The organism is Nostocoides vanveenii, from assembly GCF_039531165.1.
Taxonomy (GTDB): Bacteria; Actinomycetota; Actinomycetes; order Actinomycetales; family Dermatophilaceae; genus Nostocoides_A; species Nostocoides_A vanveenii.
The window spans coordinates 114,132-169,574 of record NZ_BAAAPN010000034.1 but is presented as its reverse complement, the minus strand read 5'-3'; the positions used below and the strand labels follow the sequence as shown (position 1 = coordinate 169,574).

General features: G+C 69.2%; 56 protein-coding genes, 4 tRNA genes and 3 pseudogenes (2 of these 63 running past the window's edge). 35 read left to right on the top strand and 28 right to left on the bottom strand.

Translation table 11 applies throughout. From position 1 onward, the window contains the following. The 4 genes from ABD209_RS07025 to ABD209_RS07010 form a co-directional block, all read right to left on the bottom strand. Positions 1-1,890, bottom strand: the 5' portion of a protein-coding gene (locus ABD209_RS07025) for a 3-hydroxyacyl-CoA dehydrogenase NAD-binding domain-containing protein (RefSeq protein WP_344064043.1). 198 nt of this gene lie to the left of the window's left edge; the window shows 1,890 of its 2,088 coding nt (coding positions 1-1,890); the start codon lies at positions 1,888-1,890; its stop codon lies beyond the left edge, outside the window. Positions 1,891-1,893: 3 nt separating this feature from the next. After that, positions 1,894-3,105 (bottom strand): thiolase family protein, encoded by a 1,212-nt coding sequence (locus ABD209_RS07020; protein ID WP_344064041.1) that lies wholly within the window; start codon positions 3,103-3,105, stop codon positions 1,894-1,896. A 113-nt stretch (positions 3,106-3,218) separates the two neighbouring features. Then, positions 3,219-4,424, bottom strand: coding sequence for a ribonuclease D (locus ABD209_RS07015; protein ID WP_344064038.1), 1,206 nt, complete (start codon positions 4,422-4,424; stop codon positions 3,219-3,221). A 7-nt stretch (positions 4,425-4,431) separates the two neighbouring features. After that, positions 4,432-5,013, bottom strand: coding sequence for a DUF3000 domain-containing protein (locus ABD209_RS07010; protein WP_344064035.1), 582 nt, complete (start codon positions 5,011-5,013; stop codon positions 4,432-4,434). 110 nt (positions 5,014-5,123) lie between these two features. On the opposite strand from ABD209_RS07010, the gene ABD209_RS07005 reads away from it, so the two are divergent. Both ABD209_RS07005 and hemE read left to right on the top strand, forming a co-directional pair. Then, on the top strand, positions 5,124-5,951 hold the full coding sequence (locus tag ABD209_RS07005) for a DMT family transporter (protein WP_344064033.1): 828 nt from the start codon (positions 5,124-5,126) through the stop codon (positions 5,949-5,951). 408 nt (positions 5,952-6,359) lie between these two features. Beyond that, positions 6,360-7,418 carry a uroporphyrinogen decarboxylase gene (hemE, locus tag ABD209_RS07000; protein ID WP_425564597.1) on the top strand — a complete coding sequence of 353 codons (1,059 nt, stop codon included), beginning with the start codon at positions 6,360-6,362 and terminating at the stop codon, positions 7,416-7,418. Between the two features lie 84 nt (positions 7,419-7,502). Here hemE and ABD209_RS06995 read toward each other — a convergent pair whose 3' ends face one another. Beyond that, positions 7,503-8,462 (bottom strand): DUF4349 domain-containing protein, encoded by a 960-nt coding sequence (locus ABD209_RS06995; RefSeq protein WP_344064031.1) that lies wholly within the window; start codon positions 8,460-8,462, stop codon positions 7,503-7,505. A gap of 82 nt (positions 8,463-8,544) precedes the next feature. On the opposite strand from ABD209_RS06995, the gene hemG reads away from it, so the two are divergent. After that, a complete protein-coding gene (hemG, locus tag ABD209_RS06990) occupies positions 8,545-9,936 on the top strand; it encodes a protoporphyrinogen oxidase (RefSeq protein ID WP_344064029.1) in 1,392 nt (463 codons plus the stop codon). A 50-nt stretch (positions 9,937-9,986) separates the two neighbouring features. Further along, positions 9,987-10,706, top strand: a complete 720-nt coding sequence (gene hemQ, locus ABD209_RS06985; protein ID WP_344064026.1) for a hydrogen peroxide-dependent heme synthase — start codon at positions 9,987-9,989, stop codon at positions 10,704-10,706. A gap of 6 nt (positions 10,707-10,712) precedes the next feature. Here the strand turns inward: hemQ and msrB are convergent, their stop codons facing one another. Beyond that, positions 10,713-11,141, bottom strand: coding sequence for a peptide-methionine (R)-S-oxide reductase MsrB (gene msrB / locus ABD209_RS06980; RefSeq protein ID WP_344064023.1), 429 nt, complete (start codon positions 11,139-11,141; stop codon positions 10,713-10,715). After that, the gene (locus tag ABD209_RS06975) at positions 11,138-11,710 is read right to left on the bottom strand and encodes a nucleotidyltransferase family protein (RefSeq protein ID WP_344064020.1); all 573 of its coding nucleotides are present in this window, start codon (positions 11,708-11,710) and stop codon (positions 11,138-11,140) included. Before ABD209_RS06975 ends, msrB begins: the two co-directional genes overlap by 4 nt. A gap of 76 nt (positions 11,711-11,786) precedes the next feature. On the opposite strand from ABD209_RS06975, the gene ABD209_RS06970 reads away from it, so the two are divergent. After that, entirely contained in the window at positions 11,787-12,947 is a 1,161-nt protein-coding gene (locus tag ABD209_RS06970) for an alpha/beta hydrolase family protein (protein ID WP_344064017.1), read from the top strand. Between the two features lie 60 nt (positions 12,948-13,007). On the opposite strand, the gene ABD209_RS06965 is transcribed toward ABD209_RS06970, so the two are convergent. Then, complete coding sequence (locus ABD209_RS06965; protein ID WP_344064015.1) at positions 13,008-13,730, bottom strand: dihydrofolate reductase family protein; 723 nt, start codon at positions 13,728-13,730, stop codon at positions 13,008-13,010. 48 nt (positions 13,731-13,778) lie between these two features. Between ABD209_RS06965 and ABD209_RS06960 the strand changes: the two genes are divergently transcribed. Beyond that, positions 13,779-14,789 (top strand): polyphosphate kinase 2 family protein, encoded by a 1,011-nt coding sequence (locus tag ABD209_RS06960; RefSeq protein ID WP_344064012.1) that lies wholly within the window; start codon positions 13,779-13,781, stop codon positions 14,787-14,789. Between the two features lie 9 nt (positions 14,790-14,798). Here ABD209_RS06960 and ABD209_RS06955 read toward each other — a convergent pair whose 3' ends face one another. After that, a complete protein-coding gene (locus ABD209_RS06955; RefSeq protein ID WP_344064009.1) occupies positions 14,799-16,439 on the bottom strand; it encodes an acyl-CoA dehydrogenase family protein in 1,641 nt (546 codons plus the stop codon). Between the two features lie 77 nt (positions 16,440-16,516). Here ABD209_RS06955 and ABD209_RS06950 point away from each other — a divergent pair, with 77 nt between their 5' ends. The 6 genes and pseudogenes from ABD209_RS06950 (at position 16,517) to ABD209_RS06925 (ending at position 20,286) form a co-directional block, all read left to right on the top strand. Beyond that, entirely contained in the window at positions 16,517-17,044 is a 528-nt protein-coding gene (locus ABD209_RS06950; protein WP_344064006.1) for a hypothetical protein, read from the top strand. Positions 17,045-17,113: 69 nt separating this feature from the next. Continuing rightward, positions 17,114-17,911 (top strand): annotated as a pseudogene (locus ABD209_RS06945) (YihY/virulence factor BrkB family protein); the annotation flags it as partial. Positions 17,912-18,154: 243 nt separating this feature from the next. Further along, positions 18,155-18,227: transfer RNA gene (locus ABD209_RS06940), tRNA-Gly, on the top strand. A gap of 22 nt (positions 18,228-18,249) precedes the next feature. After that, positions 18,250-18,320: transfer RNA gene (locus ABD209_RS06935), tRNA-Cys, on the top strand. 24 nt (positions 18,321-18,344) lie between these two features. Then, positions 18,345-18,419, top strand: a tRNA-Val gene (locus ABD209_RS06930). Positions 18,420-18,504: 85 nt separating this feature from the next. Then, complete coding sequence (locus ABD209_RS06925; RefSeq protein WP_344064003.1) at positions 18,505-20,286, top strand: ABC transporter ATP-binding protein; 1,782 nt, start codon at positions 18,505-18,507, stop codon at positions 20,284-20,286. Positions 20,287-20,292: 6 nt separating this feature from the next. Here the strand turns inward: ABD209_RS06925 and ABD209_RS06920 are convergent, their stop codons facing one another. Next, positions 20,293-21,468 (bottom strand): M20 family metallopeptidase, encoded by a 1,176-nt coding sequence (locus ABD209_RS06920; RefSeq protein WP_344063999.1) that lies wholly within the window; start codon positions 21,466-21,468, stop codon positions 20,293-20,295. A gap of 39 nt (positions 21,469-21,507) precedes the next feature. On the opposite strand from ABD209_RS06920, the gene ABD209_RS06915 reads away from it, so the two are divergent. Then, complete coding sequence (locus ABD209_RS06915) at positions 21,508-21,903, top strand: ankyrin repeat domain-containing protein (RefSeq protein ID WP_324385355.1); 396 nt, start codon at positions 21,508-21,510, stop codon at positions 21,901-21,903. A gap of 23 nt (positions 21,904-21,926) precedes the next feature. Further along, a complete protein-coding gene (locus tag ABD209_RS06910) occupies positions 21,927-22,316 on the top strand; it encodes an acyl-CoA thioesterase (RefSeq protein ID WP_344063995.1) in 390 nt (129 codons plus the stop codon). Positions 22,317-22,411: 95 nt separating this feature from the next. Here ABD209_RS06910 and ABD209_RS06905 read toward each other — a convergent pair whose 3' ends face one another. Then, a complete protein-coding gene (locus ABD209_RS06905) occupies positions 22,412-23,953 on the bottom strand; it encodes a catalase (protein ID WP_344063992.1) in 1,542 nt (513 codons plus the stop codon). Between the two features lie 37 nt (positions 23,954-23,990). Next, positions 23,991-24,437: a Fur family transcriptional regulator gene (locus ABD209_RS06900; RefSeq protein ID WP_344063989.1), complete on the bottom strand. Its 447-nt coding sequence runs from the start codon at positions 24,435-24,437 to the stop codon at positions 23,991-23,993. 124 nt (positions 24,438-24,561) lie between these two features. Between ABD209_RS06900 and ABD209_RS06895 the strand changes: the two genes are divergently transcribed. From ABD209_RS06895 to ABD209_RS06885, 3 genes are read left to right on the top strand one after another with little or no spacing between them, the layout of a single operon-like run. Continuing rightward, on the top strand, positions 24,562-25,065 hold the full coding sequence (locus tag ABD209_RS06895; protein ID WP_344064082.1) for a methylated-DNA--[protein]-cysteine S-methyltransferase: 504 nt from the start codon (positions 24,562-24,564) through the stop codon (positions 25,063-25,065). A gap of 60 nt (positions 25,066-25,125) precedes the next feature. After that, a complete protein-coding gene (locus ABD209_RS06890) occupies positions 25,126-25,746 on the top strand; it encodes a DNA-3-methyladenine glycosylase I (RefSeq protein WP_344063986.1) in 621 nt (206 codons plus the stop codon). Then, positions 25,743-26,282 carry a mycothiol transferase gene (locus ABD209_RS06885; RefSeq protein ID WP_344063983.1) on the top strand — a complete coding sequence of 180 codons (540 nt, stop codon included), beginning with the start codon at positions 25,743-25,745 and terminating at the stop codon, positions 26,280-26,282. The genes ABD209_RS06890 and ABD209_RS06885 overlap by 4 nt, the downstream gene beginning before the upstream one ends. Before the next feature lie 259 nt (positions 26,283-26,541). On the opposite strand, the gene ABD209_RS19790 is transcribed toward ABD209_RS06885, so the two are convergent. Next, the gene (locus ABD209_RS19790; protein ID WP_425564596.1) at positions 26,542-26,832 is read right to left on the bottom strand and encodes a discoidin domain-containing protein; all 291 of its coding nucleotides are present in this window, start codon (positions 26,830-26,832) and stop codon (positions 26,542-26,544) included. Between the two features lie 688 nt (positions 26,833-27,520). Continuing rightward, positions 27,521-28,867 (bottom strand): family 4 glycosyl hydrolase, encoded by a 1,347-nt coding sequence (locus ABD209_RS06875; RefSeq protein ID WP_344063977.1) that lies wholly within the window; start codon positions 28,865-28,867, stop codon positions 27,521-27,523. On the opposite strand from ABD209_RS06875, the gene ABD209_RS06870 reads away from it, so the two are divergent. Continuing rightward, the gene (locus tag ABD209_RS06870) at positions 28,851-30,056 is read left to right on the top strand and encodes a carbohydrate kinase family protein (protein ID WP_425564594.1); all 1,206 of its coding nucleotides are present in this window, start codon (positions 28,851-28,853) and stop codon (positions 30,054-30,056) included. The two genes, ABD209_RS06875 and ABD209_RS06870, sit on opposite strands and share 17 nt — an antisense overlap. A gap of 31 nt (positions 30,057-30,087) precedes the next feature. Here ABD209_RS06870 and ABD209_RS06865 read toward each other — a convergent pair whose 3' ends face one another. The 5 genes from ABD209_RS06865 to ABD209_RS06845 all read right to left on the bottom strand — a co-directional run bounded on the left by ABD209_RS06865 (position 30,088) and on the right by ABD209_RS06845 (position 35,558). Then, positions 30,088-30,939, bottom strand: coding sequence for a carbohydrate ABC transporter permease (locus ABD209_RS06865; RefSeq protein WP_344063971.1), 852 nt, complete (start codon positions 30,937-30,939; stop codon positions 30,088-30,090). Beyond that, a complete protein-coding gene (locus ABD209_RS06860) occupies positions 30,939-31,913 on the bottom strand; it encodes a carbohydrate ABC transporter permease (protein WP_344063968.1) in 975 nt (324 codons plus the stop codon). Before ABD209_RS06860 ends, ABD209_RS06865 begins: the two co-directional genes overlap by 1 nt. Positions 31,914-31,917: 4 nt before the next feature. After that, a complete protein-coding gene (locus tag ABD209_RS06855; protein ID WP_344063965.1) occupies positions 31,918-33,243 on the bottom strand; it encodes an ABC transporter substrate-binding protein in 1,326 nt (441 codons plus the stop codon). Positions 33,244-33,350: 107 nt separating this feature from the next. Next, the gene (locus ABD209_RS06850) at positions 33,351-34,319 is read right to left on the bottom strand and encodes a zinc-binding dehydrogenase (RefSeq protein ID WP_344063963.1); all 969 of its coding nucleotides are present in this window, start codon (positions 34,317-34,319) and stop codon (positions 33,351-33,353) included. A gap of 42 nt (positions 34,320-34,361) precedes the next feature. Continuing rightward, on the bottom strand, positions 34,362-35,558 hold the full coding sequence (locus ABD209_RS06845; protein WP_344063960.1) for a CapA family protein: 1,197 nt from the start codon (positions 35,556-35,558) through the stop codon (positions 34,362-34,364). Positions 35,559-35,660: 102 nt separating this feature from the next. Here ABD209_RS06845 and ABD209_RS06840 point away from each other — a divergent pair, with 102 nt between their 5' ends. The 3 genes from ABD209_RS06840 to ABD209_RS06830 are packed head-to-tail and all read left to right on the top strand — an operon-like array spanning position 35,661 to position 38,109. Then, positions 35,661-36,677, top strand: a complete 1,017-nt coding sequence (locus ABD209_RS06840) for a chorismate-binding protein (RefSeq protein ID WP_344063957.1) — start codon at positions 35,661-35,663, stop codon at positions 36,675-36,677. After that, the gene (locus tag ABD209_RS06835; RefSeq protein ID WP_344063954.1) at positions 36,674-37,525 is read left to right on the top strand and encodes an aminotransferase class IV; all 852 of its coding nucleotides are present in this window, start codon (positions 36,674-36,676) and stop codon (positions 37,523-37,525) included. Before ABD209_RS06840 ends, ABD209_RS06835 begins: the two co-directional genes overlap by 4 nt. Next, positions 37,522-38,109 carry a TIGR02611 family protein gene (locus ABD209_RS06830; protein WP_344063951.1) on the top strand — a complete coding sequence of 196 codons (588 nt, stop codon included), beginning with the start codon at positions 37,522-37,524 and terminating at the stop codon, positions 38,107-38,109. The genes ABD209_RS06835 and ABD209_RS06830 overlap by 4 nt, the downstream gene beginning before the upstream one ends. Positions 38,110-38,283: 174 nt before the next feature. On the opposite strand, the gene ABD209_RS06825 is transcribed toward ABD209_RS06830, so the two are convergent. Continuing rightward, positions 38,284-38,357 (bottom strand) — tRNA-Val (locus ABD209_RS06825). A gap of 182 nt (positions 38,358-38,539) precedes the next feature. Between ABD209_RS06825 and ABD209_RS06820 the strand changes: the two genes are divergently transcribed. Then, positions 38,540-39,151, top strand: a complete 612-nt coding sequence (locus ABD209_RS06820) for a DedA family protein (RefSeq protein ID WP_344063948.1) — start codon at positions 38,540-38,542, stop codon at positions 39,149-39,151. An 8-nt stretch (positions 39,152-39,159) separates the two neighbouring features. Then, positions 39,160-39,510, top strand: a complete 351-nt coding sequence (locus ABD209_RS06815) for a hypothetical protein (RefSeq protein WP_344063946.1) — start codon at positions 39,160-39,162, stop codon at positions 39,508-39,510. On the opposite strand, the gene ABD209_RS06810 is transcribed toward ABD209_RS06815, so the two are convergent. Then, a complete protein-coding gene (locus ABD209_RS06810; protein WP_344063943.1) occupies positions 39,511-40,164 on the bottom strand; it encodes a TetR/AcrR family transcriptional regulator in 654 nt (217 codons plus the stop codon). It lies immediately after the preceding gene. Between the two features lie 96 nt (positions 40,165-40,260). Between ABD209_RS06810 and ABD209_RS06805 the strand changes: the two are divergent. From ABD209_RS06805 to ABD209_RS06795, 6 genes and pseudogenes are all read left to right on the top strand, one after another. Continuing rightward, positions 40,261-41,549: pseudogene (locus ABD209_RS06805) on the top strand (acetyl-CoA C-acetyltransferase). Between the two features lie 81 nt (positions 41,550-41,630). Beyond that, positions 41,631-41,891: a hypothetical protein gene (locus ABD209_RS19785; protein WP_425564593.1), complete on the top strand. Its 261-nt coding sequence runs from the start codon at positions 41,631-41,633 to the stop codon at positions 41,889-41,891. Positions 41,892-41,908: 17 nt separating this feature from the next. Next, positions 41,909-42,472, top strand: a complete 564-nt coding sequence (locus ABD209_RS19780; RefSeq protein ID WP_425564592.1) for an SDR family NAD(P)-dependent oxidoreductase — start codon at positions 41,909-41,911, stop codon at positions 42,470-42,472. Next, positions 42,435-42,581, top strand: a pseudogene (locus ABD209_RS19775) (SDR family NAD(P)-dependent oxidoreductase); the annotation flags it as partial. The gene ABD209_RS19780 and the pseudogene ABD209_RS19775, both read left to right, overlap by 38 nt. A gap of 40 nt (positions 42,582-42,621) precedes the next feature. Continuing rightward, positions 42,622-42,831, top strand: a complete 210-nt coding sequence (locus ABD209_RS19770) for a hypothetical protein (protein WP_425564604.1) — start codon at positions 42,622-42,624, stop codon at positions 42,829-42,831. Positions 42,832-43,240: 409 nt separating this feature from the next. Beyond that, positions 43,241-43,687, top strand: a complete 447-nt coding sequence (locus tag ABD209_RS06795; protein ID WP_344063939.1) for a MaoC family dehydratase — start codon at positions 43,241-43,243, stop codon at positions 43,685-43,687. Here ABD209_RS06795 and ABD209_RS06790 read toward each other — a convergent pair. Beyond that, the gene (locus ABD209_RS06790; RefSeq protein WP_344063936.1) at positions 43,684-45,024 is read right to left on the bottom strand and encodes a GH1 family beta-glucosidase; all 1,341 of its coding nucleotides are present in this window, start codon (positions 45,022-45,024) and stop codon (positions 43,684-43,686) included. The genes ABD209_RS06795 and ABD209_RS06790 overlap by 4 nt on opposite strands. A 27-nt stretch (positions 45,025-45,051) precedes the next feature. Further along, entirely contained in the window at positions 45,052-46,326 is a 1,275-nt protein-coding gene (locus tag ABD209_RS06785) for an MFS transporter (RefSeq protein ID WP_344063934.1), read from the bottom strand. Positions 46,327-46,389: 63 nt separating this feature from the next. Here ABD209_RS06785 and ABD209_RS06780 point away from each other — a divergent pair, with 63 nt between their 5' ends. Further along, positions 46,390-46,965 carry an HIT family protein gene (locus ABD209_RS06780; RefSeq protein ID WP_344063931.1) on the top strand — a complete coding sequence of 192 codons (576 nt, stop codon included), beginning with the start codon at positions 46,390-46,392 and terminating at the stop codon, positions 46,963-46,965. A 13-nt stretch (positions 46,966-46,978) separates the two neighbouring features. On the opposite strand, the gene ABD209_RS06775 is transcribed toward ABD209_RS06780, so the two are convergent. The 5 genes from ABD209_RS06775 to ABD209_RS06755 are packed head-to-tail and all read right to left on the bottom strand — an operon-like array spanning position 46,979 to position 51,774. Further along, the gene (locus ABD209_RS06775) at positions 46,979-47,818 is read right to left on the bottom strand and encodes a transglutaminase family protein (protein ID WP_344063929.1); all 840 of its coding nucleotides are present in this window, start codon (positions 47,816-47,818) and stop codon (positions 46,979-46,981) included. A gap of 1 nt (position 47,819) precedes the next feature. Further along, positions 47,820-48,740 (bottom strand): alpha-E domain-containing protein, encoded by a 921-nt coding sequence (locus ABD209_RS06770; protein ID WP_344063924.1) that lies wholly within the window; start codon positions 48,738-48,740, stop codon positions 47,820-47,822. Continuing rightward, the gene (locus ABD209_RS06765; RefSeq protein WP_344063921.1) at positions 48,734-50,353 is read right to left on the bottom strand and encodes a circularly permuted type 2 ATP-grasp protein; all 1,620 of its coding nucleotides are present in this window, start codon (positions 50,351-50,353) and stop codon (positions 48,734-48,736) included. Before ABD209_RS06765 ends, ABD209_RS06770 begins: the two co-directional genes overlap by 7 nt. Positions 50,354-50,389: 36 nt before the next feature. Then, positions 50,390-51,286, bottom strand: a complete 897-nt coding sequence (locus ABD209_RS06760) for a hypothetical protein (RefSeq protein WP_344063918.1) — start codon at positions 51,284-51,286, stop codon at positions 50,390-50,392. Beyond that, complete coding sequence (locus ABD209_RS06755; protein WP_344063915.1) at positions 51,283-51,774, bottom strand: hypothetical protein; 492 nt, start codon at positions 51,772-51,774, stop codon at positions 51,283-51,285. Before ABD209_RS06755 ends, ABD209_RS06760 begins: the two co-directional genes overlap by 4 nt. An 83-nt stretch (positions 51,775-51,857) precedes the next feature. On the opposite strand from ABD209_RS06755, the gene pgsA reads away from it, so the two are divergent. The 5 genes from pgsA to pdxS all read left to right on the top strand — a co-directional run. Next, the gene (pgsA, locus tag ABD209_RS06750; protein WP_344063912.1) at positions 51,858-52,469 is read left to right on the top strand and encodes a phosphatidylinositol phosphate synthase; all 612 of its coding nucleotides are present in this window, start codon (positions 51,858-51,860) and stop codon (positions 52,467-52,469) included. Next, positions 52,466-53,395 carry a phosphatidylinositol mannoside acyltransferase gene (locus tag ABD209_RS06745; RefSeq protein WP_344063909.1) on the top strand — a complete coding sequence of 310 codons (930 nt, stop codon included), beginning with the start codon at positions 52,466-52,468 and terminating at the stop codon, positions 53,393-53,395. Before pgsA ends, ABD209_RS06745 begins: the two co-directional genes overlap by 4 nt. Before the next feature lies 1 nt (position 53,396). After that, the gene (locus ABD209_RS06740) at positions 53,397-54,521 is read left to right on the top strand and encodes a glycosyltransferase family 4 protein (RefSeq protein WP_344063906.1); all 1,125 of its coding nucleotides are present in this window, start codon (positions 53,397-53,399) and stop codon (positions 54,519-54,521) included. After that, the gene (locus ABD209_RS06735; protein ID WP_344063903.1) at positions 54,518-55,096 is read left to right on the top strand and encodes a hypothetical protein; all 579 of its coding nucleotides are present in this window, start codon (positions 54,518-54,520) and stop codon (positions 55,094-55,096) included. Before ABD209_RS06740 ends, ABD209_RS06735 begins: the two co-directional genes overlap by 4 nt. A gap of 145 nt (positions 55,097-55,241) precedes the next feature. Then, a protein-coding gene (gene pdxS / locus ABD209_RS06730) for a pyridoxal 5'-phosphate synthase lyase subunit PdxS (RefSeq protein ID WP_324385387.1) crosses the window boundary here: on the top strand, positions 55,242-55,443 show its beginning. It continues 710 nt past the right edge of the window; only the first 202 of its 912 coding nucleotides appear in the window; the start codon lies at positions 55,242-55,244; its stop codon lies beyond the right edge, outside the window.

Here is a 55,443-nt window from a genome sequence, read left to right as displayed (position 1 = left end):
GGCCGAGAGCACCCGCTCACGCACCTGCGGCACGGTCAACTCGACCGGGTGCTCCGCCACGACCTGCAGCGACGGGTCGAAGCCCGGCTTCTTGGCCGCGACGACCGCCTGCATCGAGGGCGAGACATAGAACCGGTCGCCGAAGGCGCGGTGCAGGGTCTCGACGTTGTGCAGCGCGATCGCCGGACCCACCAGGCTCAAGAGCACGTATGGCGGCATGGGTGCCAACCCCGCGACCGCCTGGTCCGCGATCGCCACCGGCGTGCCTTCGTCGACGATCTTTGAGTATTCGCCCATGAAACGGCCGAGCAGCCGGTTGACGATAAAGCTGGCCGAGTCCTTGACCCGGATCGTCGTCTTCTTCAGTGCCTTCCCGACGGCGAAAGCCGTTGCGAGAGCGGCATCGTCGGTCTTGTCGCCCGGAATGATCTCCAGCAGCGGCATCACCGCGACGGGGTTGAAGAAGTGGAAGCCGACAACCCGCTCGGGGTGCTCCAGGTCGGCCGCCATCTCGGTGATCGAGAGCGAGGAGGTGTTGGTCGCCAGGATGCACTCGGCCGAGACCACGGCCTCGACTTCGGCGAACACCTGCTTCTTGACCGAGATCTCCTCAAAGACCGCCTCGATGACGAAATCGGCGTCGGCAAAGCCGTCCTTGCTCGTCGCCCCGGTGATCAGGCCGGTGAGCTTGTTGACGGCGTCCTGGGTCATGCGGCCCTTGGCCAGCCGGTCGGCGAGCTGTCCATGGACATAGGCGATGCCCTTGTCCACGCGCTCCTGGTCGAGGTCGGTCATCACGACCGGGACCTCCAGCCGCTGAGCGAAGAGCAGGGCCAGTTGACTGGCCATCAGTCCGGCGCCGACGATGCCGACCTTGGTCACCGGGCGGGCCAGGGCCCGGTCCGGAGCGCCCGCGGGCCGCTTGGCCCGGCGCTGGACCAGGTCGAAGGAGTAGAGCCCGGCGCGCAACTCATCGCCCATGACCAGGTCGCCGAGCGCCTCGTCCTCGGCGGCGAAGGCGTCGGCGCGCCCGGCGGTGCGCGCGGCGCGGACCAGGTCCAAGGCGCGATAGGGCGCCGGCGACTTGCCGCCGGTCTTGACGTCGACGAGCGCCTTGGCCAGGTCCACCGCGGTGTTCCAGGTGGTCTCGTCTCGGTCGACCTCGGGCCGGTTCACCTCAACCGATCCCGAGAGCACGCCGGCCGCCCAGGTCAAGGACTCCTCGAGGAAGTCGGCGGGCGCGAACATCGCATCGGCCATGCCGAGCTTGAAGGCCGCCGGCCCGCTGAGCATCTTGTTGGTGTTCATCGGGTTCTCGATGATCACCGTCAGGGCCTTCTGCACGCCGATGAGATTGGGCAGGAGATAGCAGCCGCCCCAGCCGGGCACGAGCCCGAGGAAGGCCTCGGGCAGCGCGACGGCCGGTACGCCGGCCGAGATGGTCCGGTAGTCGCACGCCAGCGCGATCTCCACGCCGCCGCCCATAGCGGCACCGTTGACGAAGGCGAAGGTCGGGACCGGCAGGTCCATGATCGCCGCGAAGACCGTATGACCGGCGCGGGCGATCTCCACGGCCTGCTCACGTTCGCGTGCGGCCGGAACCGCGGTCAGGTCGGCGCCCACGGCGAAGATGAAGGGCTTGCCAGTGATACCGACAGCCTGGATCTCGCCGGCCTCGGCCCGCGCCCGCAGGCCCGCGACGACCTCGGTCAGCCCCGCGATCGTCGCCGGGCCGAAGGTGTTGGGCTTGGTGTGGTCGAAGCCGTTGTCAAGGGTAATCAGCGCCATCGTGCCGGCGCGTGCGGGCAAGGTGAGATCCCGCACCAGCGCCTTGGTCACGACCTCGTCGGGGAACTGCGTGGCTGCCTTGGCGGCAAGCGTCTCGGTCATGGCTTAAGCCTCTTTCCCGTAGTCGGCGTGGTTGGGGTTCTCCCAGATGACGGCACCGCCCATGCCGAGGCCGATGCACATCGCGGTCAGGCCGTAGCGCACCTCGGGGTGGGCCTCGAAGTGGTGGGCGAGCTGCGTCATCAGCCGCACCCCGCTCGAGGCGAGAGGGTGTCCGGTCGCGATCGCGCCGCCATACGGGTTGACACGCGGGTCGTCGTCGGCGATGCCGAAGTGGTCGAGGAAGGCGAGGACCTGCACGGCGAAGGCCTCGTTGAGCTCGAAGAGCCCGATGTCCTCGATGGTCAGGCCGGCCTTGGCGAGGGCCTTCTCGGTCGCCGGGACCGGGCCGATGCCCATGACCTCAGGCTCGACGCCGACGAAGGCGAACTCGACCAGGCGCATCCGGACGGGCAGCCCCAACTCCTTGGCGGTGTCCTCCGCGGCGAGCAGGCAGGCGGTCGCCCCGTCGTTGATGCCGGCCGCATTGCCGGCGGTCACCCGACCGTGCGCCCGGAAGGGCGTCTTGAGCGCACCAAGGTCCTCCACGGTGGTGCCGGGGCGCGGCGGCTCGTCGGTCACGGCGAGGCCGTAGCCCTTCTCGGCGCTGCGGGTCGCGACCGGCACGAGGTCCGGCTGGATCTTGCCGGCCTGGTAGGCCGCGGCGAGCTTGTCCTGCGAGGCGACCGCGAAGGCGTCCGACCGTTCCTTGGTCAGCTGCGGGTAGCGGTCGTGCAGGTTCTCGGCGGTCTTGCCCATCACCAGCGCCGACGGGTCGACGAGCTTCTCGGCGACGATCCGCGGGTTGGGGTCGACGCCCTCGCCCATGGGGTGGCGGCCCATGTGCTCCACGCCACCGGCGATGGCGATGTCGATGGCGCCGAAGGCGATCTGACCGGCCGTTGACGCGACCGCGGTCATCGCGCCGGCGCACATCCGGTCGATGCTGTAGCCCGGCACCGTCTTCGGCAGGCCGGATAGCAGGGCCGCGGTCCGGCCGAGCGTCAGGCCCTGATCGCCGATCTGTGTGGTGGCCGCGATCGCGACCTCCTCGACCTTCTCCGGTGGCAGCTCGGGGTGGCGCCGCAGCAACTCGCGGATGCACTTGATGACCAGATCGTCGGCCCGGGTCTCGGCATAGATCCCCTTGGGTCCGGATTTGCCGAAGGGCGTCCGGACGCCGTCGACGAAGACGACCTCACGCAGACTGCGCGGCATACCTGCCTCCTTGCACGGTGTGAATGTGAGTGCGGCGCCGATCAGGGGCGCCATCGCGTCCGAGCATAACTAAGCGGTCGCTTAGCTCCTCGTCACCTAGGAGGTGAGTCGCCTCACGCCTGCTCGGCGGTGAAGGCCGTATGCAGCATGGGCGCCACGATCTCGCGCTGCCAGGGCCGCACGCCATACGCCGCGAGCGCCGCGCTGAAGGCCTCGACCTCCGGTGCGTCCGCCGGAGGCGACCAGACCACCCGCCGCAGGGGCTCGGGGGAGCAGACGTTCTCGACGGGAATGGTCCGCGCCTCGGCGAATGCTGTGAGCAGGTCGCGGGTCCGAGCCAGGCGGGCCGCGGCGAGCGGATCCTTGTCGGCCCAAGCGCGCGCCGGCGGCGGGCCCTCATGGGGCAGATTGGTCGGCGGCAACTGCGAGTCGGGCAGGGCCTTGGCCCGGGCGATCGCGGCCAGCCAGTCGCGCTGGTAGCGCCCGATCCCCCGATTGCCGGTGGGCAGCGTGCCGGGGCTGGTGAGGGCGTGCTGGGCGATGAGCACCAGGACGGCGTCGGGGATCAGCCGCCCGGGCGCGATGTCGCGGGCCGAAGCGAGGCGTTCACGTTCGTACCAGAGCTCGCGGACAAAGGCCACGCCCCGGCCGCCGCGCACCTTGTGCAGCCCGGAGGTGCGCCGCCAGGGATCGACGCGCACCGTCGGCGTCCAGTCCAGGAGAGCCGCGAACTCCTGCCGGGCCCACTCGGCCTTGCCGCTGCGGGCCAGGTCGACGCCCATCAGATTGCGGATCTCACCAAGCACCTCGACATCCAGCGCGGCATAGCGCAGCCAGGCCGTCGGCAACGGACGTTGTGACCAGTCCGCCGCCGAGTGTTCCTTGGCCAGGACCAGGCCGAGGTAGTGCTCGACCACCGCAGCCAGGCCGACGCGCGGCAGGCCCAGCAGCCGCGCCGCGAGTTCGGTGTCGAAGAGTTGTCGCGGACGCAGCCCGACCTCGGCGAGGCAGGCGAGGTCCTGGGTGGCGGCGTGCAGGATCCACTCGGCCCCACCGATCGCGTCGTCGAGCGGGCTCAGATCCGGCACGGCGACCGGATCGACGAGCAGGGTCCCGGCGCCCTCCCGGCGCAGTTGGACCAGGTAGGCCTTCTGGCCAAAGCGGTAGCCCGACGCGCGCTCCGCGTCCATGGCAACCGGCCCGACGCCGCCGGCGAGATCGGCGGCCGCGGCCGCGAGGCTGCGCTCGGAGTCGATCAGATCGGGCAGCCCGTCGGCGGGCGTGTCCAGCGGGACGCCCGCAGGCACGATGTCGGTCATCGGCGGCCTACCGCCGTCGACCCGGGAGCGCCACCACGCCTTCGGGCAGCGGGGGCAGTCCGGCGATGGTGCACAGCACATCGCACCAGGCGAGGAGGTGGTCGCCGTGGTCGTCGCCCAGCGGCGTCCACGAGGCCCGGATCTCGATCTCGACACTCGGATCGCGATCGCCCATCGCCCCGAAACTCTCCGAAATCACCCGGGTCACAGTGCCGGCCTCGGCGACGAATCGCAGTCCGTAGCCAGCCAGTTGTTCGGTCAGCCAAGACCAGCCGACCTCGCCGAGCAAGGGGTCCGCGCCCATCTCCGGCTCGAGCTCGGCACGGGCGAAGGTCACCGCCCGCCAGGCGCCGCCCCACGGCTCGGGACAGGACGGGTCGTGCAGCAGCACGAAGCGGCCCGACGCGAGGTCGTCCTCATCGCCGCCAGGGATGACTTCGCCAGTGAGGGCAACGGCATACGGGGCGATGCGCGCGGGCGCGGGGACCTCGGTCAGGCGGATCTCGGGGCGCGTGGCGACGCGGCGCAAGGACTCGAGCGCCTGCGCAAATGAGTCCTGCGCGGACGGTGTCTTGGTGCGGGTGGCCACATGGGGAGCGTAGGCGCTGCGCGCGAGTTTCCCGCGGAACCGCCAAATCCGGGGAGTCGTGTCCATGGGTGCCGGGACAGGCTGCGGGTCCGGCTCGCTAGGGTGCCACGGTGTTCACCCTGCTCGCGCTCGCGTCCTCCCTGGTCTGGGGGACATCAGATTTCGTCGCGGGAGTCAAGGCCAAGACCCGCCCGGCTGCGGCCGTGGTCGGGTGGTCGCAGGCCATCGGCCTGCTCGCGATGACGATTGCGGTATGCCTGCGCACTCCCCATTTCGCATCCGGCAACTGGCCACTGTGGGCGGTCCTCGCCGGGGTTTCCGGGTCGGGAGCGCTGGTCTGCTTTTATGCGGCACTGAGCACCGGAACCATGGGAGTCGTGGCACCGATCGCATCGCTCGGGGTGGTCGTGCCGGTGATTCTCGGAGTTGCCTCGGGGGAGCAGCCGGCGCTGCTCGCCTGGGTGGGCATCATGGTCGCGATCTCGGGTGTGCTGCTCGCGTCCGGGCCGGAGCTCGAGGGCGCCGTGTCCCGGCGGCCGGTGGTGCTCGCGTCGGCGGCCGGAGCGGGCTTCGGCGTGGGGTTGTTTTCGATCCACGCCGGCAGTGCTGACTCCGTCGTCGACACCCTGTGGCTGATGCGGTTGACGTCGGTCTCGCTCTTCGGGCTGGCCGCCTTGGTGCTGCGGCGCGCTGGCGGTATGACGGGCGCCGACCTGCCGGTGCTCGTCTTCGTCGGCCTCGCCGACCTGGTGGCGAACGCGCTCTTCGGCCTGGCCGCGACGCGCGGGTATGTCAGCATCGCGGCCGTGCTTGGCTCGCTCTATCCCGTGGTCACCGCGGTCTTGGCGTATGCCGTGCTCCACGAGCGCTTGCGCCGGGTCCAACTTGCGGGGGTCGCGTTGACGATGGCCGGCGTGGCGCTCATCGCCGGCGCCTGACGCGATGCGACCCCCTCGACAGGCCGGTTCGACCCCGTCGAAAGGCCGGTTCGACCCCGTCGAAAGGCCGGTTCGACCCCGTCGAAAGGCCGATTCGACACGGCCGGCGGGTCAATTCACGATCCTTGCGCGGCTGGAGGGCGTCGGGTGGCTGACAAGCGACTGGGAAGACGTCGATGCGAGCGCCGCCGGCCGACCCCGACGCCGCTATTACCGCTTGACGGGTGAGGGCGTCCATACGGCTCGGGCGGCGTTGTCCGCACGGCAGGCCGCCATCGGCGCGCGACGTCGCGCGCCTGTCCAGGGCGCGGCACGGCCGGCCACCTCGATGACGTGACGGATCGGTCACGAGGCGCGCCGGCCGGAGGGTCGTGCGGCCCGGCGAGCGGGCCGCCATACGATCGCATCATGACCCTTGCGACCGGCCCGTCCTCGCCTGCCCTGATGCAGTCGCCGCTGGTGCGCGCGGCGCATCGCGAGAGCGTGCCGCACACGCCGGTGTGGTTCATGCGTCAGGCCGGACGGTCACTTCCGGAATACCGCACCGTCCGGGCCGGCATCCCGATGCTGGAGAGTTGTCGGCGTCCCGACCTGGTCGCCGAGATCACCCTGCAACCCGTGCGTCGACATGGGGTGGATGCGGCAATTTTCTTCTCCGACATCGTCGTTCCGGTCGCGGCCGTCGGCCTCGATATCGACATCGTGCCGGGTGTCGGGCCGGTAGTCGCCGATCCGATTCGCACCTGGGGCGACCTGGCACGCCTGCCCGAACTGACCGCCGACGCGATTCCTGACATCCGGGATTCCGTGCTTTTGCTCGTCGCGGAGCTGGGTGCAACGCCGCTGATCGGGTTTGCGGGCGCGCCCTTCACGCTGGCGAGCTATCTGGTCGAGGGCGGCCCAAGTCGCAATCACCTGCGCACCAAGGCGCTCATGCATGGCGATCCGGATCTGTGGAATGCGTTGTGCGCCAGGCTTGCTCAGATCTCGGCAGCGTTCTTAAGGGTGCAGGTCGAGGCGGGCGCCTCGGTCGTGCAGCTCTTCGACTCGTGGGCCGGCGCGCTGTCGCGAGCGGACTATGAGAAGTTCGTCCAGCCGCACTCGGCCGCCGTGTTGGCGAGCGTGGGCGAGCTCGGCGTGCCTCGGATCCACTTCGGCGTCGGGACCGGTGAGCTGCTGCCGTCGTTGGCAGCGGCCGGTGCCGACGTGGTCGGCGTCGACTATCGTGTCGCCCTGCCCGACGCCATCGCTCGCCTCGGCAGATCGTATGCCGTGCAAGGCAACCTCGACCCGGCGCTGCTCTTCGCGCCGTGGGAGGCACTCGAGCGCGAGACGCGTCGCATCCTCGCCGAAGGTGCGTCCGCGCCAGGGCACATCTTCAATCTGGGCCACGGCGTCCTGCCCGAGACCGACCCCGATGTGCTGACGCGACTGGTCGCGCTGGTCCACGAGGCCGGCGTGCGCTGACGCCGGCGATCAGCCCTCCGCGCCTGGGCGCGGCGCCGGAGTGGGTGCGTGGGCCGGCGCCGGCGTGGGTGCCGGGTGCGCCACTCACGCCATCGGGTCCGGCAGGGGGGCCGAAGTGTTGCGCTGGGTAACCTTGGGCGGCCGGGCCGCCCGGCGGGCCTGCAGGCGACGCCGGATGTAGACAATCGGCACGGCGAGCACGGCGCCGAGCAGCGCGAACGGCAAGACCGCGCCGACGATCGTGAAGAGCGCGGCGAGCGAGCCGACGAAGGCCTTCCAGCCCGCCTTCAACCCGCCGGTGAAGCCCGTCGCTGGGTTGGACAGGGCGCTGTCGATCAGGCTGGGATCGGTCGTCAGGTTGATGGTGATCGGGCTGCGCGAGGTGCTGCGATCCAGTTCCTGCAGTCGCGCCTCAATGGCCTCGAGTTCGGCCTGGCGGCTGGAGAGTTCGCGTTCGAGTTTCACGAGTTGGTCGATGTCGTCGGTCTTGTCGATGAGGTCCTGGATGCGCGCGACGGACTTCTTCATCGTGACGACGCGGGCTTGGACGTCGACATACTCGCCGGTGACATTCTCGGTCTGGCTGCGCCGATCGAGGACTGTCCCGATGCGCTGGAGCTCGTCCAGCGTGGCATCCAATTTGTCTGTGGGCACCGAAATCACCAGTGCCGCATAGGTTGTCGGGCTGATCCCAGCCCGCTCGTCGGTCTCGGTCCCGGTCGTGCCGATGTTCTCCGAGAGCACGTAGCCGGCAGCAGCAACATTGATGGCTCGCACCTGCGCGGTCGCCTTGCCGACGTCGTCGACTTGTAGGGAGAGCGTCGCCGTGCGGGTCAACTTCTGCGCATCGACTGCGACGCTCGACGATTCGGCCTTGTCGCCCGCGGCGCCGCGTGCCACGCCCACCTCGGCCGGCGCGGGCCCGGCCGCCCCGCTCGTAGCGACCGCTCCACTGCTACCGCCGCCGCTGCATCCGCCGAGGATGCCGATCGTGCCGGCGAGGCTGAGGGCCAGGGTTGCGCGGGCGATTCGCGACGTCATCATCGGTTGCTCCTGGGATCGGTGCTTCGCCCTGCGACGTCACCCTGCCGGTGGCCGTTCCCCGGTCGCGACATAAGTTGTGCGGGTGTACCGGATCGTTATCGTCGGTGGTGGCCTAGCCGGTCTGGCTGCCGCGTGGGAGTTAGTGAGCGCTTCTGAAGCCGACAGCGAGGTGCTCGTGCTCGACGGGAGCGATCGCGTCGGCGGCAAGTTGCGTCAGGAGGTCGTCGGTGGGCGCCTGGTTGACGTCGGCGCCGAATCGATGCTCGCCGTTCGCCCCGAGGCGCGCGAGCTGATTGCCGAGATAGGCGCCGGCCAACGGCTCGTGATCCCCGCGACGACCGCTGCTTCCGTCTGGTCCCACGGGGCGCTGCACCCGTTGCCGCCAGGTTCACTGATGGGGGTTCCACGGCGCCCGGCTGACGCGACCGGGATCCTCAGCGCGCAGGGCATGGAACGGCTGCGGGCTGCCCTCGTTCCGCCGGCTCCGACTCGTGACGTCAGCGTCGGTGACTACGTCGCGGCGGCCCTTGGCGATGAGGTGGTCGACCGGCTCGTCGACCCACTGCTCGGCGGTGTGTATGCCGGCGACGCTCGGCAGATCTCACTGGCTGCCGCGGTCCCGGCCATCCACGCCAAGGCACTGTCTAGCGACCCGTTGCTGGATTCCTCCCCGCCCACGCCCGAATCACCTTCGGCCCCAGCGCAATCGGCCTTCATCGGCATAGACGGGGGAGTCGGCGTGCTGCCCGAACTTCTCGCCGATGCGATCGCCAAGCGCGGCGGGCGGATCCGCACCGGGGCCGTTGTCCGGGAGGTGCGCCGCGCCGTCGCGGGCTGGGAAATCGTCGCCGGACCAACGATCGCCCCCGAGGTCATCACCGCCGACGCGGTTATCCTCGCGCTCCCGCCGGCGCCCGCGCGGCGCCTGCTGGGACCGGTCGCGCCCTCGGCCGCCCACGAGTTGGCCGCCATCGAGACGGCGTCCATGGCCATCGTCACCTTCGCCTTCCCGCGCGTGGCGATGCCGGCCTTGCCCGGCTCGGGCTTCCTCGTGCCACCCGTCGAAGGACGCGCCATCAAGGCGAGCACCTTCAGTTCCCAGAAGTGGGGATGGCTGGCCGACGCGGCGCCCGAGACCGCGTATGTCCGCGCCTCGCTCGGGCGCCACCGCGAAGAGGCCGCTCTCCAGGTCGACGACCGCACCCTGGCCGCGCGTGCGCTCGCCGATCTGCGCGCGATCGCGGGCGCCCTCCCGGACCCGCTCGATGCGCACGTCCAGCGTTGGGGCGGCGCCCTCCCGCAGTATGCCGTCGGCCACCTCGACCGGATTGCGCTGGTGCGCAAGGCGATCGGCGAGATCGACGGGCTCGAGGTGGCCGGCGCGGCATACGACGGGGTGGGCATTCCGGCGGTCATCGGCTCGGGCCGGCGGGCCGCGCGGGCCATCCGCACGGCATACGGGCCGGGGGAGTGACGGCGCGACCCGATTCGGCGCGCACGGGGCGACGGGTTCAGAATGGCGGAATGTCCGATCGACCCGTCCCGAGCAAGCCCACGCCCGCGCGCATGCGCGAGATCAACGACAGCATCCGGTATGCCATGTGGTCGGTCTTTGCGGTCGAGACGCCGCTGGGGCACGCGGGCCGGCAGGCCTACGTCCGCGATGTCGAGAAGTTGTTCGCCGACGTGGAGGCGGGTGGCGTCGTGATCCGTGGCGTCTATGACGTCGCCGGTCTGCGAGCGGACGCCGACCTGATGATCTGGTGGCACGCCGAGAGCATCGAGTTGCTCCAGGACGCCTACCACCGCTTCTTGCGCTCGGGCCTGGGACAGCACCTCAAGCCGGTGTGGTCCAATGCCGCGCTGCACCGTCCGGCGGAGTTCAACAAGAGCCATATCCCGGCCTTCATGGCCGACGAGGAGGCGCGTAACTATGTGTGCGTGTATCCGTTTGTGCGGTCCTACGACTGGTATGTCATCGACGATGCCGAACGCCGCGACATGCTGCGCGAGCACGGCCAGATGGCGAGGGACTACCCGGATGTGCGCGCCAACACGATTGCCGCCTTCGCGCTCGGTGACTACGAGTGGATCCTGGCCTTCGAGGCCGATGAGTTGCACCGGATCGTGGACCTGATGCGCGAGTTGCGCGCCTCCCGGGCCCGCCTGCACGTGCGCGAGGAGACCCCCTTCTTCACCGGCCCCCGCGTCACCCTCCCCGCCCTGATCGAGCGCCTGCGGTGACGCCGGCTACTCGGCCGGCCGGAGTGTCAGCGAGATGGAGTTGATGCAGAAGCGCTGGTCGGTCGGGGTCTGATAGCCCTCGCCCTCGAAGACGTGGCCCAGGTGGCTGCCGCAGTTGGCACACCGGACCTCGACTCGCGGGCGGCCGGGGAGCGAGCGGTCCTCCAAATACTCGACGCTGTCGCCGGCCAGCGGGGTGTAGAACGACGGCCAGCCGCAATGGCTCGCAAACTTCGTCTCCGATGCGAAAAGCTCGGCGCCGCACGCTCGGCAGGCATACACGCCCACCGTCTCGTCATCCTCATACTCGCCGCTGAACGGCCGCTCGGTCCCGGCCTCGCGCAGCACGTGGAACTCCTGCGGCGTCAACTGGGCCCGCCACTCATGCTCGCTCTTGGTGACGGCATAGTCCCGGTCGCTGTGCAGGCTGCTCATGCCAACGATTCTGGCACGTCGTGGTCGGCACCCGTCGCGAGATCACCGCACGCAATCGACTGGGCACCGGCGGCCGCGAGATAGTCGCGACCGCCGCTGTCGCCGGTCAGCGTTGCTCTCATGGGGGCCAGGTGATCGCGACCGACCACCACCGGGTGCCCCGGCAAATTGCCGTATGCCGCCCGCACCAGTGCGTCCGGTCGCCCGGCGGCGCTGTCGAGCACCCGGGCGACGACGGGTGGACCGACGTCCGGGAGGTCGATCAGGTGCAGAACGAGCAACTCGGCGTCCAGTTCGGCAGCGAGATCGAGGGCGGCGCGGACGCTGGCGCTCATGCCGCTCGCCCAGTCGGGCACCTCGACCGCCAAGACGCCGGGCGGGGCATCCACGACGGCTGCACCCATGCAGACAGCCACTCGGTCGCAGCCGCCGTTGCGCAATGCGGCCACGGACTGTTCGAGCCAGTGCCCTTGGTGCGCAAGGATCTTCGGACCGCCGAAGCGGCGGCCTGCCCCAGCGGCGAGCACGACACCTACGGTGTGGACCCGGCCGTTCCTCGCGCTGCACATGGCCACATTCTTCCGCGCCGGTCGCCCGGGCAGACGGGACGCCCGATACCGGTGGGAGACCTGAGACGATAGGGGCGTGAGTTCTAAGGCGACGGCAAAGCGCGCGGCCATCGGCGCGGCCGCGGTCAGCAGTTCGGCCGCGGCCGGAGCTGCCGGCGCTGCTCTGGGCGCGGCGGCCTACTTCGCCCGGCGCGTCCTAACTCCGGATCGGCGTAAACCGGACGACTGCGAGGTGCTGTCGACGGCCACGGACTCGGTGGTCCTGGCCGCCAACGCCGAGACGGTGGTTCCCGGCCGCTATGGCCTGTGGCTGGACGGCAGCCGCGGCCACATCCGCATCGGCGAGATCCTCGATCGCGACGAGGCCACCGTTCGCCGTCGCATCGAGGCCCAAGACTTCGGCATCATCCGCCCCGGCCCGGCGCGCTGGAACGGGTACTACTACTGCTCGCCGCCCGAGATCAGCCTCGGTCTGGCAACCCGACACGTCGAGATCGTCACGGATCTCGGGCCGATGCCGGCCTGGCTCATCCCCGGGATGGGTGACGGGAGCCGCTGGGCGATCCTTGTCCACGGCCGCGGCGCGCGCCGTGAGGAGACGATCCGGGCGATTCCGCCGGTGCTGGCCGCACGGCATACGGTTCTGGTGCCGAGCTATCGCAACGACGAAGGCGCTCCGCCCGGCCCGGACGGTCGCTACAACCTCGGGCTGTCCGAGTGGCGCGACATCGAGTCGGCCATCGCGTATGCCGTGGCCGAAGGTGCCAGAGACGTCACCTTGGTGGGGTGGTCGATGGGCGGGGCGATCGTGCTGCAGGTCCTCGCCCAGTCCGCTCTTGCCTCGGCGGTCACCCGCGTGGTTCTCGACGGCCCCGTCGTGGACTGGACTAACGTGCTGGCCCACCACGCGCGCGCCCACGGCGTGCCCTCGCCGGTCGGTGATCTGAGCCGGACCATCATGGGCAAGAAGTGGTCGCGGCGGCTGGTCGGTGTGCACGACACGGTTGACGTCGCCCAGACCAACTGGGTTGCCCGAGCCGCCGAGTTGCACCACCCGATCCTGCTCATCCACAGCATCGACGACGAGTTCGTCCCGGCCGGGCCGTCGCTTGCCCTTGCCGAGGCGCGCCCGGACCTCGTGACTGTCGTGCACTGGGAGCTGGCACGGCATTGCAAAGAGTGGAACACCGATCCGGCGCGCTGGGAGTATGCTGTCAGCGACTTCCTCAAGGCCTGATCGGCTGCCCGCCTGCGGTCCTGCTCCTTGCGGAATGCGCAGCTGCGGACCGTGCCGGACTCAGCTGTGGCCGGACGTCTCCGGCACGCGCCAGAGCCCAAGCAGGGTCGAGTCCGACTCCAGGAGAACCTTCACTCTTAACTGGACGTCGAAGTTTGCGCCGTGAGCGATCCGCGGGTGAGCACCGCCGATGCCACGCGGGACCCACGTCAGCGCGACCTCGTCCACGAGATTGCGCGCAAGCAAGGCCGCGTGGACGCGCGGCCCGCCCTCGCACAGGATGTTGTGGCGGCCCTCGCGGCCCAACGCCACGATCACCTGGCCGAGGTCGACGTCCTCCTCGCCGAGCACCCACACATTCGCGTCGCCGAGTTGCTGGCGCGCGGCCCGGACATTGCCCGCCTCGGCCCCGGACCCCGTCACAAGCACGACATGACCATCCCTCGGCGGGTCGACAAAGCCGCGGGGCACCCGGCAACGCCGGCTGACCACGATCAGCGGAGGACCGTCCGCAGGACGATAACCCTCCGCGTCCGCGGTCGCCTCACCAACCAGGACGACATCGCACAGCTCGCGGTTGAGGTCGAAGACGATCTTGTCGGCGGCGTTGTTGATCGACCCCGTCAGGCCACTGGGGCCGGTAGCGGCCCCATCGAGAGTGGCGACGAAGTTTGTGCGCACCCCGCCCCCGCCCGGCCAGGCATAGAGCGCCCGAAGCGCGTCGATGTCGGTCTCGGTGCCGGGCGCCACGGGAGTGGGGGAATCGGCATACAACAATCGCATCGGCCCAGTCTGGCGCACCGCGTCGCAGGGCCTGCCATTATGCGTGGCATGGGTAAGTCGGAGAAGACGAAGAAGTCATCGGCCAAGGCCACCAAGGCAGCCAAGGGCAAGGCGAAGAAGAACTCCAAGGACGCCAAAGAACTGGAGATCATCGCCAAGGAGCTGGCCAAGCAAGAGGCCAAAGCTGCGGCCAAGGTCGCCGAGGAGGCCGCCAAGAGCCCGACGCCCGCCGCCTTCGTCGGCGCACTGCGGGTGGGTCCCGGATTCGCCCTCGCCGATGTCGACCCGGCCTCGACCCCGGCGTTCGCGGGGGACAAGGCGGCGGGTGCCATGCTCCTCGCCCCGCTCGCGGAGCAAGTTAGTGACCTGCAGGAACGCCTGTATGCCGATTCCAAGGCCGGCGGGAAGCGCTCCATCCTGCTCGTGGTTCAGGGCATGGACACCTCGGGCAAGGGCGGCATCATGCGGCACGTCGTCGGGGCCGCCGACCCGCAGGGCATCGAACTGACGTCGTTCAAGGCGCCGACCGCAGAAGAGCGTGCCCACCCCTTCCTATGGCGGATCCGCAACGCCCTGCCGGGCTACGGCAAGATCGGCGTCTTCGACCGCTCACAGTACGAGGACGTGCTGATCGTCCGGGTGCACAATCTGGTGCCGCGGCAGCAGTGGTCGCGCCGGTATGCCCAGATCAACGCCTTCGAAAAGAGCGTTGCCGCCTCCGGCACCACGATCGTCAAGGTCATGCTGCACATCTCCAAGGAGGAGCAGAAGGCCCGGCTGGCCGAGCGGCTCGCCAACCCGGAGAAGTATTGGAAGTTCAACCCGGGCGACATCGATGAGCGTCAGTCGTGGGACGCCTATATGGAGGCCTATCAGGCCGCCTTGGAGAAGTGCTCCACCGATGAGGCGCCCTGGTATGTCGTTCCCGCCGACAAGAAGTGGTATGCCCGGTTGGCCGTCATGAATCTCCTCCTCGCGGCACTGCAGGACATCGACCCGCAGTGGCCGGCCGCCGGCTTCGACGTCGCCGAGCAGCAGGCCCGGCTCGCCGAAAGCTAACCCTCCACTTCACCCTGAGCTGCTAGCACGCTCCAGAAGCGGGCCGGCAGCTGCCGTGACAGCAGCCGGCGAGAGCGTGCCGAAAGTCGCGCCGTGGTCACCGGCCACGCGTGAGGCGAGAAATGCCTCGGCGATCGCCGGCTCGGCATACCGGGCGAGCAGCGCTGCCTGCAGAGTGATCGCCAGCCGCTCCACGGTCCGGCGGGCCTCGATCGGTGCGTGCTCGTGCCCGGCGCGGGCGCCGATCTCCTCAATGGCGTCGATGGCCCGATCCAATCGCGCATCGACGCCGCGGGCGGCGCCGGCCTCCTTGGCCAGCGCCGCGACGCTGGCCGGCTCGCGGGTCATCGCGCGCAGCACGTCGAGCGCGTTGACATTGCCCGATCCCTCCCAAATCGAGTTCAGCGGGGCCTCGCGATAGAGGCGTGCCAGACCGTTCTCCTCGACATAGCCAAGACCGCCCAGGCACTCCAGGGCCTCGGCCACCATCGGCGAGGTCCGCTTGCACACCCAGAATTTTCCCAGTGCCACGCCGAGCCGCGCGAAGTCGCTGTCGCCCTCGTCGACGGCGTGCGCCAGCCGCATCGCGAGCAGCGTGGCCGCCTCGGACTCCAGTGCCAGATCGGCCAGCACATTGCGCATCAGCGGCTGATCGATCAGCGGCCGGCCGAAGGTCATCCGGTGGGCCGTATGGTGCGTGGCCCGCACGAGCGCCTGCCGCATCGTCGCGCTCGACCCGAGGATGCAGTCGAGTCGGGTGCCGGCGACCATGTCGATGATCGTCCGTATGCCGCGCCCCTCGACCCCCAGCAGGGTCGCCCAGGAGTCATCGAACTCGACCTCCGACGACGCATTCGAGCGATTGCCCAGTTTGTCCTTCAGGCGTTGCAGCGCAAACGAATTGCGCGTGCCGTCGGGCAGGGCGCGGGGGAGGAGGAAGCAACTGAGACCGGCCGGCGCCTGGGCCAGGACGAGGAAGGCGTCGCTCATCGGCGCGCTGCAGAACCACTTGTGGCCACGCAGGCGATAACTGCCCGCGCCCAGCGGCCCTCGCGGATCCGGAGTTGCCGTCGTGCTGTTGGCCCGGACGTCGGAACCGCCCTGCTTCTCCGTCATGCCCATCCCGACGATGGCGCCCCGCTTCTGCTCGATCGGCACCAGCGCCGGCTCGTAGCTGCGGGAAGCGACCTTGGGCAGCCACTCCGTGGCCGCCCCGGGGGTCGCCGCGAGCACCGGCCCCGCGGCATACGACATCGAGATCGGGCACAGGTGCCCGTTCTCGACCTGGCTCCAGAGGTAGAAGCCGGCGGCCCGGGCTAAGTGCGCACCGGGACGGGCACCCGGAAGCCAGGGCCCGGCGGTCAAGCCGTGTTCGACGGCGACGGTCATCAGTGCGTGATAGCTCGGGTGGTAGACGACCTCATCGAGGCGATTGCCTCGAGGGTCGTGAGTGCGCAGGCGCGGCGGGAACTGATCCGCCTCGTCCGCCCACGCGGCTGCCGCTGCCGTGCCGGCCAGTTCCCCAAGGTGGCGGGCGTCGGGATCGGGTGCGCCCCAACGGGTCAGGGCATCACGAAGGGTGGGATCGGACGCGAAGAGGTCGACGCCGGCATACGGCGGGGGTTGATTGCGGACCTCGTGCGTCGCCATGCGCGCAGGATAGGCCGCGCCTGAGGTGAGTAGTCCTGCTCACGCGGGTGACCTGCCTCGCTCGGGACACTTCAGGCATGGCAAGACGTGCATGGATCCTGGCCTCGGCCACCGCTCTCGCACTGGCGGGATGTGGCAACGTCGTCACGACGAAGATCGTCGGGATAGTGGGGCTGAGCGCCGATGCCGCCGGCAACCCGGTAGTGATCGTCGCGCCGTGCGGCGCGGCGTACGACCAGGTCCAGGTGATGGGCCTGATCGACAGACGCACTGCGGATGCGACCGTCCAAAATCCGGTCCTACTCGACTTGGCCTCGGCCACAACACATTCCGAGCCCTTCACGGTCTCACTGACTCAACCCGCGCCGGACTGGACCGCCCGAGGGGGATTCGAGCCGACGGCGCAAACCGGCCTCGACATCGGTGCCGGGTCGGGCACCGAGGACATGGGTGCGACGCCCGTGCAGGTCAGCGCCCAGGACTACGCGAACGTGACGGCCGATGTGGTGATCGTGCGGGAGGGGGAGCGCTGGTCGCGCGCCGACTTCGACCGGATCGCCTGTGACCACAACGCCTGGCCGACTGCTGCGACGTCGACGTCGTAAGCGTTCCGTTATCGCCCGGCCACCGTGTCGAGTCACAACTTTCCCTTGCGCCACAGTTATCTTGGTCGAATGGTGGAGGCGAAGGGTGCGCTGAAGGGTGCGCTCGCGCGGATCCCGGGGGGTCTGTGGCTCGCCCGGCTGGTTGCCGAAACCGTCCGGATCTGTTTGCGCTATCGCGTCACCGGTCTCGCCTCCGAGGCCGGATTCTTTGCGTTGTTGTCCTTCCCGCCCTTGATCCTCGGCCTCTTCGGTGGGGTCGGCTACCTCGGGCAGTGGCTGGGCGAGGTGACGATCGAGAGCTTCACTTCGCAGATCTCGGAGTATGCCGGCCGCTTCCTGACGCCGGAGATCATTCAGGACCTGCTGCTGCCGACGGTGACCGACGTCTTCTCCGGGGGACGCGCCGACCTGATCTCGTTGGGCTTCGTGCTCTCGCTGTGGTCCGGCTCGCGCGCGCTGAACGTCTTCGTCGACACCATCACGATCATGTATGGCCAGTCCGGCGTGCGGGGGATCGTGCGCACCCGCGCGCTGAGCTTCACGCTCTACATCGTCACCCTGCTCGTCGGGGTCGTGATGATCCCGCTGGTCTTGATCGGCCCGACGCTGGTGGGCCGGCTGTTGCCGCCGAGCCTGGAGCTACTCGTCGGCCTCTACTGGCCGGTGGTGACGGTGCTCGTGGTGGCCTCGCTGACGACGCTCTATCACATCGCCACGCCCAAGAAGACGCCGTGGGTGCGCGACCTGCCCGGCGCCGTGCTGACCCTGGTGTTGTGGGCGCTGGCGTCGTGGTTCGTGCGAGGCACTATCGCGGCGTCGCTGGGCGGCACGTCGATCTACGGCCCGCTTTCAACCCCGATCGTGCTGCTGATCTGGCTCTATGCGATCGCCATCTCGGTCCTCATCGGTGCCGCCTTCAACGCGGCCACGCTGCGTGTCCAGCCCGTCGCCAAGGCGGTCGAGGCGCGCCGGGAACGCGCGGTTCGGCCGCTGACGCCCTTCCCCGAGGGGGACGCCGAGGAGTCGAAACTCTCTCGATTTGGGTATGTCCGCTCGCATGGGTTAATGTCTGTGCGCGCCAGAACGAAGCGAATGTCGGTTCCGGCGCATGCGGATGTAGCTCAGTTGGTAGAGCGCAACCTTGCCAAGGTTGAGGTCGCCGGTTCGAGGCCGGTCATCCGCTCGGAGGGTTAGCCGCCCCCGTTGGTGGAGTGGCCGAGAGGCGAGGCAACGGCCTGCAAAGCCGTGTACACGGGTTCAAATCCCGTCTCCACCTCACAGTAGGACCCTGCAAGACCCCGGGCGATTGGCGCAGCGGTAGCGCGCTTCCTTGACACGGAAGAGGTCACTGGTTCAAACCCAGTATCGCCCACCATTCGAAACGGCCCCTGACCCACGCGAGTCAGGGGTCGTTTGGCGCGAGGAACCCCGTCGTGAGCCGTCCTGATTAGGGTGACGCAGTGACGCGCGCACCCCAGCAGCCCCGCAAGCCCCTCACCGAGCTCTGGCTTCGTTACCGGGCCTACCGCGGCCGCTTCGTCGGCGCGGTCACCATGTCCACGATCAACAAGGTCGCGGACGTCATGCCCGAGTTGCTCATCGGCGCCGCTGTGGACGTCGTTGTCCGGGGCCAGGACTCGTTCGTCGCCGGGATGCTGGGCGTCGAGTCGCGCTACAGCCAGCTGGCCTGGATCGCCGTCTTCAACGTCCTGGTGTGGGTGATCGAGTCGGCGTCCCAATATGTCGCCGCCGTCCTGTGGCGCGGTCTGTCGCAGGGCATTGAGCACGATCTGCGCGTCGAGGCCTACGACCACGTCCAGCATCTTGATCTCGGTTGGCACGAAGCCCGCCCGGCCGGCGCCACCCTGGCGACCCTCAACGACGACGTCAACCAGCTCGAACGTTTCCTCGACGTTGGCGCCCCGGCCATCCTGCAGACATTCCTCAACGTCATCCTCGTCGGAGCGATCTTCGCGATCGCGTCGGTCAAGCTGCTGGTCCTGGCTTTCCTCCCGATCCCGGTCATCATCGCCGGGTCGCTGCTCTTCCAGCGACGCCTCGAACCCCTGTATGCCGTGGTGCGCGAGAAGGTTGCCGACCTCTCCGGCGCGCTCAGCGCCAATCTCGCGGGCATCGCGACCATCAAGGCCTTCACGGCGGAGGAGCGCGAGCGACGACGCATCGACGCGGCGTCAACGGCATACCAGCAGGCCAATGTGCAGGCGATCCGCACGTCGGCAGCCTTTGTCCCGTTAGTGCGTATGGCGATCCTCGCGGGCTTCACCTGCACACTGCTGCTGGGTGGCTGGCAGACCCTCGACGGGCAACTCGAGGTGGGCCTCTACTCGGTGCTGGTCTTCATGACCCAGCGGCTGCTGTGGCCGTTGACCGATGTCGCCCAGGTCCTCGACCTCTATCAACGCGGACGGGCATCGACGGCGCGCATCCAGGACCTGCTCGCGGTCCCGATCGCCGTCTCTGCGGGGCACGCTTCGCTGCGGCGCCCGGTCACCGGACGCATCGAGTTGCGCGACGTCCGCGCCGGCTATGCCGATGGGCCCGATGTGCTCCACGGGATCGACCTCCTGGTCCCCAGTGGCGAGACGCACGCCATCGTCGGCGCCACCGGCTCGGGCAAATCGACATTGCTGCGCTTGGTGCTGCGCTTCGATGATCCGCGGGCGGGCAGCGTCCTCTATGACGACCAGGACCTGCGCAGTCTCGACTGGGACTCGCTGCGCGGCTCGATCGGCTATGTCGCGCAGGACGTCTTCATGTTCGCCGGGACGATCGCCGACAACATCGCGTATGGCGCGCCCGGGGCCACCCGCGCCGAGATCGTCGCTGCCGCCGAGGCCGCGACCGCACGGGAGTTCATCGAGGAGTTGCCGGACGGCTTCGACGCTACCGTGGGCGAACGCGGGGTCACGCTCTCCGGCGGTCAGCGTCAGCGGCTGGCCCTGGCCCGCGCCTTCCTGCGCGCGCCGGCGGTTCTGGTGCTCGACGAGGCGACCAGTGCTGTAGACAACGAGACCGAGGCGGCAATCCAGCGCTCCCTGCGCGAGGCGACCTCCGAATGCACGACTCTCGTTGTGGCACATCGGCTTTCGACGGTGCGACACGCCGATCGGATTTGGGTGATGGACCGCGGCCGCATCATCGAGGCGGGCACGCACGATGAGCTGCTCGCACAGGACGGCCAGTATGCCGCGCTGTGGCGGGTGCAGACCGGCGGCGTGTGAGAGCCCTCACGCGGCAGCGGCTCTGAGGACGCGGGCCAGGGCCACGGCATACGCGCGCACGTGGTCGAGGTCGACCCACTCATCGACTGCATGCAGCCCGCCGCCAGCCGGCCCGCACACGAGAGAGGGTATGCCGGCCGCTTGCCACAGGGCGGCTTCCATCCAGTATGGCGCCTCGAATGAGGTTGCCGGCGAGCCGATTTCCGCGTCCAGGGCAGCGTCGAGGCAATCGGCGAAATCGGACGCGGGGCCTTCGGCGTCGAGTTCCCAGGCAGGGCGGTTGATGGTGAGGGCTATCTCGGCGCGCACCTCCCCGGCCGTAGTACGCACGGCGTGGAGGGCGGCGTCGATGTCGTCGAGGAGCACGCCGGGATCCTCGCCGGGGACAGTGCGGCGCTCGACAGTCAGGCGGGCCTCGTCGGGAACGGTGAAGGGTGCGCGTCCGGAGTGCATGACGCTGACGAGCAGTTCCCCACCCCGCTTCCGTATGCCGTGGGCCCGCCCTTCGATCGCGCCGACCAAGGCTGCTGCCTGCGTGAGGGCATTGACGCCCTCGTGCGCAAGAGAGGTGTGGGCGGCCCGGCCGGTGATCGTCACGTCGGCGACGGCATAGCCGCGCAGTGAGCGGCACCGGCCCAGCCACGTCGGTTCGCCGACCAGGCATACGGACGGGTGAATCCCGAGGCGAGGCAAGGCGTCCAGCACGGCCTCGGTGCCGAGGCTGCGATCCTCCTCGTCGGCCACGAGGGCCAGCAGGACCTCGGCGCCGGCGTCCCCGGCCGCCTCGGCGGCCACGACCAAGGCGGCGACACCACCGAGCATGTCGCAGGTGCCCCGGCCGTACATGCGGGTGTCCTCGATGCGAGGCACGAATGGCGCAACCATGCCGTCGACCCCCACCGTGTCCAGGTGGCCGTTCAGCACCACCGGGCGGGCGGCTGCCGACATCCCGCCGGGCCAGGCGAGCAGCGATGGCCGGTCGGGCACGCCGAGCGCGGGGACAACGAGCGTGCGCCAGCCACGGTGGGCGAGCCGTAGCCGCAGATGCTCGACGATGGCCGCTTCCCCCCGTGCTCCTGGAGCCAGCCCCGGGTTGACGGAGTCGATCGCCACCAGTTCGCTCAAGAGTTGGATCGCGTTGTGCGACAACAGTTCCGGGTCGACTGGCGCATGCTCGGACATCTGCTGAGTCTAGCCGGGCACAGTCGCTAGGCTGGATCGGTGACTCGTGAGCACCTCGACGCCGACCAGCAGGCGCGGATCGTCGAGATCGCTCTCGACCTCGCCCGAGAGGGACGCACCGACGAGCTGGTCGAGTTCCTCGATCACGGCCTGCCGGTCGACGTCACCGGCCCCAACGGCGATACCGCACTGATGCTCGCCGCGTATCACGGCCACGCTGGCCTGGTGCGCACTCTCATCGACCGGGGAGCAAATCTGAACGCGCTGAATGCGCGGGGCCAGTCGATCATTGCCGGCGCGATCTTCAAGGGCGAGAACGAGATCGTCCGCGCACTGGTCGCGGCGGGTGCCGATCTCGACGCCGGCACACCGAGCGCCCGGGAGACTGCGGCGATCTTCGGGCGGGCCGAATTGCTCGCGCGCGGAGCCGGGTGATGGCCGCCGTCTACACACACCGGGTGAGGTATCACGAGACCGACGCCCAGGGCTTTCTCTTCAATGCCCGCTATCTCGAAGTCGCCGATGTGGCGATGACCGAATGGTTGCGCTCCCTGGGTTTCACGTATGACGCCTTGGTCGCCGATGGTCTGGATGTCTCGGTGGTGACGGCAACCATCCACTTCAAATCACCGGCCCGCTTCGATGACGTCCTGGACGCCGACGTGCGCTGCACTCGGGTCGGCAGGTCGAGTTTCGTTCTGGCCGTGGAGATTTCACGTGCCGGCGACGCCGTGGCGACAGTCGACCTTGTCTACGTCAACGTCGACACGGCCACCGCGACCTCCCGGCCGCTGCCCGAGTTCTTCACCCGCGCACTGGTCGACCCGCGCGACGGGCCCCGTCCGTAAACGCTGCTAACACACGTTAGGTGTCCTCCAGCAGGGTCTACCGTGTTGGAGGACACCTAAGGTGTGTTAGCAGGGTTTAGGGTCAGGGGCGGCGCTCAGAGGAGGTCGCCGTCGAAGTCCGGGCCGGACTCCAGGCCGTCGGTGCCAGCCTTCGGGGCCTCCCCGGCGTCCAGCGCCTTGATGGCTGCCGAGACACCCTCGCCATAGGCCGGGTCGGCCTTGGTGCAGTTGCCGATGTGGCGGTCGATGGTCTCCTGGGAGGCACCGCTGATCGCGCGCGCGGTGTTCTCGAAGAGCCGCTGCTGCTGCTCCGGAGTGAAGGAGCGGAAGAGCATCCCCGGCTGGGTGAAGTAGTCGTCGTCGTCCTCGCGGAAGTTGAAGCGGTCCGCGAGCGGGTCGATCCGCAGCGGGGGCTCGCGGAACTGCGGCTGCTCCGCCCACCGGTCGTAGCTGTTCGGTTCGATGCCCGGCGTCGCCTCCGAGTGAATGCGCATCGCGCCATCGCGGTGGTAGGAGTTGGTCCCGGGCGCACCCTTGGGGGAGTTGACCGGGATCTGGTGGTGGTTGACGCCGAGCCGGTAACGCTGAGCGTCGCCATAGGAGAACAGGCGGCCTTGCAGCATACGGTCAGGTGAAAAGCCAATGCCTGGAACGACATTCGCGGGCGAGAAGGCCGACTGCTCTACTTCGGCGTGGTAGTTCTCCGCGTTGCGGTTCAGCTCCCACTCGCCGACCTCGATCAGCGGGTAGTCCTCCTTCAGCCAGACCTTGGTCAGGTCGAAGGGGTGGAAGCGGTAGTTCTCGGCATCCGTCTCCGGCATGATCTGCACGTAGAGCTTCCACTTGGGGAAGTCGCCGGCCTCGATGGCGTCGAAGAGCGCCCGCTGGCTCGACTCGCGGTCGCCGGCAATGATGGCCGCGGCCTGCGCATCGGTCAGGTTCTTCAACCCTTGCTGTGCGCGGTGGTGGAACTTGACCCAGTAGCGCTCGCCCGCGGCGTTGTAGAAGGAGTACGTGTGGCTGGAGAAGCCGTTCATGAACCGGTAGTCCGCGGGAATGCCGCGGTCCGACATCACGATGGTGACCTGGTGCAGAGCCTCGGGCAGATTTGTCCAGAAGTCCCAGTTGTTCTCGGCATTGCGCAGGTTGGTCTTGGGGTCGCGCTTGACGGCGTGGTTGAGATCGGGGAACTTCAAGGAGTCCCGGAAGAAGAAGACCGGCGTGTTGTTGCCGACGATGTCCCAGTTGCCCTGATCGGTGTAGAACTTCACCGCGAAACCGCGGATGTCGCGCTCGGCATCCGCCGCGCCGCGCTCACCCGCGACGGTCGAGAACCGCACGAAGAGTTCGGTCTGCTTCCCGACTCCCGAGAAGATGGAGGCGCTGGTGAACTTCGAGATGTCATTGGTCACCGTGAAGGTGCCATAGGCGCCCGACCCCTTGGCGTGCATGCGGCGCTCGGGGATGACCTCGCGGTCGAAGTGGGCGAGCTTCTCCAGGAACCAGACGTCCTGCAGGAGCATCGGGCCGCGGGCGCCGGCCGTGATGCTGTTCTGGTTCTCCCAGACCGGCGCGCCGGCGACGGTGGTCAGTGGCTTGGTGTTGCCCGACTCTTGCCGGGGACCTGCGACAGACATTGCGTGGACCTCCTTGCCAGGGCTTCTGCCCCGACTTCTAGTTGCTGGTTGGTGGGGAAATCTGTTGGCACGCGGGGCAATAGCCCCAGAAGACGACCTCGGCTTCGTCGATGACGAAACCATGGTCGGTCGCCGGCTCGAGGCAGCCTCGCTCGCCGACCGCGCAGGGGACGTCGAGCAGGGTGCCGCAGCCACGGCATACGAGGTGGTGGTGATTGTCGCCGCTGTCGATCTCGAACAGGGCGGGGGAGCCGGCCGGCTCGATACGGCGCACCAGGCCCGCGTCCGTCAGAACGCGGAGCACGTCATAGATCGCCTGGGTCGACACCCCGCCGAGGCGGGAGCGGACCGCCGTCGTTAGGCCGTCCACGTCCGTATGAGCGAGCGCCGCCAACTCGTGCAGCGTCGCCACCCGCGGCGCCGTCACGCGCAAGCCCGCGCCGCGCAGCGCGGTGGCGGGTTCGGTGCCGAGGGGATAGGTCATCGCCTCCATCCTGGCCACAAGAATGGAACAAGTCAAGAGTTGGAATGACTGGCATCTCGTCTCATGGCGAGGCTCACATTCGATCCGCCCGAGACGACTGCCTGGTATGACTGTCGCCGTGAGTGTGCCCGTCCATACCGTCATCGACTCTCCGGTCGGGGCATTGACCCTGGTCGCCGAGGACGCGGCCCTGACCGGGATCTATTTCGCCATCCACCGCCGGCGCGACCGGTTGCCGGACTTCGGCGAGCTGGTCTCCAGCAGTGGGTTATTCGGTGATGCCGCCCGCCAGCTGGGGGAGTATTTTGCCGGTGATCGCCGGGTCTTCGACCTGCCACTCGCGCCCCGTGGTGATCAGTTCCAGCAGTCGGTCTGGGCGCAACTGCGCCAAATTCCGTATGGCGAGACCCGGTCTTATGGCGATCTCGCCAAGGCGATTGGTCGTCCCGGCGCCGCGCAAGCGGTGGGCGCCGCCAATGGTGCCAACCCGCTCAGCATCGTCGTGCCGTGTCACCGGGTGATCGGCGCCGACGGCTCGCTGACTGGGTATGCGGGCGGGTTGGACCGTAAGCGCTTCCTGCTCGAGCTCGAGCGGCCCGCCGCGGACGTCGAGGGGCGGCTGTTCTGAGGCGCTGACCTCGGTGTCGCTCGAAGGCAGTCGCTCGGCGCGTCGGGCAGACTTGGCTCCATGGCAGCGACCGGCATGATCATCGGCCAGGACGGTCTGGCACGACCGGCCTGGGCGGCGATCGATCCGCTGCTGCAGGCCTACTACGACGCCGAGTGGGGCATGCCCGTCCGGGACGAGCGCGGGGTCTTCGAGCGCCTGACGCTGGAGGCCTTTCAGTCCGGCCTGTCCTGGGCGACGATCCTGCGCAAGCGCCCGGCCTTCCGCGCGGCATTCGATGGCTTTGACCCGGAGCGGGTTGCTGCATACGGGGATTCGGACGTGGCGCGCCTGATGGCGGACGCGGGAATCGTCCGCAACCGCCGCAAGATCGACGCGACCATCGCCAACGCCCGGGCCACCATCGCCCTGCGCGCCGCCGGCGGCTTGGCCGACTTCGTCTGGTCCTTCCGGCCCGCGACAACCCCCGCGCCACGCACGCAGGCTGAGGTGCCGACTCAGTCCTTAGAGTCCACGGCACTCTCGAAAGCCTTGAAGTCCAAGGGTTTTGCGCATGTCGGCCCCACCACGATGTTCGCGCTCATGGAAGCTATCGGCATCGTCGACACGCACCTTCTTGACAGCCACCGCCGCGGGACTTCGGGCGTGTGGCCGCCCTATCCCGATAGCGTGAGCGGATGAGCGACCCCATCCTGCCGCCGCGCGACATCCCGGCCGCACCCGCTGAGGTCGAGGCGCTGCTGGTGATCCTGCACCGCAACCGGCGCACGTTCGCCTGGAAATCTTTCGGCCTCGACCACGCGGCGATGAACCGCACGCTGCCACCGTCGACGCTGACCCTCGCCGGTCTGGTCAAGCACCTGGCCCTCGTCGAGGATCACTACTTCACCCATCAGCTGATGGGCCGCGACTACCCGGTGGTCTGGGCGCCGTTGGCGGAGAACGCGAACTGGGATTTCGAGTCATCGGCGCTGGACACTCCCGATGAACTCCAAGAGCTCTGGCTCGCCGCCGTGGCGCGCTCCGAGTCGGCGACGCAGGAGGCGCTCGCGGACGGTGGGCTAGACCGGCTGGTCGCCGACTCCGGTGGTGGCGAGCCCTTCAACCTGCGCCGGGTGATGCTCGACCTGATCGAGGAGTATGCGCGGCACACCGGCCATGCCGACCTGATCCGCGAGTCGATCGACGGCCTGGTCGGCGAGGGCGCCCCGCCCTAGGCTCGCCCCACTCCGCCCGGCGTTGCTCAATAGGCCTCATGGCGACCAGACGGATCCGGGCCCGTGTTGCCGCCCGAGCGAGCGGCCCGGGCCGGCGGCTCACCAGTGCGCCAGGGTTCGCCGACGGGGCAACTCGCGGTCGTGACGTTTGCGGTGCCGACAAGGGTTTGACTCAACGGGCTTGAACATTCACCTCATACATCGAATGGCCGGATCCCGTGGCGCGCGCCGTCATGACTACGCGGACGTAGCGCGCCGATCACGGCGCAAAGGCCGAGACATGGGTGCCGCCCCGCCCGCCGGTCACGGAAGCCGCTGTGCTCCACGGCGATCCGTCGAGCGACGTCTCGATGCGATAGGCCTTTGCGTATGCCGTTTCCCAGTCGATGGCGACACGGCCCACCTGCCGCGCGGCGCCGAGATTGACGCGCCACCACTGGCGGTCGCTCCGCGCGCTCGCCCACCGAGTCGTCCCCGACCCCTCGCTGGCCTTTGCCTGGCACGAAGCTGCCGGAGAGCGACCATTGCGTCGAGCTGGCGGTCGCGGCACGGCCGGCCGCGAGGTTGACCGGTGCCGCCCGCGAGTTGATCGACATACGCCTGCAGGTCGTAGGCCGTCTGAGCCTGACGGCGGACATTGGACATGTCGTCGCAGGCGTATTTCTGCGAGAAGAGCATGCAGAAGGCGCTGTTGCTCACCAGGTCGGCGACGAGCACGCGCTGCCCGCCGCGCCAGGCCCGCTCGACCCACTGGTCATACATTTGCTGGTGCGTCAGCGAGTTGTGCGCGGGCCAGTCGGCGAAGGTCGGGTAGCCGACGGGGTCGTGCGGGGCGAACGGGTCGGCGCCCTTGGTGACATTCTCCAGGAGAGCGCCTCGGCCGTCGGGGTAATGGGTGGGGCAGTCCTTGAGCGCGTCGGCGATCCCCGCAGTGCTGAAGGTCGCGCCGCAGAACAGGCCACCACCGAATCCCTCATTGGAGAAGGGATGGCTGTGCGCGTCGATGACGCCACGCACCTCGCCCGGTGCTCGTCTTGCGGTCGTGGGGGCGGTCTGAGGCCCCACGACGCATGGGGCGGGGCGAGTGGCGAGGGATTCTCGGATGAGCCAGCCGGCCTGGGCGGCAGGGGGTAAGGCCCAGGCCGACTGGTAGGAGTGAGGTTACCCGGAGAAGGGCCTGGTGTGGGCCGGTTCGGCGAAATTTCCCGGTACCGCGGGTATCGCCCGGATGACGTCGGTCACGTCCGGCCGGTGAATACGGCATCCAGAGCCGGTATGGCGCGTCGATAGTCGGTTAAGAGGGTGGCGGCGGTGCGGGTGGAGTCGACCAGGGGGTGTTGGGCGAAGGCGAGTTCGGCGGCGCGCGCTGAGCCCGTGGTCGCCGCCTCGATGGCGAGCCGGTCGACGGCCTTGACCTGCTCAACCAGGCCGCGCATCGATCCGGTCAAGGGCGAGGTGGGCAACGGGGTGATCGTGCCGGCGTCGACGTGACAGGGCACTTCGACAACGGCGTCCGCGGGTAGGCCGAGTTGGGCGCCGGCTGCCACGTTGAGGATGAGCGTGGCATCCGCACCGCGGGCCAGAGCCGACATCAACTCCAGGGCCACGCCTTCATACCCTCCGCTGACGAGGTCTTCGGCCGCGCGCTCATTCCCCTCACCGCGCGCCGCGGCGAGATAGGTCGAATTGCGTTCGCGGAGAACGGCTTCCCAGGTGGTGAGCGCGGTGACCGGCGCGAGCAACGCATAGCAGGCGGCTTGCTGGTCGCGTAGGAACTCCCCGCGGGTCGCGCCCTGCTGACCGGCGAGGGCCTCGCGCCGCAGATAGTAGTAGTGCAGGTACTCGTTCGGGATCGCGCTGAGCAGGCGGAGCCAGTCGGCACCGAAAATCTGCGTCTCCTCCAGCGGAGCGAGTGCGGCATCGTCGGCGAGCAGGTCGGGGAGCCGGTCGATGCCGTCGATAGTCAGGCGGTGGAGCCAACCGAGGTGGTTCAGGCCGGAGTAGTCGATCATGCAGTCGCCGAGGTCGTGGCCGAGCGCCCGGGCCGCGCGTCGGGCGAGGCCGACGGGAGAGTCGCAGATGCCGATGACCCGCTCGCCAAGGACCGCCGACATGGCCTCGGTGATCATCCCGGCGGGATTGGTGAAGTTGACCACCCACGCGTTCGGGGCGAGCCCCCGGACGCGGCGGGCCAGGTCGAGGGCCACCGGGATCGTGCGCAGGCCGTAGGCGATCCCCCCCGGCCCGGTCGTCTCCTGGCCGATCAGGCCGTGCGCGATCGCGACGCGCTCGTCGGCGACCCGGCCGGCGAGCCCGCCGACCCGGATTGCGGAGAAGACGAAGTCGGCGCCGTCCAGCGCGACGTCGATGCTGTCGGTCACCTCGATCGTCGGCGGATCGCCGTATGCCGTTCGGTCGGACTGCTCGGCGATGGCGCGCACGACGTGCGCGATGCCCGCCAGGCGGAGGGGGTCGACGTCATACAGGCATACCGTCGTGATGCGTTGCGCGTGAGTGTCGGCGCACAGCGCGCGGTAGACGAGCGGGACGCGGAAGCCCCCGCCGCCGATGATGGCGAGTTTCACGATCACCACTATCGCGTGTTTGCCCGGCGTGGTCGGCGCGGCCTTGGATAATGGCGCGATGCCGGACGTCCGCTTCGATCCGCTGGCCGCGGGACGCACCCCCGACGGCCCAGAGTTCGATGTCTTCATGTCTGGCGTGGTCTTCCTCGACATCATCTTCACCGGCCTCCCCCGGCAACCCGGGCCCGGCACCGAGGAGTGGGCCGACGGGATGGCCTCGTGCCCGGGCGGGATCGCCAACCTTGCCATCGCGGCGCGCCGGCTCGGGTTGCGGACGTCTTTGGCGGCGGCCTTCAGTGAGGACGACTACGGCGACTTCTGTTGGCGCACAATGGAACAGGGCGAGCACATCGACCTCTCACATAGTCGGCGGTTTGCCGACTGGCACAGTCCGGTGACCGTGTCGATGTCCGTCGACCGCGACCGGAGCATGGTCACCCACGGTCATCCTGCGCCGGTGCCGATGGCGGATCTGATCGCCGACCCGCCACGGTCGCGCGCCGTCATGGTCGACCTCGGCGATGGCGAGGACGGACTGTTGCCCGACTGGGTGGGGCGGGCGCGCTCGGCCGGTGCGCTGGTGTTCGCGGACGTCGGTTGGGACGCGACCGAAGCCTGGCGCGAGCAGGTGCTCGACCGGCTTGCGGTGTGCGATGCCTTCATGCCCAATGCGGTCGAGGCGATGGCCTATACCCGGACCTCGACGGCTCAGGAGGCGCTCTATGCCCTGGCCGATCGAGTTCCGCTGGCGGTCGTGACGAACGGGCCGCACGGAGCGCTGGCGATCGATGCGGGGACCGGCGAGGAGGTCTCCGTGCCGGCGTTGCGGGTGGACGCGCTGGACCCGACCGGCGCGGGCGATGTCTTCGGCTCGGCGCTGCTCATCGGGACGCTCGCCGGGTGGCGGCTGGTGGACCGGTTGAACTTCGCCAGCCTGTGTTCTTCGCTGGCGATCCAGCAGTTCGGCGGGTCATTGGCCGCCCCGGGCTGGGGCGATATCGCCGACTGGTGGTACGCGCGGGCGGCCGATCCGTGCCCGAGTGCCTATCACCAGTCGGTGCTGCGGCGCTTCGGCTTCCTCGAGGCGTTGATGCCCTCGGTGCCACCCGAGGCCNAACGTCGAGTGGCCGGTTCAGCCCCGTCGAGTGGCCCCGGTCGCGAAGCGACATGGGCCACTCGACGGGGCTGAATCGGCCACTCGACGGGAGAACTTCGTGGGGTTAATCTCCGCCCATGCCCGTGCGCTCGACGCCCTCGACGATCCAGCGTTGCAGGAAGAGGAACATCAGCAGCAAGGGGGCGATGGCGACCAGGGCCGCGGCGAAGAGGTGGGACAGGTCCACCGATTGGGCGGTCAGGAAGGTCGACAGGGCGATCTGAACCGTCCAGGTCGTCTGCTCACGGCCGATGACCAGTGGCCAGAGGAAGGCGTTCCAGGAGCCGATGAAGGTGATCGTTCCGATCGCGGCGGCGAAGCCGTAGGAGTTGGGCACGACGACCCGCCAGAAGGTTCCCCAGTAGCCGAGCCCGTCGAGGAAGGCCGCTTCCTCGATCTCCTTGGGGAAGCCGAGGAAGAACTGGCGGAAGAGGAAGGTCGCCAATGCCTGGAAGAGTCCGGGGATGATCAGACCGCGCAGGGTCGAGACCCATCCGAGGGTGGAGACCAGCACGAAGCTCGGCACGAAGGTCACTGCCGCCGGGATCAGCAAGGTCGCCGTGATCAGGTAGAAGACCGTGTTGGACCAGCGATACGGGATGCGTGCCAGGCCGTAGCCGGCGAGGCCGGAAAGCGCGAGGACGCCCAGCGTCTGGACGATCGCGATTGCCACCGAGTTGAACAGGCTGCGGGCCATCGGCAGGGCCGGGTCGTTGAAGATCGCGGTGAAATTCTCCGGATGCCAGGACGGCGGCACCCAGTACCACTGCGGCGATCCGAGGTCGCGCTCGGACATCAGCGCATTGCGCAGCAAGAGGTAGAAGGGGATGAGGAAGAGGATCGCGCCGAGGATCAACGCGGTATACCGCACGGCGGTCGCGACCTTGGCGCGCGGGGAGCGGTCGACGACGGCCATCAGTCCTCCCCCCGGAAGCTGAAGAAGCGGTTGAACACCAAGGCGCACATGGCGATCACCAGCGTGAGGATCACCGCACCGGCGCTGCCGTGGCCGAAGTCCTGGCCCTGGCCGAGCGCCACATAGTAGAGATAGACCAGCGGCGGGCGGGCATACGGCGGGTACTGACCGAAGGTGGACAGGATGTTATAGAACTCATCGAACGCCTGAAAGGCGTTGATGAGTAACAGCAGCAGCACGGCGGCCGATGTCGGGCGCAGTTGCGGCAGGGTGATGAAGCGGAACTGCTGCCACGCATTCGCGCCGTCGATCGACGCAGCCTCATACAGAGTCGGCGAAATCCGTTGCAGCGCAGCGAGGAACAGGATCATATAGAACCCGACCTGCAGCCACAGCCGCGCGGTGACGATGACCAGCCAGTACCACGGCGGTTTCGTGACCGACAGGAACGGGATGGCGTCGTGGCCGACCACGCCGATGGCGGCGTTGACCATGCCGGACGGCACGCCAGCGAAGATCGACATCTTCCAGATCAGGGCGGCCACGACATACGAGCACGCGGTCGGGAGGAAGAAGACCGAGCGGAAGAAGGTCTGCATGACCTTGGTGCGCGCGACCAGGAAGGCGGTGAGAAGGGACAGCGCGAAGGTCGTCGGCACGATGACGGCAGCGAATACCACGAAGGTCCACAGGCTCGAGCGGAATGCGCTGTCGCGCAACATATCCACGTAATTGCCCGCGCCGACGAAGGTGCTCGGCGTGACCGTGTTGTAGGCCTCGAAGAAGCTGAGATAGATCGACCAGAGAATCGGGATGTAGATGAAGACGATCAGCCCGATGACGAAGGGCCCGACGAAGACCCAGAACCACAGGTTCTGATTCTGGCGACCGCGTAGGCGTTGCCCGAGCGGTGCCCGCGTCGCCGCGGTCACCGCCCGGGCAGCGACATCCGTGCCGGCCGGAGTGGCGGTCACGGCATCAGCCCAGGACGCGCTTGACCTCGGCCTCGGCGACCGCCTTGACCTTGGCGATCTCAGCCTTGGCGTCGGCGCCGTCCTTGACGACCTTGGTCATCATGTCGCTGAAGGCGGTGGCGCACTTCGGGGTCCACAGGATCTGGTTCTGGGCGTGGCCGAACTCCTGCGCGGCCGCGGCGGCGTCCTTGGCGGGCCCGCTCTCCAGCGTCTTCGCCTTCGCGGCCAGGCTCGCGCGCGCCGGGATGTGGAACCCGTATGCCGTGGCGAAGTCGAGTTGCTTGTCGGTCTGGTCGACCCACAGCCACTTGGCGAATTCCTTTGCGGCGTCGACATTCTGGGACTTGGCGTTGACGCAGGAGCCGTAGGCACCGACGACGACCGACTGCTTGCCGCCCGGCATCGCCGGCCACGGGATGGCGCCGTAGTCGTCGCCGAGTTCCTTGGTGATGCTGGGGAAGGTCCACAGGCCGGTGAACTGCATCGCGGTCAACCCGGTCGTCAGGGCCGACGCGTCATACCAGTCCTTGGGCGCCGCGAGCAGGAGGTATTTGCTGGTGAACATCTCGCGCAGCTTGCCCAGCGCGGCGACCGCCTTCTCGTCGTCGAAGCCGAAGGAGCCGTCGTCCTTGAGGTAGTCCAGACCGGAGGAGAAGAGCATGGGCCCACCCATCAGGCCCACGCCGCCGTCGTTGCCGAGGAAGAGGCCCTTGGTCTTGTCGACGGTGAGCTTCTCGGCGGCCGTGATCAGCTCATCGATCGTGGTTGGCGGGGTGACACCGGCCTTCTCCAGGAGGGACTTCCGGTAGACGAGGATCTGCATGTCGATGACCTGCGGGATCGCCCAGAGCTTGCCGTCGTAGGTCATCCGCTTGACCATCGCGGGGTTGAAATCGGACTCGGCATCACCGAGCAGGCCGGTCAGGTCGGCGACCTGACCGCCCTTGATCATGTCGATGGTCGGGCCGTTGCCGTATTCGAAGACGTCCGGCCCAGACGAGGTCAGCAAGGACGCCGCCGTCGTCTGGTCGTAGTCGCCCGGCTTCCAGGTCACCTTGACGTCGGCGGCGGTGTAAGCCTTGGCGTAACCCTCGACGGCGGCTTGTGTGCCTTCCTCGCCGTATTGGTGATACCACTGCTGCAGAACGGGTTTCGCGCCGCCGCCCGATGTCGCGCCTCCGCTGCTGGCAGTGCCGGCCGCCGAGGTGGCCGAGGTGGTCGTGGTGCGGCCGGTGTTGCCGCCACAGGCCGCGAGGGCCGAGACGGCCGCGAAACTACCGCCGAGCGCGAGCATCTGGCGCCGGTTGACGTGGGCCTGGTCGGACATCATTCCTCCACTGTCTTCGTGACGCCCGGGCGCGAGTCCGGGCGGCGGCACGCGGGTGCCGCACCCCGACAACCTAGTGCGCGGACCGGCTCGCGGCTGGGAAGCGCGCATCAGGCATGAATAACGATCTTGCCGCTGACAGCGCCGTCGGCGAGCTTGGCAAAACCCTCGCGGGCATCCGCCAGCGCGAGCACCGAGTCGATGCGCGGCTCGATGCCCTTGGCGACGACGAAACGAGCCAGGCGGCCGAGTTCGTCACGGGTGCCCATGGTCGACCCGATCACGCGCAGCTGCTTGAAGAAGATCTTGGTCAGCTCGGCCTTGGCCGGCGCGTCGCCCGAGGTCGCACCGGAGATCACGATGGTGCCGCCGGGGCGGAGCGCGTTGACCGAGTGCGACCACGTCGCGGCGCCGACGGTTTCGAGGACGGCGTCGACGCGCTCGGGCAGTCGAGCCCCCGTTTCGTATGCCGCGTCCGCCCCCAGCGTCAACGCCAGGTCGCGCTTGGCGCCATCGCGGGAGGTCGCCCAGACCCGTAGCCCCGCGGCCGAGCCGAGCTGGATGAGCGCCGTGGCAACGCCGCCGGCGGCGCCCTGGACGAGGACCGTGTCACCCGGATGCACCGCGGCGTTGGTGAACAACATCCGGTAGGCCGTCAGCCACGCCGTCGGCAGGCACGCCGCCTGCTCCCAGCTCAGCCCAGCCGGTTTGGGCACCAGATTGGCGGCCGGGACAGCGACCCGCTGAGCAAGAGTGCCGGGGAGCAGCTCGGAGAGCAGAGTCCGGCGCGGGTCGAGGGTCTCGTCGCCCAGCCAGCCCGGGCTCGGGATCACGGCGTGGACGAGCACCTCATTGCCGTCGGGGTCGGTCCCCGCCGCGTCGCAGCCGAGAATCATCGGCAGCCGGTCCGCGGGCAGGCCGACCCCTTTGAGTGACCACACGTCGTGGTGGTTGAGGGACGCCGCGACAACGTCCACGATCACCCAATCGCCGCGGGCCTCGGGTTCGGGCTGCTCGCCCACGAGGAGCCCGCTGAGCGGGTCGGAGGTGGATTGGCTGACGGCGGCGGCGGCAAGCATTTCGTCACAGTAGTCGCCGCCGGCCGGCCGGACGGGCCGGGGTCACGGGGAGGCGGCCAGGCCGGTGCAGGCGCGGGCTTGATCCCACACTGTGTGCAGGCGGTGGGAGTCCGCCGGTGACACCCGCGCCGGTATGCCGTCCCGTCCGATCAGAAGCGGCAGCCAGGTCGCGTTCGTGACCACGGGCGTCGTGCGGGAGCCCGGACGAGCAGCGCGGGCGGCGGCGGCGTCCACGGTCAGGGTGAGGATGCCGGTTCGGCTGTCGGGTTCCGCCGACCGCCACCACACGAAATTGCCGAGGCCGTAGGCGACGTAGGCGGTCCCGAGCCACCCGGCACCGTTGACCCGGTGGCTGTGGGCGCCGACGATGACGTCCGCTCCGGCCGCTTCCAGGTCCTTGGCCGTCGCGATCGACTGGCCGTCCGGGCACTGCTGATAATCGAGACCCCAGTGCAAATAGACGACGACCAGGTCGACTTCGTCGCGAATCGCCGTGACCGCCTTCACGATCCGGGTGTCGGGCAGCGCACTCGCGACCCCCGCTTTCGTCGCTCCGGCCGAGTAGTTGGCCAGGGTCATCTCGTAGACTTGGTCGGCGCCGAAGACCGCAATTTTCAGGCCGCCGACCGTGAGCAAGGCCGGTGCATAGGCGTCGGATTCGCCCGTGCCGATGCCGACGATCGGTATCGGGCTGCTCGCCCGGGCGGCGAGGGTGTCGCTGAGGCCGTCGGGTCCGAAGTCGACGCCGTGGTTGTTGGCCTCGGTCAGGACGGTCAGGCCGGCGTTGGCGAGCGTGGTCAACGCGGAAGCCGGAGTGCGGAAGTGGAACTCCTTGCCGATCGGCGCGCCTCGCTCGGTGATCGCCGTCTCCAGATTCGCCATCCGCAGGTCAGCGGCGCCCCACAGGGGCTTCAGCGCGGCCAGACCCTCGGGGTCGCCAGCCAACGGACGCAAGTACTCCTCGAAGTGGATGTCGCCGCCGAAGGCCAGCGTGACCGCCCCTCCGGCGTCGCCCGGGGTGGCCGGCGCCACCGACGACGTGCCCGGATCCGAGGACAAGGCCGTGCCGGTCCCGTGGTCAGGGGAAGTGTTTGCCGCGCCGGGGCCCATTGACGACTCGGCGCTCCGGCTGGGCGAGGGTGACGATGTGCTCGCGACGCCGCTCCCTCCGCTCCCGCCGCACCCGGCGAAGGCGAGGACAGCCGCGGCGGCGAGCGCACGGCATACGGGACGGCGCATGACGGGCAGTGTAGGAAGCGCCGGAGCGCGGGCCAGGAATCCCGAGGGCATCCGGGCGCGTCGTCCGAGCCGGCAGAACGGGACGCGGCCTACGATCCCAGCGTGGCGTGGGCACGGTTCGGGGCGATGACGGCATACGACCCCGCCGAAGTCGTCACCGATATCGACCGCATCGACGGCGGGTTCTGGGCGGTCGTCATCGACTTCGAGTCGACGATGACGGCTATCCGCTTCACGCACCGCGGGCGGCGCACGATGACCCGTCCGCCGGGAGATCGCCCGTGGACGCCGCTCGATCAGCAGTGGCGCACCAGCCTCGATCATCAGGCGTATGTCGGCGGGGTAACCCGCATCCGCGAACTCATCGCCGCGGGCGAGGTCTATCAGGTCAACCTCTGCCGCATCCTGAGCCACGACCTGCCCGACGATGCCTACCTGCCGGCCCTGGCGCGCCTCTTGCGCCGCGGCAACCCGGCCCCGTATGAGGCGCTCATCCACGCGCCGGAACTTGGCGTCGACATCGTCTGCGCTTCGCCGGAGCGCTATTTGTGGCGAGGTGGGGAGCGGGTCGTCTCCAGCCCGATCAAAGGGACTGCGGTGACGGCGGCCGAGATGCTGCCCAAGGACTACGCCGAGAACGTCATGATTGCCGACCTGGTGCGCAACGATCTCCAACACGTTTGTGAGCCCGGCTCGGTCGTCGTCGAGGACCTCTGCGGCGTCGAGGCGCACCCGGGGCTGGTGCACCTCGTCACCAATGTCGCCGGGCGCTTGCGCCGGGGCGTGAGTTGGCGGGACGTGCTCGACGCGAGTTTCCCGCCCGGATCTGTCTCGGGCGCGCCCAAATCCTCCGCCCTGACCACGATCACGGCGCTCGAACCGGTGCCCCGCGGACCCTACTGCGGCGCGATCGGCTGGATCGACGCCGATCGGGGGGAGGCGGAACTCGCAGTGGGCATCCGGACGTTCTGGGCCACGCAGGCATACGGGCGCAGAGTGCTGAATTTCGGCGCCGGCGCGGGGATCACGTGGGGCTCGGATCCGGAAGCGGAGTGGCAGGAGACGCAGTTGAAAGCACGCCGATTGATCGGTCTGGCGTCGGGGGGAGTGGCACCATGAACAGCGTGATTCGCGCGTGGGTCAATGGCGACCTTGTTGACACGACCGCTCCTGCCATCTCGGCGATCGACCACGGGGTAACCGTTGGCGACGGCGTCTTTGAGACGTGCAAGATCGAGGCGGGCGTCCCGTTTGCGTTGACGCGGCACTTCCGTCGGCTCGAGCGCAGCGCCTCGGGACTGGGGTTGGGGCCGCTGGATCTGCCCTACGTGCAGAAGGGGATCGACGCCGTCCTGAGCGCCGGCGAACCGATCGCCTTCGGCCGGCTGCGGTTCACGGTGACCGGCGGACGGGGGCCGCTCGGCTCGGATCGGCATACGGACACTGAGTTGACGTATGTCGTCACCGCCGCCTCGCAGGCGCGCCCCAGCCGCGCGGCACACCTTGCCGTGACGCCGTGGACGCGCAACGAGCGCTCCGCCGTCGCCGGCCTGAAGACGACGTCGTATGCCGAGAATGTCGTCGCGCTCGCCTTCGCTCACGAGCGCGGCGCGATTGAGGCGGTCTTTGCCAACACCCGCGGTGACCTGTGCGAATGCACGGGGAGCAACATCTTCGTGGTGGTTGGAGAGCAGGTGTGTACCCCGCCGCTGTCCTCGGGCGCACTGGCCGGGATCACCCGCGAGTTGACGATTCAGTGGTGCCGCGACGCCGGCATACCGGTTGCGGAGGAGTCCTTGTCGCTGGGGGTATTGCGCACGTGCGACGAGGTATTCATCACCTCCAGTCTGCGCGATGTGCACGGGGTGGAACGGATCGATGAACGGATTCTGCCCGCGCCCGGACCGGTAACCGCGCGGATCGCGGCGATCTTCGCGGAACGGGCGGCTGCCGAGGTCGATCCGTGATCGCTGCGGGGGAGCAGGCAATGGACGGGGAGGACGTGCACGAGACGGGGGTGGGCGAGGCGGACGGACGCGAGGCTGGTGACCGGGTGCCCGGGGGCCGCGGAACTCGGGGGTCAGCGGTGGCCGGTGCGGCGGTGGACCGGAACGAGATCGCCCGCCACGACCGGGGCATCCTGCTCGATGCCGAGGACGACGACTGGGCGTGGCGGCGACGGCTGCGTGCGAATCCGGCGACGGCGCGGCTCTATCGGCTGTTCATCGGGGTGCTCGGGCTGGTCATCGTGGTTGGCGGGTTGCTACTGGTGCCGCTGCCTGGGCCGGGCTGGGTGATCGTCTTCGCGGGGCTCGCGATCTGGGCCAGCGAGTTCGAGTGGGCGCAGCGGCTGCTCGACTATGCCAAGGACAAGTTGCGCGCGTGGAACGGGTGGGTCCGCGCGCAGGCGCTCTGGCTGCAGGCGCTCGCCGCACTCGCGACCATGGCCTTTGTGCTGCTGGTGATCTGGGCGATGCTGAAGATTTCCGGCGTGCCCGGGTTCCTGCCCGATGGCGTCGAGTATTTCTTGCAGAACACCCTCGCGCTCTGACCCCGTCGAGCGGGCAAATTTCGCGCGCCCAGAGTGGAATCCGCGGCGTCCGGAGGGTGGACGTGAAGGTGGGCCCCATCGCGGACGCCCGGAGGGTGGACGTGAAGGTGGGCCCCATCGCGGACGCCCGGAGGGTGGACGTGAAGGTGGGCCCCATCGCGGAGGCCCGGAGGGTGGACGTGAAGGGACTCGAACCCCTGACCTCTCGCGTGTGAAGCGAACGCTCTAACCAACTGAGCTACACGTCCGTGGCGCCGCAGCGCCAAGTGAGAGTACCCGCCCGGGCGCGGCGACGAGAAATCGGCCTCTCGACGGGGCTGAACCGGCCCCTCGACGGGGCTGAACCGGCCTCTCGACGGGGGGCGGGGTGGGGCGGCGGCGAAATGGAGCGCTAAGCCAATGCGCAGGCGCAGTCGCGCACAATAGGGGTGTGCAAGGGTTCCTCAGCGGTGTGCTTAACCAGCCCGCATGGCTGATCTATCTGATCACGGCCCTGATTGTCTTCGCAGAGGACGCCCTCTTCGTCGGCTTCATTCTCCCGGGAGAGACCGCCGCGATCCTCGGTGGCGTGTCGGCGCACTACGGGCATACGTCCTTGGTGTGGATGATCCTCGTCGTCGTGGCCGCCGCGATCATCGGCGACACCGTGGGGTTCGAGGTCGGCAAGCACTTCGGTCCGCGCCTGCTCAGCCACGGCCGGCTCGCCAAGCACGCGCACCGCGTCGAGGGCGCCCAGAGCTTCCTGCGCCGGCGCGGCGGCGCCGCGGTCTTCCTGGGCCGGTGGACGGCCTTCTTCCGGGCGATGATGCCGGCCCTCGCCGGTGCCGCCCGGATGCATTACCCGAAGTTCGCGATCTGGAATGCAACTGGCGGAATCGCCTGGGGCACAACGGTTGTCGTAGCCGGCTATCTCGCCGGGGCGAGCTACGAGAAGGTCGCGCACCAACTCGGGCGCGGCACCGCGATCGTCGTCGCGGCCGTCGTGGTCGTCGGCCTGGTCCTCTGGCACTTCCGGCGCGAGCGCACCGCAGCCGCGGAGTGAGTGCTCGTATGACCGTGCTCGCCGACCCGCGCGTCGTCGCCATCCGCATCCACCCGGTCAAGGACGAGCCGGGCGTGGAACTCGCCAATGCCGTGGTCGAGATCGACGGCCTTGCCGGCGATCGCCGCAAGAAGGCGGCCGTGCATCTCGTGGGCCTGCCCGAGGCCGCGACCACACGGGCGAACCTCGTCATCGACATCCCGACCGATCGTCTCGCCGAGTTGGTGGGGCGCACCGTGGCGGTCGGCAGCGCCACGCTCGCGATCACACGCACCGCCGGCAATTGCGCGGGGGTCTACGCCGACGTCCGGACGCCCGGCATGATCACCATCGAGGACCGTTTCGACCTCGTGGACTGATCAACCCTGAGCGCGTCCGCGCCGGAAAGCCGTGGACGTGCCGTGCCAGGCCAACTCCGTCAAGGCGTCGACCACGTCTTCGGCAGGGAGCTTCGGCTCGCTGTGCAACCAGGCCAGCACTCCGGTGCGGACCAGCCCGACCGTTGCCGCAGCCCAGAGATCCAGCGTCCCCGCGGGCATGTCGGCAACCGCCTTGGCTCGCTCCAGCAAGAAACGAGTCTGTGCGGCAACAGATTTCGACACACGTCCCGGGCCGAGGACCGCGCGGGGCATCGAGGGTGCGCGCGTGAGGAAGTGATAGAGGTTCGCGTCCCGCTCGACGAAGCTCACGAACGCGGCAACGGCCGCGCGGATGACTTCACGGGGATGCGGATCGCCGTCGACAGTGGCAAGGGTCTGGCCCACCTCGCCGATCAGCAACTCCTCGATCCGGTCGACGATCGCCTCATGCAGCCCGGCCCGGTCGCCGAAGTATCGGTAGAGCACCGTCTTGGACGTCCCCGCCTCCGCCGCAAAGGCATCCATGCCCAGATCGGTGCCGTGACGGCGGATCGCCTCGATGGCCATCTCGATCAATTCGGCGCGGCGCGCCTTGCGCGGAGCCTCCCAGCGGCGGCTGCGACCGTCGACCCGCGGCGGGGTGGGATCACTCACACGACGGAACGTTACCAAGCGTAGGCAGGTGTTTGTTGGCGGCGTGGACATAGTCGCGATCGACAACCTGTCCGATACTCGCCGTTCGAGGTCGTCATGCCCCCAGGACCCCCGCAGCGGGCCGCCGTGCTCGGCGGCAACCGCATTCCGTTCGCCCGGCAATTCGGCCCCTATCCCGAGGCCACCAACCAGGACATGCTCACCGCCGCTCTCGACGGCCTGGTCGCCCGGTTCGGGCTGGCCGGTGAGCGATTGGGTGAGGTGGTCGCCGGCGCGGTCGTCAGACACTCCCGCGATCTCAGCCTGACCCGCGAGGCGGTCCTGAGTTCGGCGCTGGCGGCGACCACGCCGGCATACGATGTGCAACAGGCGTGCGGGACAGGCCTGCAGGCGACGATGCTGCTGGCCAACAAGATCGCCCTGGGCCAGATCGACGCCGGGGTCAGCGGGGGCGTGGAGTCGGCCTCCGATGCCCCGGTCACGGTCAGTGAGCCGCTGCGACGCAGTCTGTTTCGCGCCGCAGCGGGCCGCAGTACCGCTGCCAAGGCGAAGGCCCTCGCCGGCATCCGACCGACACACCTGAGCATCGCAACGCCGACCAATGGCGAGCCGCGCACCGGCCTGTCCATGGGCGAGCACATGGCGATCACGGCACGCGAGTGGGGCATCGGCCGGGAGGACCAGGACGCCCTGGCCGCCGCGAGCCACCAGCGGCTGGCTGCGGCCTACGAGCGCGGGTTCTTCGACGATCTGATCACGCCCTACCTCGGGCTGAGCCGCGATCAGAACCTGCGGCCGGACTCCACCCCCGAGAAGCTCGCGACACTTCGACCGGCCTTCGGCAAGGGTGATCGCGCCACCTTGACGGCCGGGAACTCGACCCCAATGACCGACGGCGCATCGACCGTCCTGCTCGCCACTGATCGATGGGCGCAGGACCGGGGTCTGCGGCCACTGGCGTATGTCGTGGACGGCGAGACCGCCGCCGTTGACTTCGTCACGGGGCGCGACGGACTACTCACCGCCCCGGTTTTCGCCCTGCCGAGACTGCTGGCGCACGGGGATGCGACTGCAGGACTTCGCGCTCGTCGAGATCCACGAGGCCTTCGCCGCCACCGTCCTCACCACGCTCGCGGCCTGGGAGTCCGCCGAATTCTGCCGGGCCCGACTGGGCCTGGATGCGCCGATCGGGGCGCTCGACAGCAGGCTCCTGAATGTCAAGGGCTCATCCCTCGCGGCCGGGCACCCGTTCGCCGCGACTGGCGGCCGAATCGTCGCGTCACTGGCAAAGATGCTGCACGAGAGGGGAACCGGGGCGCGGGAATTGATTTCGATCTGCGCCGGCGGGTGGCCAAGGTGTGCTGATGATCCTCGAGGCAGCCTGAGATGACGGACAGCTATTCGACCTTCGTCGACTCCGGGATCGGCGCCAAGCTTGCGGGCGCGTTGGGCCTGCCACGCCCGCGGTGCTCCGGCGGCACCGGCCCGGTGCCCTGCTGACACCGGGTGCGGAGTTGGTGGACGGGCACGGCTTCGCCTCACTGGCCGAGGAAGTCCGGAAGTTGCTGGGGGGAGAGTGGGACATTCCCGTTGCCAGGCAGGTGTCGACCTCAGTCTCCGCGGTGTTGCTCGACCTGACCGAGCTCGCCACGCCCGCGTCCTGCTCATCGGACGCCCACCGTTGGCGGGCGGCGAGCCGGGACAAGCGGCGGCACGTGCGGCGCTGACCGGCATCGTGCGGTCGGTGGCTAAAGAAGTGCGTTCCGGCGGAACGGCAAACCTCATCTATGTCGCCGACGCCGGTGTCGCCGATCTTGCCGCACCGCTGCGGTTCTTCCTCTCCGGCCGATCGGCGTATGTCGATGGCCAGGTCGTCGAGGTCGGCGCGCCGCCGGCACCCACCAGTGGGCAGGTCGACTGGGAGTGCCCGCTCGCCGAGCAGGTGGCGGTCGTGACCGGAGCGGCGCGGGGGATCGGCGCACAGGTCGCGCGCGTCCTGGCCCGCGACGGCGCCCCGGTCGTGTGCGTGGATATGGCGAGCGCCGGAGATGCCCTGGCACGGGTGGCCAATGACATCGGCGGCTCGGCCCAACATGTCGACGTCACTTCCGCGGATGCCGGCGGTCGCATCCTCGAGCACGCGACGTGCGCCATGGCGGGCTGGACGTCGTCGTGCGCAAAGCGGGCATCACAAGGGATAAGTTGCTCGCCAACACCGACGCCGATCGGTGGTGCTCGGTGCTTGACGTCACCTGCTCTCAGTCCTGCGGATGAACGAAAACCTATTGTCCGACAACGGAATCCGTAAGGGAGGACGGATTTTCTGTGTCTCCTCGGTCGCAGGCATCGCCGGCAATCGCGGGCAGACGAACGACGCCGCGTCCAAGGCCGGCGTGATCGGACTGATCGAGGCCCTCGGCAGTTCGGAGAACGTGCGCGCCCGCGGAATCACCGTCAATGCCGTTGGCCCCGGGCTTCATCGAGACCGAGATGACCGCGAAGATTCCCCTGGCCACCCGCGAGATCGGGCGCCGCCTGAACTCCCTTGCCCAGGGCGGACTGCCCATCGACGTCGCCGAAACGATCGGGTGGCTGGCCTGGCCGGCCAATGCCGGGATGACGGGCAATGTCGTGCGCGTGTGCGGACAGGGCCTGCTCGGTGCCTGACATGCCTGTGCAGACCCGGCGGCTCGAGAGCCTCCCGAGCCTCGGTGCCACAATGCTGCGGCCGCACCGTGCGACGTCGCCGGGGACCGGTCGCCCTGCCCGAGCAGGCCCTTCGCGTCGATGACGTCGCGGTCGATCGCGAGCGCCTCGCGCGTTATCAGCGACAGTGCGAATTCCCGATGAACGACCTTCTGCCGCAGACCTTTCCGCACCTCCTCGGCTTCCCCCTCCAAGTCACCCTCCTGGCCGACCCCGCGTTTCCGCTGCCGGTCCTCGGCCTGGTCCACCTGACCGACACGATCACCGCACATCGCGCGCTCGGCGCCGACGAGACCCTCGAAATCAGCGTCCGCGCGCCCATCTGCGCGCGCATCCCAAGGGGCGGGTCGTCGACATCGAGACGACGGTCGTGGTTGCGGGAGAACGGTTTTGGGAGGGGGTCAGCACCTATCTCGCCCGCGGGGGCGGCGAGCCCCGCGCGCGCTATGACAGCGGGCCGGCCGCACCGGACGGCATACCGGCAACGCAGTGGCGGCTGCCCGCCGACCTCGGTCGCCGGTATGCCGCGGTGAGTGGGGACGCGAATCCGATCCACCTGAGCGCGCCCACGGCGCGCCTGCTCGGGTTCCCCCGCGCCATTGCGCACGGGATGTGGTCGTATGCCCGCGTTCTCGCCGCCCTGGGCCGCCCCGCCGCCTACGCAGGGTCGAGCCGGGTCGATTTCCACAAGCCGATCCTCTTGCCCGGCACGGTCGGCATGGTCGCCCGCCATGACCCGGATCGCACGGTTGCAGCCCTCGTCTCGGGACGCCCAGACGGGCGGCGCGTGCACCTCGTGCTGACGGCTGTTCCCTAATCGGTGCGGGTGCGGCGGATGAAGTCGGCGTACCAGTCGAAGGACGTCCGCGGGGTGCGCGCCAGGGTGTCGAAGTCGATGTGCACCAGGCCGAAGCGCTTGGTGTAGCCCTCGGCCCACTCGAAGTTGTCCAGCAGCGACCAGCAGAAATAGCCCGCGACGTCGACCCCCTGCGCCCGCGCATCGGCGACCGCGCCCAGGTGGCTGCTCAGATAGTCGATCCGCCCCGGGTCGGCCGCCACGCCGTCGGCATCCGGCGCCGCTCCGTAGGCGCAGCCGTTCTCGGTGATGTGGATCGGCGGGATGTCCGGGTAGCGCTCCTTCATCTGGACGAGCACCTCCGTCAGGCCGGCAGGCACCACCGGCCACCCGAAGTCGGTGACCGGGTAGCCCTCGATCTGATGCATGGAGAAGGGCAGCCCACCGGCGGCGCCATAGGTGTCGTCGCCCGTGCCCGGAGCGCCGACGAGGGTCGGGTTGTAATAGTTGAAGCCGTAGAAGTCCAGCGGCGCACCGATCAGTTGCAGGTCGTCCGCGACCGGACCGGGCACCAATTCGGCGAAGGGCGCCGGATAGGACCCGAGCAGGATCGGGTCGGCGAACATCCGGTTGTGCAGGGTGTCGTAGAGCCCCGCGGCCGCCTGGTCGGCGTCGGCGTCGGACGCCACCCAGACCGGCGTGTGGTTATTGGCGCAGCCCACCGCCGCAACCCCCGCGGCCCGCAGTGCCGCAACGGCAAGTCCGTGCCCCAGCATCAGGTGGTGATAGACCGGCAGCGCGCCCATCCCCAAGGCGCGACCGGGTGCGTGGAGGCCGAGGGCATAGCCGAGGTTGGCGTGGACGACCGGCTCGTTGACCGGCATCCACATCGCGACTCGGTCGCCGAGCCGGTCGGCGAGCACGCCGGCATACGTCCCGAAGGCCTCGGCCGTCGAGCGCGACAGCCACCCGCCCTCGGCCTCCAAGGTCGAGGGCAGGTCCCAGTGGAAGAGTGTGGCCGCGGGCTTGATTCCCTCGGCGCACAACGCATCCACCAACCTGTCATAGTAGTCCAGGCCGGCCTGGTTGATCGGGCCACGCCCCTGTGGCAGCACGCGCGACCACGACACCGAGAAGCGGTAGGCCGCGGCGCCCAGCTGCGCCATCAACTCCACATCTTCGGCATACCGGTGATAGCTGTCGCACGCGACGGCCCCGGAAGAGCCGTCGACGATCACTCCCGGCCGGTCGCAGAAGTCGTCCCACACGCTGCGCCCGCGGCCTTCCGCATCGACGGCCCCCTCGATCTGATAGCTCGCCGTCGAAACGCCGAAGAGGAAGTCAGCAGGCAGGGACATGGCACGACCTTTCGTCACAGGCGTTCATCACGAGACCGACCGGATCCGGCGGACCAGTAGCGCGCCGACCAGCCCGACCACGGCGGCGACGACATAGAGGGCACGATAGCCCGTTGCCCGGGTGGCGAAGAGGGCGAGGACCGGAGCCGCGATAACGGGCGCCAGCACCTGCGGCAGGGCGTTGGCGATATTGATGACCCCGAGATCTCGCGCCCGGTCAGCAGCCGCCGGCAGCACCTCGGTGATGAGTGCGAAATCGACGGCGGCATAGACCCCGAAGCCCAGCCCGAGCAGCACCGCCGCACCCACCGCGCCCGGCCAGGTCGGCCGGAAGGCGAGGACGAGGCAGGCCGCCGTCATCACCACGCCCGCGACGATGACGAAGATCTTGCGCTTGCCCAGCCGGTCCGACGCGATCCCGGACACGACCGCGGTCAGGCACAGGGCGCCCGCATAGATCAACACCAGGATGAAGACGTGCCCTTCGGGGTCGTCGACGCGGACCACATCGGTGAGGAAGTAGAGCAAATAGAGCGTGCCGATGGCGTTCGCGACGTTCATCAGGAAGCGGGTGCCCCACGCCCACGCGAAGTCCGGGTGGGCCCGGGGGCTGACCCAGAAGCCCCGGACGAAGGCACCCAACGCCAACGGCCCGCGCTGGTCGTCGCGCAGCGCCCGATCGCCGCTGCGCACCAGGAACAGGGACACCGTGACGATCACGAGGGCGGCCAGAGCCGCATACCCCGCCCGTATGCCGCCCGCGGCCGTCGCGACGCCGGTCCCGACCACGACCCCCATGGTCTGGGCTAGGCCTACCCAGCCGCTGACGACGCCGCGCTGCTGCTCTGGGACCTGGTCGGGGACGCACGCGGTCAGCGCCGCGACCACACCATTGAGGCACAATTGCACGGCCGCCCACCCCACCACCACCATCGCCACCGACGACGCTGCGCTCAGCACCAGCAGCGCGAGAGCGCCGGCCAGCGCGCCACCGGCGATCCAGGGCAGCCGCCGCCCGAAGCGGGAGCCGGTCCGGTCGGAAAGTGCCCCCCACAGGGGCGTGCCGACCGTCGACATCAGCGCGCCCACCCCGGTCACCAGCGCCAGCACACTCTCCTTATGCGTCGGCGCGAAGTCGGCGATCTGCAGGGCAAGCAGGACCTGCAGCGGGCCGAAGAAGCCGGCATACAGCCCGATCGAGGCGATCGTGAGTCGAGAGACCCAGCCACTCGAGACAGGCACCTGGGGCTCGGCGAGGGCATCAAGCCCGGTCGGGGCGCCGGCGGGCGCGGGGAGCGTCATACCCGGGGAGCATCGTGGATGGTTACCGGTGAGTCAAGAAGCGGGGACACCTAGGATTCCTGCATGGCCAGCCAGGACCCAACAGGGCTTCCACCGACCGGGGCCGCCGCCGAGCCCGGTGGCGATTTCGCCGGGTCGCAGGACGGCTTCGAGCGGCTCTGGACGCCGCACCGGCTGGCCTACATCACCGGCGAGCGGCCGAGCGAGAGCGCCGGCGAGGGTTGCCCGTTCTGCGCGGCACCCGGCCGAGGCGATCGCGACGGGCTGATCGTCCACCGCGGCGAGACCTGTTTCGTGGTGATGAACCTCTTCCCCTACAACCCCGGTCACGTGCTGATCTGCCCCTACCGGCATGTCTCGCTCTATGTCGACCTGACCGACGAGGAGACCGTGGAGTTCACCGCGCTGACCAAGGCCGCGATCGCCGCCTTGCAAACCGCGTCGAATCCGCACGGCTACAACATCGGGATGAACCAGGGCGCGGTCGCCGGTGCCGGGGTGGCTGCCCACCTGCATCAACACATCGTCCCGCGCTGGGCCGGCGACGCGAACTTCCTGCCGATCGTGGGTCAGACCAAGGCGTTGCCAGCGCTGCTCGAAGACGTCCGCACCCAAATCGCCGAGGCGTGGGCTCGCTGACGCGGGCCGCCGGTCACGCGAGGCGGGTAAAGGTGACCGCCACGGTCAGGATCGCCGTGCCGGCGCCGGAGTAGACCCCCTTGAAGGGCGACACGTCGTCATAGTCCCGGCCGCGGGCGACCACGACATGGTCGGCGCCCACGGGCGCGCCATTGGTCGGGTCGATCGGGATCCAGCCACCGTCCCAGAGCTCGACCCAGGCGTGGCTCTCGCCCGTGGCGGTGTCGCCGACCTCGGCGTCGCGCTTGGGGACGAGATAGCCGGAGATATAACGCGCCGGTATGCCGAGGCTGCGCAGGGCGCCGATCGTCACGTGCACGAAGTCCTGGCACACCCCGGACTTCTCCGCCCAGGCCTGCTCGCCAGAACTCTGCACACCCGTCACCCCGGCGCGATAGGTCATCTCCGCACGCAGCTGCTCGGCGAGGGCGAGGGCCGCGTCGCGGGGCGTGGCCCGGTCGCGCACACCGGCCGCCAGGTCCGCGATGCCCGCGCCCGGACGGGTGCGCGAGGTGACCATCAGCCACTCGAAATGCCGGTCCTGGACCGTGGGGTCGGCCAGCGCCGCCCACCCCGGCGAGAACGGCCACTCAGCGGGATCGGCGCGTTCGACGGTGGAGATCGCCTCGATGGTCAGCCGGTCATGGGCGGGCAGGCTCTCCATCGAGGTCACATGGGTCCCGAAGTGGTCGCGATAGACCGTGCTCCAGGTCAGCGGCCGGATCCGGATGCGGTTCTCCAGGGTCGTCTGCCCCGGCTCGTTGATCGGCGTCATCCGCAGCTCGTTGTGCGCCGAACGGACGGGCACGTCATACGTCAGCGTCGTCGTATGCAGGATGCGATAGCGGCGCATGTCAGATCAGTTCCTCGGTCCATTCGGGCAGCGGTCCGGTCTGAAAGTAGCGGCTGCCGACGGCGAAGGCCGCGGCCGTGACCGCCAGCTGCACCCGCTGCATCTGTCCGGGCAGATCGTGCAGCACCTCAGCGACGGGACGGAACTCCAGCTCGGTGCGGACCCGGCCCAGCTGGCGACGCGCCTCGTCGGTGATCGCGGTGCGGCCGTCCTGAGGATCCAGGGCAGCGAGCCGGCCCTCGGCCTCGCGCAGCGCGAAATAGACCGACCTCGGGAAGGCCCGGTCGAGCACGAGGAAGGCAGCCGCCCGGTCGTCGGAGAGCAGGCCGCGTTGACTGCGCATGAAAGCCTGATGCGCGCCGCAACTGCTGAGCACGACCGACCACGGGGCACCGCCACGCGGCAACCCCCAGGCCGCCACCAGGCGCGCCGTCATATCGGCGCGCTCGAGGCTGCGGCCCAGGACGAGGAAGTCCCAGGCCTCGTCATGGCTCATCGTGGAGTCGGCCACGCCGGAGATCAGGGCGGCGCGCTCGCGGGTCCAGGACAAATGCCGCTCGGTGACGGCGGACTGGCCGAAGTTGTGCCAGCGGTGCCAGGTGGTGTTGATGGCCTCCCAGAGCTCGGTCGAGAGCGTCTCGCGCGCCCGCCGAGCGTTCTCGCGAGCAGCCGTCCAGGCGCCCCCGATCGAGCTGGAATAGCCCGCGTCGAAGACGAGCAGCTGACCGACCTCGGCGTATCCAGCGCCGTCGGCGTGGGTCGCCCCCATGACGGCCAATGTCGTGCGGGAGGCCTCCTTCTCATTCGCACCCGGGTCTTCCAGCAACTGCAGGCGCAGGACGTCGACGATCCGGGCCGTGCCGTCGGCGCGCTCGATGTGGCGGCCGATCCAGAAGAGCGACTCGGCGATCCGGCTCAGCATGGGATGCCGCCTTCGGTGATCCGGGTCTGTTGTTGTTGCTGCTGTTGGGCGCGCATCGAGTCCTCGGGGGACGCGGTCGGGGCGCTCATCACGACGACTTCACGCATCTCGGCGCCCGCACGCAGCGGCTCGGGGGACGAGGTTCGGGTGTCGCGGCCGGCGAGCACCCAGGTGTCTTTGGACCCGCCACCCTGGCTGGAGTTGACGACGAGCTCGCCCTCGGGAAGGGCCACGCGGGTCAACCCGCCGGGCAAGACGCGGATGCGCTCGCCGTCGTTGACGGCAAAGGGCCGCAGGTCGACGTGCCGGGGGACAAGCGCGCCGTCGATAAAGGTGGGGACGGTCGAGAGCTGGACAACGGGCTGGGCGATCCAGCCGCGCGGGTCGCCCTCGAGTGCCGCCCGCAGGGTGTCGAGAGTCGCGCCGTCGGCGCGGGGGCCGACCACCAGGCCCTTACCGCCCGAACCGTCCACGGGTTTGACGACCATCTCATCGAGATGGTCCAGCACATGGGCGAGGGCGCCGGGTTCGGCGCACCGGTGGGTCTCGACATTGGGCAGGATCGGGTCCTCGCCGAGATAGAAGCGGATCAGATCCGGCACATAGGTATAGATCAGCTTGTCATCGGCCACCCCATTGCCCAGAGCATTGGCCACGGTCACCCGGCCCGCGCGCATCGCCGAGACCAGGCCGGCACACCCGAGCACCGAGTCACCGCGGAAGTGCACCGGGTCGAGGAAGTCGTCATCGACCCGGCGATAGATGACATCGACCGGGCGGTCGCCGTGGGTGGTGCGCATCCGCACCTGACCGCTGACGCACACCAAGTCACGGCCCTCGACGAGTTCGACGCCCATCATCCGGGCCAGCAAGGCGTGCTCGAAGTAGGCCGAGTTATAGACGCCCGGGGTGAGCACGACGACGGTCGGGTCGGTCGCGCCGTCGGGGGCGGACCGGCGCAGGGCGGCGAGCAGCATACGGGGGTAGTCGCTGACCGGGCGGATCCGCATGGTCGAGAAGGCCTCGGGGAAGACATTGGCCATGGCTCGCCGGTTGGCGATGACATAGCTCACCCCAGAGGGCACCCGGACGTTGTCCTCCAGCACGCGAAAGACGCCGGCCTCGTCCCGGATCAGGTCGACCCCGGAGACGTGGACGCGCACCCCATTCGTCGGCCGGATGCCCATGACCGCGCGGTGGTAGTGCGTGGAGGAGGCGATCAGGCTCCACGGCACGACGCTCTCGTGGACGCAGCGGGGCACATCGCCCTCGCGGGAGTACACGTCGTCGAGAAATGCCTCCAGGGCCGAGACCCGTTGCGCTACACCGGATTCGATGATCTGCCATTCGTGCGCCGAGAGCACCCGGGGAACGGCGTCCAGCGGGAAGGGACGCTCCACCCCGGCATGGTCGAAGGTGACGCCCTGGTCGATGTAGTTGCGGGCGAGCGTGTCGGCGCGGTCCTTCAAGGTCCCGGCGCTAATCGACCGCAAGGTGTGGTGGACCGCTTTGTAGGGCGTGCGCGGTACCCCGTCCTCGGCGACCATCTCATCCCAAGCGGCGCCCCTGCGATAGCCGTCGAAAAGGCTCACGGGCGACGTCGGCTCGGTCATGGTGAGCAAGCCTAGGGATGGCGAGTGACCTCGGGGTCACCGCGATGTGACGGGATTGTTTCGGCCGATGCGCGCAGTGCGGCCGGACGCGACATACGGCGCGATGCGTTCCAGCGGCATGAAGGCGAACAGGCAGACGACCAAGGGCAGGAAGTGGATACGCAGCAAGTAGTAGGTGCTGGCGTGGAAACCGAGGAAGAAGAGCAAGCCGGCGGCGAGTGCCCGGCCTCGCAACCACAACAACGCGGGGGAGCAGGACTCCGCAACGAGGATGAGCCATTGGAGGGCGTGGGTCAGGGTGGGGTGCGAGGCGATCCAGGGCGCCAGACCGTTCGGGCGCCGGGTCAGCGCCCAGATCAAGGTCGCGCCATTGGCCCAGCCCCAGGTGCCGAAGCGCATCTTGGCCCAGGCGCTGAGGAAGTAGATGGCGACCGCGGACATCTGGATCATCCGGATCGCCCAGCCCGCAGCCTCCGTGCGCACGTCGACATCGCGATAACGCGCCCGGCCGACCGTGGGCAGCACGAAGAGCGCGATGATCAACGCATAGTGATCGTGATCGATCTTGCTGTAGGAGAAGGCATTCGAGATCCAGTCGAGCATCCCGAACGCACAGATCAGGCCGGCGATCCGCGGCAGCCGGCCGGTTGCGGCCACCAGGGCCGAGAGCAGGATGACGGCCAAAAGGACGCGGACGTAGACCGGGCTCGGGGCGGGCAGATGCAGCACCTGACGGACGAGCACCGGGTGGTAGAGCTCGACTGGGACCCAGCCGTGCGGGATCGGATCGGTGACGACCACGAGGACGTCGAAGACGACATAGAGATAGATCAGAGTGCGCAGCCACGCCACCCTCGCCAGCGCGACCGGAGCGAACAGCCAAGGGCGCAGGCCCGTCGCGCGGGCCCGGCTCCCCGTCGCCGGCGCGGTCACGGCCGCCCGTCCCAGGACTCGGGATCCTGCGGATCGCGGACCTGCCAGGAGGCGAGATCGATGATCTTCTCGGTGCGGGCCGCGTCCAGACGGGTCTGCCGGTTGCGCAGATAGACGGCCGTATAACGCGGCGCGTCCGGCTCCCGGCGGGCGCGCAGGATGGCGATGGCCTGCATCCGGCTCGGCTCGCGGATGAAGCTGGGCAACTGGCCCTCGATCTCCGAGCGCTCGATGCCCAACCCCTGAGCGCTCAGCGCGACCCGCTCCAGGGTGCCGTCGGTCAGCCGGGCTTCCATGAACGGGCTGTTGACGATGCCTGCTTGGCCATTTTGGACGAGGAAGGCGTACTGCGACATGGGTGCGAAGGGCCACCACTGGTCATTCCCGACGGCAGTCCCTGCCCAGACGCCGACGGTCAACGCCGCGGTCACAACAACCCGCCAGCCCACGGCGGTGGGGGTCAACCGGCCCCGGCTCCCCTCCTGCATACGGGCATGGTGTCATGGCACGGCGCGCGGACCGTGGCACCTACGGCGCGCTGGGGGTGCGCGTGGCTACGCTGTGAGCCACCATGCTCAATCGATATGCGCGGGCCTTTTTCACCAAGGTCTTCACCCCGGTTGCCAGGCTCTTCCTCGCGCTCGGCATCTCACCCGACGTCGTCACCATCGTCGGGACGCTCGGCGTGTGCTTCGGAGCGCTGGCCTTCTACCCGCGGCACGAGTTCTTCATCGGGACCCTGGTCATCACGGCCTTCGTCTTCTCCGACACCGTCGACGGCGTGATGGCGCGGATGTCCGGCCGCTCGGGTAAGTGGGGCGCGTATCTCGATTCCACCCTCGACCGGATGGGCGACGCAGCGATCTTCGGCGGCCTCGTCCTGTGGTATGCCGGTGGCGGCGACGACAACCTGATGGCGGCCCTGGCGCTGGCCTGTCTGATCCTCGGCAGCGTGGTCTCCTACGCCAAGGCGCGCGCCGAAGGCCTCGGTATGACCGCGAATGTCGGCATCGCCGAGCGCGCCGACCGGCTGGTCGCCACCCTGGTCACCACCGGCCTGGTCGGCCTCGGGCTGCCCGAGATCGTGCTGACGACCGTGCTGGCCCTGCTCGCCCTGGCCAGCCTGATCACCGTGATCCAGCGCATGTGGGCGGTGCGCGTCCAGGCCCTCGCGGAGCTGTGAGCCGCGCGGGCGACCTGCTGACGGTCGCGGGGTTCCGCCTCGGGTGGGCGGTGGTGCGCGCGTTGCCGGAGGGCGCAGCATACGGGATCTTCGACCGGGTCGCCGATGTGACGGTGCGCCGCGGCGGGACCGGCGTGCGGCGCCTGCGCGCGAATTATGCCCGGGTGCGGCCCGACCTCAACGACGTGGAGTTGGACGCTCTGGTGCGGCGCGGGATGCGGGCCTACCTGCGCTACTACTGCGAGGCCTTCCGGCTGCCGGCCATGAGCGCCGCGGACGTCGACGCCAAGGTCACGGTGGCAGGGGAGGGGCCGGTGCGGGCGGTGCTCGCGGCGGGCGGGCCGGTCGTGTGCTTCCTCGGGCATCTGGGCAACTGGGATCTGGCGGGCGCCTGGTGCTGCCGGGCGCTCGGGCGCGTCGTGACGGTCGCGGAGCGGCTGGAGCCGGAGGCGGTTTTCGCGGAGTTCCTCGACTTCCGCACCCTGCTCGGTATGACGATCCTCCCCCTGACGGGGGGCGGTGACGTCTTCGCGGGGTTGCGCCGCGAAGCCGTCGGACCGGTGGTCGTGCCTCTGCTCGCGGACCGGGACCTGACCGGCGGCGGGGTGGAAGTGGTCTTCTGCGGACAGCCGGCGCGGATGGCGATCGGGCCCGCTGCGCTGGCGCTCGCGGTGGGTGCGCCGCTCTTTCCGGTGACCATCCGGCATACGCGCCGCGGGCGGGGGTGGGGCATCGATATCCGTTTCCACGACCCGGTCGCCGTGCCGGCCGAGGGGTCGACGCGGGAGCGCGCCCACACGATGACGCAGCGATGCGCGGACGCGCTCGGCGCCGTCGTGGCCGACGATCCGAGCGATTGGCATATGTTGCAACGAGTTTTCATGGCCGACCTCGATCCCGTGAGCGGGTTGGGAGAGGATCGGTGACATGCGCATCGGCCTGGTCTGCCCCTACAGCTGGGATGTCCCCGGCGGCGTGCAGTATCACGTGCGTGACCTCGCGGGGTGGCTGCGGCAGCGCGGCCACGAGGTGCGGGTGCTGGCCCCGGCCGAGGACGAAAGCGACCTCCCGGACTATCTGACGTCGTGTGGTCGGGCCGTACCGGTCCGCTACAACGGGTCGGTCGCGCGGCTGACCTTCGGGCCGGTCACCGCGGGACGGGTCTCGCGCTGGTTGTCGGAGGGGGACTTCGACGTGGTCCACCTCCACGAGCCCATGACGCCGAGCGCAAGCGTGATCGCCCTGTGGGCAGCGACGGGGCCGATCGTGGCGACCTTTCACACGTCCACCCTGCGCTCGCGAGCGATGCTCGCCGCCCATCCACTGCTGCGACCCTCGCTGGAGAGGATCACTGGCCGGATCGCGGTCTCCGAGGATGCGCGACGGACTGTGCGCCGGCATATCGGCGGCGACGCGGTCGTGATCCCCAATGGCGTGGACGTCGCGCAGTTCGCGGGGGCGACGCCCCGGCCGGAGTGGGCGGGTAGCCCGGGGCGGCCGACGATCGGTTTCCTCGGGCGGATCGCCGAGCCGCGCAAGGGTTTTGCGGTGCTGGCCGAGGCCTTCGACGCCTTGCTCGCGGCGATCCCGGGCGCGCGGTTGCTGGTCGCGGGCCCAGGGGAGCCGGCGGAGGTGGCCGGACTGATGACGGCGCGCGTCGCCGCGGCGACGGAGTTCCTCGGCGCGGTGGACGACGCGACCAAGGCCGATCTTCTCGCCTCGATCGATCTGTATGCCGCGCCCAATACCCACGGGGAGAGCTTCGGGATCGTGCTGGTGGAGGCCATGGCTACGGGGACGCCGGTGGTCGCCAGCGACCTACCGGCCTTTATCAGCGTTCTCGGCGAGCGACCCGGCGGTCGGGTCTTCCCAACTGCGGACCCCGCGGCCCTGGCTCGGGTGATCGTCGACTTGATCCGGTCCCCGGGAGAGTTGAGGGCGCTGGGCGAGCGCGCGGCCAGCCGGGCCGGTGCCTTCGACTGGGACCGGGTCGGCCGCGACGTGGTCGCCGTCTACGACACCGTGACCGTTGCGGCTGAGCCTGTGCGATGAGCGCGCGCGAGATCCTCGAGATCTGCCTGGTCCTGGTGCTGGCGGTCGCCTGGTATCTGTCCTACACAGCCGCCCGGCTCGACCGGCTGCACACGCGCGCCGAGGGGGCGGTGTCCGCGCTCGATGCCAATCTCGTGCGCCGAGCCGAGGCCAGCCTGGAGTTGGCCAACAGCGGGGTGCTCGACCCGGCCTCCTCGATGCTGCTGGCCGCGGCGGCCTCGGATGCATTGGAACGCACGACCGAGCACGTGGGCGCGGACCTGCTCGACGGTCAGCATTTCGGACGGCGCGAGGATGTCGAATCCCAACTGACCGAGGCCCTGGCCGCGACCATGACGGTCGATGTCCGCGCCGGCCTGGCGGCGGACGACGGACCGGCCGGGGATGCCTGGGAGCGGGTGCTGGCGGCAGGTCGCCGGGCTCAGTACGCCCGGAACTTCCTCAACCAGGCGGTGCGCGATGTGCGCCGGGTCCGCCGCAAGGGTGTCGTGCGGGTCTTCCACCTGGCCGGGTATGCCGCCCTGCCGGACTTCGTCGAGTTCGACGACGCGCTGCCGGGCGATCCGGCGCCCTGACTACGGGGTCGCCACAGTCGATGGGCGCAGGCGCGCGCGCCTCGACATTCGCGCGGCCCGCGGGGCGCGGCATACACTCGGCAGGTTCCGGGGCCGCCTCCTGGCGGGCCCACCCCATCCCTGAGAACGATCGAGGCGCACGGTCATGGCCGACACCACCACACCCACCAGCGGTGCCGAGACCGGCACCGCTCGCGTCAAGCGCGGCATGGCCGAGATGCTCAAGGGCGGCGTCATCATGGACGTCGTCACCCCCGAGCAGGCGCGCATCGCCGAGGATGCCGGCGCGGTGGCGGTCATGGCCCTCGAGCGAGTGCCCGCCGACATCCGGGCCCAGGGCGGCGTGT

What these genes read in the sequence shown, in the direction of transcription:
- ABD209_RS07020 (WP_344064041.1), bottom strand. Translation starts at nt 3,105, where the DNA reads ATGCCGCGCAGTCTGCGTGAGGTCGTCTTCGTCGACGGCGTCCGGACG.
- ABD209_RS07015 (WP_344064038.1), bottom strand. Translation starts at nt 4,424, where the DNA reads ATGACCGACATCGTGCCTGCGGGCGTCCCGCTGGACACGCCCGCCGAC.
- hemE (WP_425564597.1), top strand. Translation starts at nt 6,360, where the DNA reads ATGACCCTTGCGACCGGCCCGTCCTCGCCTGCCCTGATGCAGTCGCCG.
- ABD209_RS06995 (WP_344064031.1), bottom strand. Translation starts at nt 8,462, where the DNA reads ATGATGACGTCGCGAATCGCCCGCGCAACCCTGGCCCTCAGCCTCGCC.
- hemQ (WP_344064026.1), top strand. Translation starts at nt 9,987, where the DNA reads ATGTCCGATCGACCCGTCCCGAGCAAGCCCACGCCCGCGCGCATGCGC.
- msrB (WP_344064023.1), bottom strand. Translation starts at nt 11,141, where the DNA reads ATGAGCAGCCTGCACAGCGACCGGGACTATGCCGTCACCAAGAGCGAG.
- ABD209_RS06975 (WP_344064020.1), bottom strand. Translation starts at nt 11,710, where the DNA reads ATGTGCAGCGCGAGGAACGGCCGGGTCCACACCGTAGGTGTCGTGCTC.
- ABD209_RS06965 (WP_344064015.1), bottom strand. Translation starts at nt 13,730, where the DNA reads ATGCGATTGTTGTATGCCGATTCCCCCACTCCCGTGGCGCCCGGCACC.
- ABD209_RS06960 (WP_344064012.1), top strand. Translation starts at nt 13,779, where the DNA reads ATGGGTAAGTCGGAGAAGACGAAGAAGTCATCGGCCAAGGCCACCAAG.
- ABD209_RS06955 (WP_344064009.1), bottom strand. Translation starts at nt 16,439, where the DNA reads ATGGCGACGCACGAGGTCCGCAATCAACCCCCGCCGTATGCCGGCGTC.
- ABD209_RS06950 (WP_344064006.1), top strand. Translation starts at nt 16,517, where the DNA reads ATGGCAAGACGTGCATGGATCCTGGCCTCGGCCACCGCTCTCGCACTG.
- ABD209_RS06920 (WP_344063999.1), bottom strand. Translation starts at nt 21,468, where the DNA reads ATGTCCGAGCATGCGCCAGTCGACCCGGAACTGTTGTCGCACAACGCG.
- ABD209_RS06905 (WP_344063992.1), bottom strand. Translation starts at nt 23,953, where the DNA reads ATGTCTGTCGCAGGTCCCCGGCAAGAGTCGGGCAACACCAAGCCACTG.
- ABD209_RS06900 (WP_344063989.1), bottom strand. Translation starts at nt 24,437, where the DNA reads ATGACCTATCCCCTCGGCACCGAACCCGCCACCGCGCTGCGCGGCGCG.
- ABD209_RS06890 (WP_344063986.1), top strand. Translation starts at nt 25,126, where the DNA reads ATGGCAGCGACCGGCATGATCATCGGCCAGGACGGTCTGGCACGACCG.
- ABD209_RS06885 (WP_344063983.1), top strand. Translation starts at nt 25,743, where the DNA reads ATGAGCGACCCCATCCTGCCGCCGCGCGACATCCCGGCCGCACCCGCT.
- ABD209_RS06865 (WP_344063971.1), bottom strand. Translation starts at nt 30,939, where the DNA reads ATGGCCGTCGTCGACCGCTCCCCGCGCGCCAAGGTCGCGACCGCCGTG.
- ABD209_RS06855 (WP_344063965.1), bottom strand. Translation starts at nt 33,243, where the DNA reads ATGATGTCCGACCAGGCCCACGTCAACCGGCGCCAGATGCTCGCGCTC.
- ABD209_RS06850 (WP_344063963.1), bottom strand. Translation starts at nt 34,319, where the DNA reads ATGCTTGCCGCCGCCGCCGTCAGCCAATCCACCTCCGACCCGCTCAGC.
- ABD209_RS06845 (WP_344063960.1), bottom strand. Translation starts at nt 35,558, where the DNA reads ATGCGCCGTCCCGTATGCCGTGCGCTCGCCGCCGCGGCTGTCCTCGCC.
- ABD209_RS06835 (WP_344063954.1), top strand. Translation starts at nt 36,674, where the DNA reads ATGAACAGCGTGATTCGCGCGTGGGTCAATGGCGACCTTGTTGACACG.
- ABD209_RS06815 (WP_344063946.1), top strand. Translation starts at nt 39,160, where the DNA reads ATGACCGTGCTCGCCGACCCGCGCGTCGTCGCCATCCGCATCCACCCG.
- ABD209_RS19770 (WP_425564604.1), top strand. Translation starts at nt 42,622, where the DNA reads ATGCCGTTGGCCCCGGGCTTCATCGAGACCGAGATGACCGCGAAGATT.
- ABD209_RS06790 (WP_344063936.1), bottom strand. Translation starts at nt 45,024, where the DNA reads ATGTCCCTGCCTGCTGACTTCCTCTTCGGCGTTTCGACGGCGAGCTAT.
- ABD209_RS06785 (WP_344063934.1), bottom strand. Translation starts at nt 46,326, where the DNA reads ATGACGCTCCCCGCGCCCGCCGGCGCCCCGACCGGGCTTGATGCCCTC.
- ABD209_RS06780 (WP_344063931.1), top strand. Translation starts at nt 46,390, where the DNA reads ATGGCCAGCCAGGACCCAACAGGGCTTCCACCGACCGGGGCCGCCGCC.
- ABD209_RS06775 (WP_344063929.1), bottom strand. Translation starts at nt 47,818, where the DNA reads ATGCGCCGCTATCGCATCCTGCATACGACGACGCTGACGTATGACGTG.
- ABD209_RS06770 (WP_344063924.1), bottom strand. Translation starts at nt 48,740, where the DNA reads ATGCTGAGCCGGATCGCCGAGTCGCTCTTCTGGATCGGCCGCCACATC.
- ABD209_RS06765 (WP_344063921.1), bottom strand. Translation starts at nt 50,353, where the DNA reads ATGACCGAGCCGACGTCGCCCGTGAGCCTTTTCGACGGCTATCGCAGG.
- ABD209_RS06755 (WP_344063915.1), bottom strand. Translation starts at nt 51,774, where the DNA reads ATGCAGGAGGGGAGCCGGGGCCGGTTGACCCCCACCGCCGTGGGCTGG.
- pgsA (WP_344063912.1), top strand. Translation starts at nt 51,858, where the DNA reads ATGCTCAATCGATATGCGCGGGCCTTTTTCACCAAGGTCTTCACCCCG.
- ABD209_RS06740 (WP_344063906.1), top strand. Translation starts at nt 53,397, where the DNA reads ATGCGCATCGGCCTGGTCTGCCCCTACAGCTGGGATGTCCCCGGCGGC.
- ABD209_RS06735 (WP_344063903.1), top strand. Translation starts at nt 54,518, where the DNA reads ATGAGCGCGCGCGAGATCCTCGAGATCTGCCTGGTCCTGGTGCTGGCG.